Source organism: Psychrobacter luti, assembly GCF_014192115.1.
Classification (GTDB): Bacteria; Pseudomonadota; Gammaproteobacteria; order Pseudomonadales; family Moraxellaceae; genus Psychrobacter; species Psychrobacter luti.
This window is the reverse complement of record NZ_JACHXL010000001.1, coordinates 1045832-1103502: the sequence shown is the minus strand read 5'-3', so window position 1 is coordinate 1103502 and position 57671 is coordinate 1045832. Positions and strand designations below refer to the sequence as shown.

Annotated in this window: 45 protein-coding genes and 1 other RNA gene (1 of these 46 cut by a window edge); 30 read left to right on the top strand and 16 right to left on the bottom strand. The window is 43.0% G+C overall.

What is annotated here, in order from left to right; all coding sequences use genetic code 11:
• The 11 genes from FHS24_RS04380 to FHS24_RS04330 all read left to right on the top strand — a co-directional run.
• Positions 1-240, top strand: the 3' portion of a protein-coding gene (locus tag FHS24_RS04380) for a lysozyme inhibitor LprI family protein (RefSeq protein ID WP_183619031.1). 177 nt of this gene lie to the left of the window's left edge; the window shows 240 of its 417 coding nt (coding positions 178-417); the start codon falls outside the window, past its left edge; it ends in the stop codon at positions 238-240.
• A gap of 358 nt (positions 241-598) precedes the next feature.
• Entirely contained in the window at positions 599-1030 is a 432-nt protein-coding gene (ndk, locus tag FHS24_RS04375; protein WP_055124481.1) for a nucleoside-diphosphate kinase, read from the top strand.
• Between the two features lie 336 nt (positions 1031-1366).
• On the top strand, positions 1367-2596 hold the full coding sequence (gene rlmN / locus FHS24_RS04370; protein WP_183619029.1) for a dual-specificity RNA methyltransferase RlmN: 1230 nt from the start codon (positions 1367-1369) through the stop codon (positions 2594-2596).
• A gap of 343 nt (positions 2597-2939) precedes the next feature.
• Positions 2940-3803 (top strand): type IV pilus biogenesis/stability protein PilW, encoded by an 864-nt coding sequence (pilW, locus tag FHS24_RS04365; RefSeq protein WP_406947777.1) that lies wholly within the window; start codon positions 2940-2942, stop codon positions 3801-3803.
• Positions 3800-4618, top strand: coding sequence for a helix-turn-helix domain-containing protein (locus FHS24_RS04360; RefSeq protein ID WP_183619016.1), 819 nt, complete (start codon positions 3800-3802; stop codon positions 4616-4618). Before pilW ends, FHS24_RS04360 begins: the two co-directional genes overlap by 4 nt.
• Positions 4619-4850: 232 nt before the next feature.
• Complete coding sequence (gene ispG / locus FHS24_RS04355) at positions 4851-5966, top strand: flavodoxin-dependent (E)-4-hydroxy-3-methylbut-2-enyl-diphosphate synthase (RefSeq protein ID WP_183619014.1); 1116 nt, start codon at positions 4851-4853, stop codon at positions 5964-5966.
• Positions 5967-6062: 96 nt separating this feature from the next.
• Positions 6063-7364: a histidine--tRNA ligase gene (gene hisS / locus FHS24_RS04350; RefSeq protein WP_183619011.1), complete on the top strand. Its 1302-nt coding sequence runs from the start codon at positions 6063-6065 to the stop codon at positions 7362-7364.
• Positions 7365-7442: 78 nt separating this feature from the next.
• Positions 7443-8231: a YfgM family protein gene (locus FHS24_RS04345; protein ID WP_183619008.1), complete on the top strand. Its 789-nt coding sequence runs from the start codon at positions 7443-7445 to the stop codon at positions 8229-8231.
• Positions 8232-8497: 266 nt separating this feature from the next.
• Positions 8498-9706 (top strand): outer membrane protein assembly factor BamB, encoded by a 1209-nt coding sequence (bamB, locus tag FHS24_RS04340; protein WP_183619005.1) that lies wholly within the window; start codon positions 8498-8500, stop codon positions 9704-9706.
• A 408-nt stretch (positions 9707-10114) separates the two neighbouring features.
• Positions 10115-11557 carry a ribosome biogenesis GTPase Der gene (gene der / locus FHS24_RS04335; RefSeq protein WP_183619002.1) on the top strand — a complete coding sequence of 481 codons (1443 nt, stop codon included), beginning with the start codon at positions 10115-10117 and terminating at the stop codon, positions 11555-11557.
• Positions 11558-11790: 233 nt separating this feature from the next.
• Positions 11791-13797: a sensor histidine kinase gene (locus FHS24_RS04330; protein ID WP_183619001.1), complete on the top strand. Its 2007-nt coding sequence runs from the start codon at positions 11791-11793 to the stop codon at positions 13795-13797.
• Between the two features lie 144 nt (positions 13798-13941).
• Here the strand turns inward: FHS24_RS04330 and FHS24_RS04325 are convergent, their stop codons facing one another.
• Both FHS24_RS04325 and FHS24_RS04320 read right to left on the bottom strand, forming a co-directional pair.
• Positions 13942-15108: a D-alanyl-D-alanine carboxypeptidase family protein gene (locus FHS24_RS04325; protein ID WP_183618998.1), complete on the bottom strand. Its 1167-nt coding sequence runs from the start codon at positions 15106-15108 to the stop codon at positions 13942-13944.
• Positions 15109-15536: 428 nt separating this feature from the next.
• On the bottom strand, positions 15537-15971 hold the full coding sequence (locus FHS24_RS04320) for an MCR_0457 family protein (RefSeq protein WP_183618995.1): 435 nt from the start codon (positions 15969-15971) through the stop codon (positions 15537-15539).
• A 457-nt stretch (positions 15972-16428) separates the two neighbouring features.
• Here FHS24_RS04320 and surE point away from each other — a divergent pair, with 457 nt between their 5' ends.
• The 3 genes from surE (at position 16429) to FHS24_RS04305 (ending at position 19670) form a co-directional block, all read left to right on the top strand.
• A complete protein-coding gene (gene surE / locus FHS24_RS04315) occupies positions 16429-17265 on the top strand; it encodes a 5'/3'-nucleotidase SurE (RefSeq protein WP_183618992.1) in 837 nt (278 codons plus the stop codon).
• 172 nt (positions 17266-17437) lie between these two features.
• Positions 17438-18244: a LysM peptidoglycan-binding domain-containing M23 family metallopeptidase gene (locus FHS24_RS04310; RefSeq protein WP_183618979.1), complete on the top strand. Its 807-nt coding sequence runs from the start codon at positions 17438-17440 to the stop codon at positions 18242-18244.
• Between the two features lie 121 nt (positions 18245-18365).
• Entirely contained in the window at positions 18366-19670 is a 1305-nt protein-coding gene (locus tag FHS24_RS04305; RefSeq protein WP_183618976.1) for a lytic murein transglycosylase, read from the top strand.
• Positions 19671-19808: 138 nt separating this feature from the next.
• Here the strand turns inward: FHS24_RS04305 and FHS24_RS04300 are convergent, their stop codons facing one another.
• Positions 19809-20651, bottom strand: a complete 843-nt coding sequence (locus tag FHS24_RS04300; protein WP_183618973.1) for a UDP-2,3-diacylglucosamine diphosphatase — start codon at positions 20649-20651, stop codon at positions 19809-19811.
• Between the two features lie 101 nt (positions 20652-20752).
• Entirely contained in the window at positions 20753-21268 is a 516-nt protein-coding gene (locus tag FHS24_RS04295) for a peptidylprolyl isomerase (protein WP_068034829.1), read from the bottom strand.
• A 260-nt stretch (positions 21269-21528) separates the two neighbouring features.
• Here FHS24_RS04295 and FHS24_RS04290 point away from each other — a divergent pair, with 260 nt between their 5' ends.
• The 4 genes from FHS24_RS04290 (at position 21529) to FHS24_RS04275 (ending at position 26423) form a co-directional block, all read left to right on the top strand.
• Entirely contained in the window at positions 21529-23268 is a 1740-nt protein-coding gene (locus FHS24_RS04290) for a glutamine--tRNA ligase/YqeY domain fusion protein (protein ID WP_183618970.1), read from the top strand.
• A gap of 371 nt (positions 23269-23639) precedes the next feature.
• Positions 23640-24278, top strand: coding sequence for a peroxiredoxin (locus FHS24_RS04285; RefSeq protein WP_183618967.1), 639 nt, complete (start codon positions 23640-23642; stop codon positions 24276-24278).
• A 237-nt stretch (positions 24279-24515) separates the two neighbouring features.
• Positions 24516-25178, top strand: coding sequence for a glutathione S-transferase family protein (locus tag FHS24_RS04280; protein WP_183618964.1), 663 nt, complete (start codon positions 24516-24518; stop codon positions 25176-25178).
• 306 nt (positions 25179-25484) lie between these two features.
• Positions 25485-26423 carry a DUF4377 domain-containing protein gene (locus tag FHS24_RS04275; protein ID WP_183618961.1) on the top strand — a complete coding sequence of 313 codons (939 nt, stop codon included), beginning with the start codon at positions 25485-25487 and terminating at the stop codon, positions 26421-26423.
• A gap of 270 nt (positions 26424-26693) precedes the next feature.
• Here the strand turns inward: FHS24_RS04275 and ruvC are convergent, their stop codons facing one another.
• Entirely contained in the window at positions 26694-27278 is a 585-nt protein-coding gene (gene ruvC / locus FHS24_RS04270; RefSeq protein ID WP_045446965.1) for a crossover junction endodeoxyribonuclease RuvC, read from the bottom strand.
• A gap of 153 nt (positions 27279-27431) precedes the next feature.
• On the opposite strand from ruvC, the gene FHS24_RS04265 reads away from it, so the two are divergent.
• The gene (locus FHS24_RS04265) at positions 27432-28055 is read left to right on the top strand and encodes an FxsA family protein (RefSeq protein WP_183618959.1); all 624 of its coding nucleotides are present in this window, start codon (positions 27432-27434) and stop codon (positions 28053-28055) included.
• A gap of 134 nt (positions 28056-28189) precedes the next feature.
• On the opposite strand, the gene ssrS is transcribed toward FHS24_RS04265, so the two are convergent.
• A non-coding RNA gene (ssrS, locus tag FHS24_RS04260) (6S RNA) lies at positions 28190-28385 on the bottom strand.
• A 246-nt stretch (positions 28386-28631) separates the two neighbouring features.
• Here ssrS and gpmI point away from each other — a divergent pair.
• Together gpmI and FHS24_RS04250 are read left to right on the top strand one after the other, a co-directional pair.
• On the top strand, positions 28632-30290 hold the full coding sequence (gene gpmI, locus FHS24_RS04255) for a 2,3-bisphosphoglycerate-independent phosphoglycerate mutase (protein WP_183618956.1): 1659 nt from the start codon (positions 28632-28634) through the stop codon (positions 30288-30290).
• Between the two features lie 478 nt (positions 30291-30768).
• Positions 30769-32322: a S41 family peptidase gene (locus FHS24_RS04250; RefSeq protein WP_227671721.1), complete on the top strand. Its 1554-nt coding sequence runs from the start codon at positions 30769-30771 to the stop codon at positions 32320-32322.
• Positions 32323-32369: 47 nt separating this feature from the next.
• On the opposite strand, the gene FHS24_RS04245 is transcribed toward FHS24_RS04250, so the two are convergent.
• From FHS24_RS04245 to FHS24_RS04235, 3 genes are all read right to left on the bottom strand, one after another.
• Positions 32370-34091: a sigma 54-interacting transcriptional regulator gene (locus FHS24_RS04245; protein WP_183618954.1), complete on the bottom strand. Its 1722-nt coding sequence runs from the start codon at positions 34089-34091 to the stop codon at positions 32370-32372.
• 153 nt (positions 34092-34244) lie between these two features.
• The gene (locus FHS24_RS04240; RefSeq protein WP_227671720.1) at positions 34245-36119 is read right to left on the bottom strand and encodes a sensor histidine kinase; all 1875 of its coding nucleotides are present in this window, start codon (positions 36117-36119) and stop codon (positions 34245-34247) included.
• Positions 36120-36209: 90 nt separating this feature from the next.
• Positions 36210-36845: a response regulator gene (locus FHS24_RS04235; RefSeq protein WP_183618952.1), complete on the bottom strand. Its 636-nt coding sequence runs from the start codon at positions 36843-36845 to the stop codon at positions 36210-36212.
• Between the two features lie 463 nt (positions 36846-37308).
• Here FHS24_RS04235 and FHS24_RS04230 point away from each other — a divergent pair, with 463 nt between their 5' ends.
• Both FHS24_RS04230 and FHS24_RS04225 read left to right on the top strand, forming a co-directional pair.
• Positions 37309-38418: a serine hydrolase gene (locus FHS24_RS04230; RefSeq protein ID WP_183618950.1), complete on the top strand. Its 1110-nt coding sequence runs from the start codon at positions 37309-37311 to the stop codon at positions 38416-38418.
• 91 nt (positions 38419-38509) lie between these two features.
• Positions 38510-39181 (top strand): thiamine phosphate synthase, encoded by a 672-nt coding sequence (locus tag FHS24_RS04225; protein ID WP_183618948.1) that lies wholly within the window; start codon positions 38510-38512, stop codon positions 39179-39181.
• A gap of 38 nt (positions 39182-39219) precedes the next feature.
• On the opposite strand, the gene FHS24_RS04220 is transcribed toward FHS24_RS04225, so the two are convergent.
• The gene (locus tag FHS24_RS04220) at positions 39220-39549 is read right to left on the bottom strand and encodes a TraR/DksA family transcriptional regulator (RefSeq protein WP_183618946.1); all 330 of its coding nucleotides are present in this window, start codon (positions 39547-39549) and stop codon (positions 39220-39222) included.
• A gap of 354 nt (positions 39550-39903) precedes the next feature.
• Between FHS24_RS04220 and FHS24_RS04215 the strand changes: the two genes are divergently transcribed.
• The 5 genes from FHS24_RS04215 to ruvB all read left to right on the top strand — a co-directional run bounded on the left by FHS24_RS04215 (position 39904) and on the right by ruvB (position 45151).
• Entirely contained in the window at positions 39904-41118 is a 1215-nt protein-coding gene (locus tag FHS24_RS04215) for a phosphoglycerate kinase (protein WP_183618944.1), read from the top strand.
• Between the two features lie 278 nt (positions 41119-41396).
• The gene (locus tag FHS24_RS04210; RefSeq protein WP_183618943.1) at positions 41397-41783 is read left to right on the top strand and encodes a hypothetical protein; all 387 of its coding nucleotides are present in this window, start codon (positions 41397-41399) and stop codon (positions 41781-41783) included.
• A gap of 433 nt (positions 41784-42216) precedes the next feature.
• A complete protein-coding gene (gene fba / locus FHS24_RS04205) occupies positions 42217-43254 on the top strand; it encodes a class II fructose-bisphosphate aldolase (protein ID WP_183618942.1) in 1038 nt (345 codons plus the stop codon).
• Between the two features lie 119 nt (positions 43255-43373).
• Positions 43374-43997, top strand: a complete 624-nt coding sequence (ruvA, locus tag FHS24_RS04200) for a Holliday junction branch migration protein RuvA (RefSeq protein ID WP_183619170.1) — start codon at positions 43374-43376, stop codon at positions 43995-43997.
• A 173-nt stretch (positions 43998-44170) separates the two neighbouring features.
• Positions 44171-45151 (top strand): Holliday junction branch migration DNA helicase RuvB, encoded by a 981-nt coding sequence (gene ruvB, locus FHS24_RS04195; RefSeq protein WP_201563046.1) that lies wholly within the window; start codon positions 44171-44173, stop codon positions 45149-45151.
• Positions 45152-45245: 94 nt separating this feature from the next.
• Here the strand turns inward: ruvB and FHS24_RS04190 are convergent, their stop codons facing one another.
• The 5 genes from FHS24_RS04190 to FHS24_RS04170 form a co-directional block, all read right to left on the bottom strand.
• A complete protein-coding gene (locus tag FHS24_RS04190; RefSeq protein WP_183618940.1) occupies positions 45246-46682 on the bottom strand; it encodes an FAD-binding oxidoreductase in 1437 nt (478 codons plus the stop codon).
• Positions 46683-46867: 185 nt separating this feature from the next.
• Positions 46868-48526 (bottom strand): ABC1 kinase family protein, encoded by a 1659-nt coding sequence (locus FHS24_RS04185; protein ID WP_183618939.1) that lies wholly within the window; start codon positions 48524-48526, stop codon positions 46868-46870.
• Between the two features lie 106 nt (positions 48527-48632).
• Positions 48633-49328, bottom strand: a complete 696-nt coding sequence (locus tag FHS24_RS04180) for a ubiquinone biosynthesis accessory factor UbiJ (protein ID WP_183618938.1) — start codon at positions 49326-49328, stop codon at positions 48633-48635.
• Between the two features lie 164 nt (positions 49329-49492).
• Positions 49493-50617 (bottom strand): bifunctional demethylmenaquinone methyltransferase/2-methoxy-6-polyprenyl-1,4-benzoquinol methylase UbiE, encoded by a 1125-nt coding sequence (ubiE, locus tag FHS24_RS04175; RefSeq protein WP_183618936.1) that lies wholly within the window; start codon positions 50615-50617, stop codon positions 49493-49495.
• 103 nt (positions 50618-50720) lie between these two features.
• Complete coding sequence (locus tag FHS24_RS04170; RefSeq protein WP_183618934.1) at positions 50721-51431, bottom strand: FFLEELY motif protein; 711 nt, start codon at positions 51429-51431, stop codon at positions 50721-50723.
• 368 nt (positions 51432-51799) lie between these two features.
• Here FHS24_RS04170 and FHS24_RS04165 point away from each other — a divergent pair, with 368 nt between their 5' ends.
• Positions 51800-53446, top strand: a complete 1647-nt coding sequence (locus FHS24_RS04165) for an ATPase (RefSeq protein WP_183618932.1) — start codon at positions 51800-51802, stop codon at positions 53444-53446.
• A gap of 566 nt (positions 53447-54012) precedes the next feature.
• Positions 54013-55620, top strand: a complete 1608-nt coding sequence (locus FHS24_RS04160) for an inorganic phosphate transporter (protein WP_183618930.1) — start codon at positions 54013-54015, stop codon at positions 55618-55620.
• A 136-nt stretch (positions 55621-55756) separates the two neighbouring features.
• On the opposite strand, the gene FHS24_RS04155 is transcribed toward FHS24_RS04160, so the two are convergent.
• Positions 55757-57406, bottom strand: coding sequence for an aminotransferase class I/II-fold pyridoxal phosphate-dependent enzyme (locus FHS24_RS04155; RefSeq protein WP_406947773.1), 1650 nt, complete (start codon positions 57404-57406; stop codon positions 55757-55759).
• Positions 57407-57671: the final 265 nt, after the last annotated feature.

Below are 57671 nucleotides of genomic sequence, written 5' to 3'. Positions count from 1 at the left end.
AATAATTCTTATACCAAGCTAAATAAAGTTTTAAATAGCCAGCAAAAAACCACACTTAAACGTGGGCAACTTGCTTGGATGCGTGACCGAAATGATCAATGTAGCTATCATGATGAAGATGGTTTTTATGTTAATATGGACTGCGCTACCCGTATTACTACCAAACGGGTAAATTTCTTAAATGACCGTGTACGTGAATGTAATGCTGGCAGCTGTCGAGCCAGTCGTTTAGAAGAGTAATTGGCTAATCGTATGGTTATAAAAGCTATTGTAATGGTATTTGTATTGTCTTTATATCAGTAGGCTTTAAAATGGTGCTTTTCTAATGCATAGCAATTTTAAAGCTTTTTTAAACCTTGCTTTTCTGAGCGGTTAGCGTAATTAACCCTATCATTTATAGTCCCAATCATTATAATAGGCAACAATCCTGTGTTGGCACTCATGTTTTCGTATTGGTAAACCCTGAGTCATCTTAGTCAGCCCAAGCCAACATGGTGGTCAGAGATAAAATTAGTGGTCAGTGATAAAAAAATCCCTTTGCTATTTCATTTCTTATTTTAGTTCAATTTTTTAACCCCTCATCCATTAGGAGCTTTTCATGGCTAACGAACGTACTTTATCTATCATCAAACCTGACGCAGTAGCTGGCAATAACATCGGCGCTATCTATGACCGTTTTGAAAAATCAGGTCTAAAAATTGTTGCTGCTAAAATGATGCAACTTGATGATAAAAAAGCAGGCGGTTTTTACGCTGAGCACGCTGAACGTCCATTTTACAACGACCTAGTATCATTTATGACTTCAGGTCCAGTATTGGTATCAGTATTAGAAGGCGAAAACGCTATCGCTAAGCATCGTGACATCATGGGCGCTACTAACCCAAAAGACGCTGCTGAAGGCACTATCCGTGCTGATTTCGCTAGCAGCATCGATGAAAACGCGGTTCATGGTTCAGATTCAGCAGAATCAGCGGCACGTGAAATCAGCTACTTCTTCAATGAAGAAGAAGTGTGTGCACGTACGCGTTAATAGCAGTTTTTATTAACAGCTGCTTTTGTGCATCATAGTTGTTATGCATAATAATAGTGCTGATTAATAATTAATGTAGCGAGACGGCTTATATCTTTTGGTATAAGCCGTTTTAGCTATTATAATAGTCTGACTATGCATTGAAATTTTAGCTTTTCTCCCTCATTATTAGTTTTATTAAGCGTTATCAATCCTTTATCAGCATATTTCTATCAGTTTTTGGTAAAAAATGCGCTCATAACGGATTGCTCATGCACTCATATATTGAGTACGTCTAGCAAGCCCATCTCAACAATTGCATCACTTATATCAGCAGATGCAAAAAGGTTATTTATTATGTCGAATGTCCAAACCCCCGTCCAACACGTACCTGCTAAGACTACTAAGAGTATAAAATTAGTAGACGAGGCGCAGGCGAAAACCAATCTATTAGGTATGACACAAGCGCAGCTGGCGGAATACTTTAAGGGTATTGGCGAAAAGCCGTTTCGCTCAACGCAAGTCATCAAGTGGATCTATCAGCAGGGTGTGACTGACTTTGAGCAAATGACCAATCTGAGTAAATCTTTGCGTGATAAATTGTCAGCCAATGCCTGTGTCATTCCGCCAAAAGTGATTCATCGTCAATATAGTGATGACGGCACGCGTAAATGGGTGTTTGAAGTCACTGGCGGTTCATTGGTCGAGACGGTATTGATTCCGGCAGATGACAGCAAGTTGAATGGGCGTAAAACTCTATGTATATCGTCACAAGTGGGCTGTGCATTAGATTGTAGTTTTTGCAGTACTGGTAAGCAGGGTTTTGAGCGTGATTTAACAGCGGCTGAGATTCTTGGGCAATTATGGGTGGCAAATGCCTCTTATATGACCAATGAAAATGACAGCTTAGATAATGTTGATCATAGCTTATGGGAAAATAATGTCACTAACGTGGTTATGATGGGCATGGGCGAGCCATTGTTAAATTATCGTCCTGTTGTCAGCTCGATGGAATTGATGCTCAGTGACCACGCTTATGGTTTATCAAAGCGTCGTGTCACGCTGTCTACCTCAGGTGTAGTGCCAAAGATGTATGAGTTAGCACAGGAGCTTGACGTGGCATTAGCGATATCACTGCATGCGCCCAATGACGAGCTGCGCAATGAGCTAGTACCGATTAATAAGAAATACCCATTAGAGCAGCTCATGGCGGCAGCGAGAAATTACGTCTTTGAAGTCAACCCGCGCCATAAAAAACACGTGACGATTGAATATGTGATGCTAGACGGTGTCAATGATAGTAATGAGCATGCTGAACAATTGGTTGCCTTATTGGGCGATTTACCAAGTAAAATTAACTTGATACCGTTTAACCCGTTCCCACATGCAAACTATGACAAGTCGAGTAATAACCGTATTCATGCCTTTAGCAACATATTAAGTGAAGCAGGTTTTGTTTGTACCATTCGCCAAACGCGCGGAGATGATATCGATGCCGCTTGTGGGCAATTGGTAGGGCAAGTAGCTGACAGAACACGACGTTCAGCCGCTTGGCAGCAAAGCATTAAAGACCGTGAAGATATTTAGTGCAGCGTTAATAAAGCAGGGCTAATATTACAGAGTTAAATATTCGCTGATTGAGCATTTGGACGTAGTAATGGGTTTAAGCACTCAGATTAAATACTTAGCTGTCGTTTTTGTCTCACAACGGTAATAGAATGTAGTCATTGGCAGTAGTAATTGGGCGTGGCGCAATTAATCATAATAAATTGTACTTATGGGGGCTAAATCTATTAAACTGATGCTTCTTTGATCGAACGCATTGAACCTCAGTTTTATGATGGCGGCTATGATGACTTTTAAAAATCCTTGTCAGTTCAAATATCAAACATTCATTTCTCAAACGGCGCAGCAATCGAGTGTCAATGCTATGAGTATTGCCAAAAAGCGCGGCGTAAACGTTATTTTGTTAGTCAGTGCTTTAAGTGCCTTGCTATTTAGCGGTTGCCAGAGTACAACGACCACGGATTTAACAGGTGGAACGCCTTATCAAACCTCGACGCGACCGAGTGACAATCGTAATTTGGATCAGCAAGAAATTGCTCGCGTTCGCACCTTACTTGCTGCACAATATATCCGCAAAAATGAGCTTGATACCGCTCAGCGTCAACTTGAAAAAGCCTTTACTGCTGATAGCCGTTATGCGCCAGCCTATGATATGATGGGCGTTTTGTTGCAGCAAGAGGGTAGTCGCCTCAATCTTGAAAAAGCCGATCAATTTTTTAAAAAAGCCATTACGCTTGATAAAGATTTCGATCAATCCCACAACAATTATGGCGTTTATCTGTCGCAGATGAAGCGCTATAAAGAGGCGGCGGCGCAGTTTGAGATTGCAGGGGCGGCACTTGGCTATGAAGGTCGTATTGGGGCGTTAGAGAACTTAGGACGCACCTACCTTCAGCTAAATGATCATCCTGCCGCAGCCAAAGCGTTCTTGCGTGCTCTAGACGGCAATCGCAATAGTGTGATTGCACACATTGAATTGGTCGATTTATTACTCGAGCAGCAGCGTGTGCAGCAAGCACAAAGGCTTTACGACGAAACTTTGATGTTGGTACAGGGGCAGGGTATTAACCCGCGCTTGCTATTACAAGGCATCAAACTTGCGGCAGCACAAAATAACATAGCAACCCGCCAGCAATTGGCACAGCAGCTTTTATCCGCTTATCCACTAAGCGATGAAGCAAAACAACTTAAGACTTGGCTTAACAATCCAGAGGCACCATGGAAATGACCACCCCATCATCAAACACTCAATCTAACGCTCAGGGATCATTTGGTGCCATGTTGCAGCAAGCCCGCAAAACTAAGCAAGTCAGCTTGGAGGACGCGGCCGCCGAGTTATTTATTTTAAAACGACATTTGCAAGCCCTAGAAAATGAAAATTTCGCAGATTTACCGCAGGCGGCGTTTGCGCGCGGTTTTGCGATTAACTATGCAAAGTTTTTGGGTCTAGATCCAGTAAAAATAGCCAATAGCTTCGATGCTGCTTACCCAATTGACCTAAAGTCGCGCTCGACCAACAATATTGAGTCGCCACTACGCCCGATGGGTACGTTACAGCGCGACACCCATAACCGTATCCGTTTTAACCCATTATTAATTATCGCGGTCATTGGCGTCATTATTTTAGCGATTTTCTTATTTCGTATGGTCAGTAATGCTAGTAAAGAAAATAATGAGCAGCCAGTAACCAGTAGTGAAGATATCTCAGCGCTAGAACAAGCACAAGGTGCAGCGATTGATACCGACGCCAATGGTGTCGGTGCTTCTGGTTCGGCACTCAACTTGGGTGGCGATGCAAGTATGGCGCCGGCTACACTAGACGTAAAACTGACAGATGCCGCTGTCGTCACTATTACGGACGCTACCGGTAGTAGCTTGATAGCTGGCTCGCAGAATGCTGGTAATTATCAACTATCTGGTATGCCACCATTTAATGTACAGATTGATAATATCAATAATGTCAGCTTGATGCTTAATCAAGAGGCGGTTGCTTTAGACAGTTATGCTACAGGTACGCAAGCCAGTTTTGAGCTAGCACCCTAATTTAAATAACTGGTTTACTTATTGGTTAGCTCATTAAATAACGGGTTTTGAAAATGAGTATTAACTCTTTAAGTGATTACTGTTTTTAAAACTGTTAGTGTTAAATAGCCGTTATTTTAAGAAGATAATTGGTCTCAAAAAGCCATTACTCTTAAAAAGCTATTAGCGTTATAAATGCGATGTTTGTTTCCAGTTTTTTCGTTCCAATTTGTTTCAATGAAAGGGTTTGTCTATGTCAACGTCAGCGCCTATTAACCGTCGTCTTACTAAAAAAATATATGTCGGTGATGTCGCGATTGGTGGTGATGCACCGATTAGCGTGCAAAGTATGACCAATACCGATACTTGTGATGTGGCAGCGACCGTTGCACAAATCGAGCGCTGCGTTGAAGCAGGGGCAGATTTGATGCGCGTATCGACACCGACGATGGATACGGTAAGAGCCTTTGCAGAAATTCGTAAGTTGGTTAGCGTCCCTTTAATAGCCGATGTGCATTTCGATCACAAAATTGCTTTAGCCGTTGCTGAAGCTGGTGCCGATTGCCTGCGTATTAACCCTGGTAATATCGGTAGCGACGCCAAAGTACGTGAAGTGGTTGCTTGTGCCAAGCATTATAATATTCCTATTCGCATTGGTGTTAATGCAGGCTCATTGGAAAAAGACATTCAGCGTAAATATACTGAACCGACCGGCGAGGCGATGCTTGAATCAGCCATGCGCCATATCGATATATTAGAGCGTTTGAACTTTGATCAATATAAAGTGTCGGTTAAAGCCAGTAATGTTTTTTTAACGTTAGATGCTTATCGTCTTATCTCGGCACAGATTGATAATCCGTTACATTTAGGCGTCACCGAAGCGGGTGTTTATCGCACGGGCGCGGTTAAATCCGCAATTGCCTTAGGCGGGCTATTATTAGACGGCATCGGCGATACCATTCGTATCTCCTTAGCCGCAGAGCCAGAAGAAGAGATTAAAATTGGCTTTGATATTTTAAAGTCGCTAAATATTCGCTCAAATGGCGTTAACTTTATTGCTTGCCCAAGCTGTTCGCGCCAAGAGTTTGATGTGATTAGAGTGATGACAGCGTTAGAATCACGTTTAGAAGATATCCGTGAACCGATGAACTTATCGGTGATTGGATGTAAAGTAAACGGTCCAGGTGAAGCGAAAGAAGCGGACATTGGCGTTGTAGGTGCGGCACCAAAATCACTGGTCTACCGTATGGGCGAAAAAAGCCATTTGATTGATACCAATAATTTGGTTGATGAGATCGAAGGCATGGTACGTGCTCATGCTGAAGATTTGGCAAAAAAACGTGAAAATGAAATCATTCGCGTAAAGTAATTCACTGAGCTATTTAAAGCTGAGTTTATGAGCGTTACGACAAGAGTAATTAGTAATAGAGTGCTTTGTTAAAAAATTTAAGGATGCGACCGTACCATGATTAAAGCTATCAAAGGGTTTAATGATATTTTGCCTGAACAGTCTGCAAAATGGCTGCACTTAGAGTCGATATTGGCTGATGTGCTGGGCAGATACGGTTATGAGCATATTCGTTTGCCTATCGTTGAGCAAACCGACTTATTTGCCCGTGCTATTGGCGGCGCAACCGATATCGTCGAAAAAGAGATGTATAGCTTTACCGATAAGTCTGAGCCGCCAACGCCATTGGCATTGCGTCCAGAAGGTACGGCAGGGGCAGTACGCGCAGTGATTGAGCATAATTTGCTCCGAGGTGATACGCCGAAACTTTGGTATATCGGTCCGATGTTTCGCTATGAGCGTCCGCAAAAAGGTCGCTACCGTCAGTTTCATCAATTGGGTGTCGAAAGCTTTGGTAGTGCGCTACCGGATGCCGATGCAGAGCTGATTGCTATGACGCATTTGATGTGGCAGGAATTGGGTCTAAAAGACGAGATGCGCTTAGAGCTTAATAGTTTGGGTGAGCTTGATGAGCGCCATGCTTATCGTGAAGCACTGGTTGCTTATCTGACTGACAAACAAGATCAGCTAGATGAAGACAGCAAACGTCGTTTAACGACCAATCCATTACGTATTTTAGACAGTAAAGAAGCGATTACCCAAGCGTTATTGGTAGATGCACCAAAACTTGCTGATTTTTTGGGTGCCGAGAGTAAGGCGCATTTTGAGCAAGTACAAGCGTATTTGACCGCACTTGGTATTGAGTTTGAGATTAATCCGCACTTAGTACGCGGTCTTGATTACTATAATAAAACCGTTTTTGAATGGGTAACTGATAAGCTTGGTAGCCAAGCGACCGTTTGTGCTGGTGGTCGTTATGATGGTTTGATTGGGCAATTAAAATCCATCGGTACCCCTGATGATAAAGGGTATAATAAACCAGTGAAATCTGAGCCAGCGGTTGGCTTTGCGATGGGGCTTGAGCGTTTATTATTGCTTATCGAAGCCGTGGCACCGATTGCAGAGCTGCCAGCTTGCGATGTTTTTGTGGTTGCTCATCCAGAAGTCTATAGTGCGGGTATTGGCTATGCGCAAGCGTTGCGTTATAGCCGTCCTGATCTACGTGTAAAAATGGCGAGTGCAACCAGCTTAAAAGCTCAAATGAAAAAAGCGGATAAGTCGGGCGCTGCGTTGACAGTGATTATCGCCCAGCAAGAGCTCGATGATAATACTATTAGTATTAAAAATATGCAGACGGGTGAGCAACAAACGGTTGCGGCAGATTGGCTATCGAATAAAGAGAACTTTGTTCGTCATTAAAAGAAAGTTTTATTCGCCAGTAATCGATGGTGGCTTTAGTATTCGCAATTTAATAACACTTTTATTAGGTAAAAATATATGGCTCTGACACCCAATTCGCCAAATACAGACAATTCGATGCAAGCGTTAAAGCAATATGGCAGCTATATTGTCACCGCGATTTTATTGGCGTTAGCCGCCTATTTCGGCTGGACGTATTGGCAAAATAACCATGCGCGCGTCGATACGGTTGCAGCCGACCATTATGCCGATATTCAGCGTTTGAATGAAGAAGTCAGCCTGGCGTCACAGAATCCAGATTTAGAAGAAGAGGCGCAAGCGTCACTGGCTGAGAGTCGTAAACAGTTAGATAAAGATATTGATGCTTTAGTAAGCACTCATGGTAACTCTGTCTATGCATGGCAAGCGCTGATGATTAAAGCGCGTCAACAAGTGGATAACGATAACTTTAAAGGTGCAGGTGAGACCTTTAAAAAGGCATTAGCAATCGATTTGGGCGATGCAGGCTTAGAAGCGATTACCCGTCTGCGCTATGCCAAGACGCTATTAGCGGCTGGTGATGCTGATGCTGCCTTGGCTGAAGCTAATAATGATATGCCAAGCTCGTTTGAAGCGAGTCAGCAAGAATTATTGGGTGATATTTATCTGGCACAAGATAATAAAGATTCAGCGGGTAAATCTTACAATAATGCTTGGGAATTGTTACGTAACCGTCAAGAAACACGTGCAGTATTGGCATTAAAGATGGAAAGTCTCGGTGTGGTAGCTGAGCCTATTGAACCGCAAGCTGGTCTTATTCAAGAATCTACTGCGCCTACACAGCCCGTATTAGCTGAAGACCAAAATACGGTAGCCACTGCTGAGTAGTAGATGTCAAAAACAGATATTAAAAATATTTCTAATAACAATCGCTGTTGCTAAATATGAGCTCTAACGCTTTATTAAGTATTTTAATAAAAATTTTAATACCCAAAATCGTTCTACAAACCGTTTTAAAAAACTAAGTAGCGCAGTAAGTCAGGAGGGTAGTATTAATAATGAGTGCTTATTTATGTACTGGTTATTATTGTTCACCGTTTACTTGCTGACAGCTAATTTATTAATGATTAATTTATTGGTAGTGAGAACCCATAATGACTCAAGCTATTCGCTCTAACAGAACTATAAACGCTAAGACCATCAAAACGACGGCCATGCATGTCGCCGTAATCGCAGTGATGGCAACTGCAGTCGTTGGGTGTAATCGAGGTATCAAACCAGTCGTCAATGACCCTGTCAAATTGGTGCAAATTGCGCAGCCAATTAGTGTATTGCAGCCGGTTTTTAGTACCGATGTTGGTAGCAAGAAAGCCAGTAGTAAAGATCCGCTTGACCTGCAAGTAGGCTATGCCAATTTGCAAATAGTCACTGCATCACGCGGTGGTGATTTGATAGGCTTTGATAATACCGGTCAACGCGTATGGTCAGTTAATGTTGGTGATCAAATTACCGGAGGCGTAGCCTTAGATTCCTTGAGTCAAACCGCTATTATTAGTACCCGTGGTGGTCAAGTAATGGCCTTTGACAGTACTACTGGCGCTAAACGCTGGCAGACACAGCTTACTGGTTCAGTGCTAACGCCTGCTTTAATCAGCAACAACCGCGTGGTTTTATCAGCGAATGATGGCTTCCTACATGGTTTGTCGTTACAGAACGGTCAATCGGTTTGGCAGTTTGCCACCCAAGTACCTGCTATCAGCGTACGTGGTAGTGCAGCACCAACATTGCTAGATGCTAAAACCGCATTATTGGCCACGGCTGATGGCCGTTTACATGCTATCACTGTCGATAATGGCTTACCGCAGTGGTCACGCCGTGTTGGTGTCGGTGCGGGCAGTAGTGAAGTTGAGCGTATGAGCGATGTCGACGGTATGCCTATCGTCGATAACAATCAGTTATTTGCCATCAGCTATAGTGGTCAATTGCTAGGTATTAACTTAGCCTCTCGTGAAGTGTTGTTCGTCAATGAGCTTGCCAGTTTAAAATCACTGGCGGTGAACAATCAGCAAGTGATTGCAACGAGTTTAGATGGCAAAGTAGTTGCCTATAATCGCAGCAATGGTGAGGTTTTGTGGGAAAGCGAAGAGTTGGCTTATCGTCACTTAACCAATCCTGTGATGATTGGCAATTATATTGCTGTCGGTGATTTTGATGGCGTGGTGCATTTATTTGACCCTGCTAGCGGCAAAATCGTTAGCCGCGTACAGACTAAAGGTGCATTAAGTAGCTTACAAGTACAAGGTAGCCGTTTACTAACCCAAAGCACCTCAGGGCAAGTTGCTATCTGGCAGTTGGCACGCTAAAATTTTCTGAGAGACGACTTTATTAATAAAAAAGGTTTTTATATTATTAATAAAGTCGCGTGACGGATGCTAGGCTTAAGAGAAAACGCTGCTTTGTCAGCGTTTAATGCCTTGTGTAAACTGCTTGTTTAAACGCAAGCTTTCGCGTACTCTATGCGACCGATGTATGATAGCGTTATTCATATATAATAGCGCTATCTATATAGTCGATTCATTTTAGAATTTATATCTGTAGCACGTGGCTATTCATATATCGATATTATTTCCAATTGACTATATTCGCTATTATCTGATTTCTATCGTTTTATTTCTATAATTTATTTAAATTCGCGGTCAAGTGCAGCTATTCATCTTTATGATAAGAGTCAGCGACCTGTCCGCCATTGTGCCCTTCACTGAGAGTAACCCATGAGTATCAAGCCTGTGGTCGCCTTAATTGGTCGTCCAAACGTCGGTAAATCAACCTTATTTAACCAGTTCACTAAAAGTCGGCAGGCATTGGTTGCTGATTTATCAGGGCTGACTCGTGACCGCCAATACGGTGATGCAACCTATGAAGACAAATCTTTCATCGTTGTAGACACCGGCGGTATTGGTGAAGCGGATGATGGTAGCGGCAATATTGATGACTATATGTCAGAGCAGTCGCATACTGCCATTCATGAAGCCGATATTATTGTCTTTGTGGTCGACGCCCGTGCTGGTATGATTGGTGCTGACGCTGAGATTGGCAAGTTTTTGCATACCCTTGGTAAGCCTGTTTATGTCGTTGCGAATAAAGTCGATGGCGCGCACGATGCCGCGCCTGCAGAATTTTATGCATTAGGATTGGGTGAGCCGTATCCAATGGCAGCCAGTCATGGGCGCGGTGTCGGTAACTTGCTAGAAGTTCTGACTGCTGATATGCCAACGCAAGAAAATGTTGTCGAGCCAAAAGGCTTAAAGCTGGCTATTATTGGTCGTCCAAACGTTGGTAAATCAACGCTGGTTAACCGCCTATTGGGTGAAGACCGCGTGGTGGTATTTGATATGCCGGGTACCACGCGTGACAGTATTTATATTCCTTATACACGTGAAGGTAGAGACTACGTTTTGATTGATACCGCCGGTGTCCGTCGCCGTGGCAGAATCGATGAAAAAGTAGAGAAATTCTCAGTCATTAAAACCTTGCAAGCAATCGATGATTCCAACGTCACGGTTATTGTGATTGATGCCCAAGAAGGTATCGTCGACCAAGATTTACATATGATTGGTTATGCGCTTGATGCTGGGCGTGCCTTGGTAGTCGCCATCAATAAATGGGATGGTCTAACTGCAGATCAAAAGAACTATATCAAGATTGAGATGGATCGCCGTTTCAACTTTATCTCTTACGTAAAAGTTCACCAAATCTCAGCATTACACGGTACAGGGGTGGGTAATTTATATCCTTCTATCTTGCGTGCTTATCAGTCGTCGATGTTTGAGGTGTCAACCAACCGTTTGACGCAGATTTTACAAGACGCTGTTGCTGCCAATCCGCCACCAACGGTTGCTGGTCGCCGTATCAAGCTACGTTTTGCGCATATTGGTGGTCATAATCCGCCAGTGATTGTGATTCATGGTAATCAAACATCTTCGCTACCAAAAAGCTATCAGCGCTATCTTGAAAACCAATTCCGTCAAGTATTTAAGCTTGAAGGCACGCCGCTGAATGTTATTTTTAAACAAAATGATAACCCATATGCCAATAAGAGCGACACGCCCACCAAAGCAAAAGCGCAACAGCTACGCCAACGCGAACGCAATCGTGCGCAGAAATTTACCACCAAAGATAAGCCGAGATTTCCTAACAAAGATAAAAAGCGTTAATTTAACAAGGCTATTATCTTTAGTTATTAGAGTAGGTAGCAGATAAATAGCATTTTATGCTATTTATCATGTTTTGCTGTAAAGTGTTTTGTCATGATGGCCATATCAGCTGTCATGGCATTTTTCGATTTGATATACTTTTTATCCGTTGCATTAAAACATCAATTTTCACTTATCACCTCTATAAAATACCTGTACTATAATCAGAAGTTGTCTTAACTCAGTTGAGTGATATGAACAACCGCCCACCACAAACTCTTCCTATGCTTATTTGGCAATCTATCGTGCAGACCATGATTTTGGCTGTATTGGCAGGTTTTCTATTGTCTTTTATTTATGGTTTAGTGCAGCACTACAAAGAAAAGCGTCAGCATATTCAGCAATTGGCGAACTTGCTGACGATTAGTGCGGCGAGCGTAGATGGTGACAAGGTAGTCGCGGAGCAAGTGCGCTACCTGTTAGGGCATGAGCAGGGTGTTAAGAATATTTTATTTTATTCAACCTCTCAGCCTATTGCTGATAGCAATCAGTCCAGAGATGATTGGAAAAATGCCTTATTTGCCAATACGGTCAGCTTTAACTATCCGGTGGTCGGCGATTATATAAATGGCAGCAGCAGCCTACTTATGGCTAGCGATAGACCAAATCCCTCCCAAACAAGTATTACTGCGCAGAACACTTCCCGGAATGTACTTCAGCTAAATTCAAGCCAGCAAGCTGCAAGCAGTTTGCCTAATAATAGACGTGAATCAAACTCGGTCAGTGATTTAAATACTGAGAATACCTTGGTCGGCTATATTAATATTACCTTAGATGCGGCGACCCTACGCTCAAATTGGCTACAAAATAATCTATGGTTGTGGTTAATGACCACAGTATTAGCCATTATTTGGGCGCTGTATATTTTACGTAAATTAAACTGGCCATCACAAGATATCGCTGTGCTTACTGAAGTTTGTGACATTGTCACCAAAAACCCTGAGCTTGAGCAGCTGCCCGTGATTCCGCAGCGTTTTAAGTTTCAAGAATTGGTGCAGATTAAACAGGCTTTTACGACGCTGTTCAATCGCCTGCAAGAATCAAAACAAGATTATGAAGCGCTTGCCGCCTTTGAGCAGCAATTGCATCAAAAGGACTTGTCCTTGGATGTGCAGCTGCATAATTTTCAAAGCATGATTACCCATGAGCTAAAAACCTCGCTAAACGCCATTGTCGGCGGTTTACAGCTGTTAGATAATGAACACCTCAATGACGAGCAAAAAGACGCGGTTGATATCATTAGTAATGGCAGTGAAAAGCTGGTTTTAGCATTGGATCAAATCATTCAGCTTAATCAGATACAAAAAGGTCAAGTCAGCCTACAGACAAGCGAGTTTAATCCACTGCAGTTAATTGCTGATCTATTGGCAGATTTTGAGCCTATTGCCAGACAAAAAGGCTTGGCATTAACCAGCCATATTCATCATATTGATTATAGCCTTGAAGGTGATGTCGAAAAAATACAGCAAATATTATCGATATTACTCAGCAATGCGATTAAGTTTACACCCATGGGTGAAGTAAGTGTTACCTCGCAATTGACCCATTTTGATAATAGTAATCGTTGGCAGATTCGAGTCAAAGATACGGGTATTGGTATCGATAGTAGCTTTATAGATGATATTTTCAATCCGTTTTTTCAGGTAGATTCATCGCAAACTCGCCAGTATGAAGGCACGGGCATTGGCTTACCAGTCGTCAAACAGATGACGCAGTTGATGGGTGCCAGTATTAGTGTCGATAGCACGATTGGCGTCGGGACTGAGTTTGTTATTACCATCCCGACGTCTAATCAACGCCAATCGCTCCAGCAACAGTTGCTGATGGGATTGGTCGTTGTCTACTACTATAATCAAGACAGCGGCGCTTTGGTGGATGAATTGCAGCGTCTTGGCGCGCGTGTTATCTGCTATCAACATGAGCAGCTTGTTATCGATGAGATGCAGCATAGAAAAGTCGATATGGTCATGTTCGCTGAAGACGTATTACCAAGCAAAGCGGAATTACTGGCTAAGCGTATTCGTGCCTCTGAGACCGACTATCGGGCTTTATTGGTATTTTGGTATCCACAGCAGCGTGCACGATATTTAGACAGCTTTGAGCATGGATTAAAAGCCGCCGGAGTTGATTACTGTCAGGTGGCGACCTATGAAGATAAAGCGCTGAGCGATTTATTGAAAAGCTGGCTCGCTTGGTCTTAATAATGGCGGTAGGTATGAACATAATTATAAGCATACACAAATAAAAAAGACGCCCATAAAAAGGCGTCTTTTTTAATACTAAAATCACTACTACCCGCTATTTGGATGCAAACAGGTTTTCGTGCAGGTTATTAAATAACGTGCTTAAAATAAGTTTTGTGCCCAGCGTGTAAAACGTTGCCAAATACGGCTCATAAAGCCTGATTGTTCGATATCACTAGTAGCTACGATAGGCACTGAAGCAACCGCTTTACCATCAATAACCGCCATCATTTTGCCAATTTCTTGACCTTTTTTGATAGGCGCTTCTAAGCTTTCAGGAATATCGACCACAGTAGTAATTTTATTCTTTTGCGTCTTATCGGTAAGAATCTGCAAACTGTCGCCAGTCGCAAGCTCTACTTCAGTCGCTTCGCCAAACCACACCGGTACTTTGCTAACAAACTGTCCAGCAGGTGCTTTAGTCACGGTAGTGAAATGACCGAAACCCCAGTTAAGTAGCTCACGTGATTGATCGGCACGGGCTTGCTGACTTTCTGTACCCATGATGACAGAAATCAGGCGCATATCTTCGCGCTTGCTTGAGGCCGCTAAGCAGTAGCCTGCTGCATCGGTATGACCTGTTTTTAGGCCATCAACCGTAGGATCAGTCGCGAGTAGGGCGTTACGGTTACCTTGGGTAATACCGTTATAAGTGAACTCTTTTTCGGCATATAGACCGTAGTAGTCGCCACTGTTTTTGATAATAGCCCGTGACAATATGGCTAAATCCAACGCTGATGCTTGGTGCCCTTCGTCTGGCATACCTGTCGAGTTGACGAAATGGGTATTTTTCATCCCAAGCTTTTCTGCTTGCTCATTCATCAAGATAGCAAACGAGGCTTCACTACCAGCAATATGCTCAGCCATTGCTTTTGAAGCATCGTTGCCTGATTGAATAATGATACCGCGTAACATATCGATGACGCTGGCGGTTTTATTGACCGGCACATACATACAAGACTGACTACTACTACCACGGCACCAAGCATTTGGGCTCATCAAAACTTGTTCGTCTTCTTTGAGGTCGCCTGATGCTAAGCGCTGCTCGATGATGTAACTGGTCATCATCTTGGTCAAGGAGGCTGGTGGTAGTGCTTGATTGGCATTTTTTTGTGCCAATATTTCACCAGTGTTATAGTCCATTAATACATAAGCCGTATTTTCCATCTCAGGTGGCTGTATGGCTGCGCTCGCCATTATTGCACTCATAGAAACACTGACACCAACTACCAGCTGTACTAACTGTTTTTTTACACGCTTTACTGTCATAGATTGTTACACCGCATCATAAAATCAAATGTATCTGTCGCTCATATCAAATTCTACCTCTCTATACAGCCTCTAAAAGACGATAGTAAACCCAAAGCGAAACCGTGGATTTTTGAGGTTAAAGGAGATTTAGCGACGGACATAAAATTAACGCCTTATCTTAGCAAAATGCCGACCGATGGGGAAACGATAAATACAATAAAATAAGACATCGTCGAAAATAACATAGGTGATTTTATAAAAATCACTCATAAAAAAAACTTGCTGCTATCCTTATGAAATAATAGGGATAGCAGCAAGCTCGTTATGGATTTTAGATAGATAAGCCAGTAGATTATTGTCGTTAATTATAGTGGTCTTTATCTGTTTAATATCCTAGCATTGTTCAGAAAAGCATGTCCATAAAATAGTCTATCAGTAAAATACTACTAATATTGGGCGTTCGCCAAATCTTCGCACAAGGCTCTATTGTCTTGTTTAGAGAAACCCATCGTCCAACTGCGAATACCTTGCAAAATTTGACGGTAATCTTGCTGAGTAGACAAGTATTGGATAGCCGCTTTTGGATCTTCTAATGACGGCATCAACTCATGAAGTTGCACGCTATAAGACTTATAAAAACGCTGTTTTTGCTTACCATTTAGCATAGGTGGGCATATCTCTGACAGCACTTGCATCACCGCAATTTCATGCTTAGTGATGTTAATGCCAGATAAATCCAGAGGAATGGTCGTCGCTGAATTAGACGCGGCATTGGTAGCTTGAGACAGCATAGCAACAGACGTTATCAGTCCTGCCAGACCTATTTTTGAGGCGGTCTTCGCTATCACAGAAGCTATAGATAATATCGATTGATTATTCATTCAGTATTACACTCGCTTATCTTTGTTTGATGGTGCTATGTTAATCGGTAAAAAATTAAAAGTCACATAAAATATTGATTTATGTGTAGATATATTGTGAGCTAAGTCACGTTTACAGCAACATATCAGTAGTATGCTGCATTAAGTTACCTCAACATAAAAATATCTATGGATAATGTTGTACCTTGTTGCCTACTGTAACGCTATCGCTATGTTTTTACGCTAAAAAATGGTTGTCATCGGTAATAAAAATTCGCTCATAAAGTTTAATTGCAGGCAATTTCTAAGCAAAGTCTGGGTTCGTCTCATGGCGCTATTAGGGTATAATCGGCCACAATATTTTGAGTATAGACACTGACCTAGTCTCGATAAGAGGGATTATAGCAATTTTACGATAATAAAGTTGCTAAGTGGACAGACGGTCATTAATAACTGTATTGGGCATAATTGAGCAAAAATGAAAATTTTAATGAGTAATGATGATGGGGTGCATGCTCCAGGGTTGTTGGCACTTTATCACGCATTGTCTACTATCGCAGAGGTGATGGTAGTTGCGCCAAGTAATGAGCAAAGCGGCTGCGCAAGCTCTTTAACCATCTCAACGCCGTTATATACTCATGAATTGGAGTCTGGTTTTATCGCGGTGAATGGTTCGCCTGCAGATTGTGTATATTTGGCGTTACATGAAATTTACCGTCATACCGATTTTGACTGTGTGATTACAGGTATCAATTCAGGGGCCAATCTTGGTCAGGATGTTTTATTTTCTGGTACGTTTGGTGCCGCATTGACAGCGCAGCTTTTTGGCTTGCCAGCGATTGCCACCTCTTTAGTGGGCGGCGGGGTCAAAGGTACGGGGCAAGAGCAGGTAAGTCATTATAAAGTGGCGGCTAATGAGATTCTTAAATTATTGACCGAAACTCCAATATTAGATGCTTGCAAAAATTTGCCCTATCATGTATTAAACGTTAATATTCCTGATGTTGATAGTGCCGATGCGATTAAAGGTCGAAAAATCACGGCTTTAAGTCATAGTGAGATTGCACGTCCTGTGCATCATGTGGTCGACCCACGTGGCCGCGATGCTTACTGGTTATCGCTACGCAAACGTCAACGTACATTATCCAGTGAGCTATCAAGTGAACTATCAGCAGAAAATGTAGACGCTCGAACATCGTCCATAGAAATGACGGATGACCAAGCGGTGGCAGCAGGGTATATTAGTCTATCGCCTGTGCGCCTGCATCATACGCCAACTGAAACCCTTGATACGCTCTCGGCGTTGGTGCTGTAAATTGACAGGTTTATCCGTAGTGATATTTATTAGTGCTTAAAAATCGCTAAAAACCATTGATTATCCAATCATTAATCATGGTATCTGAGACATTAAACGTTATAACCGTTAGCAAAATGCTTGTGAGTAACACAAGGAATTTGTGAGCAACATAAAGAATAGGAAATCTTGTATGAAGAAGCTTATTGCTGGATCGCGCTTGGCAACAGTGGCATTGATGGGTACGTTGACAGCAGCCACATTAACGATGGTCGGCTGTGCCACCAAGCCCACTTATCAGGCAGCCAACCAAGCAGGACCTAAGATTATTACCAACGGACAAGGTGTTCCCAATTATCATCGCGTCCAGCGCGGTGATACGGTCAGCCAAATTGCGGCGCGCTATCGCTTAAATTATCGCCAAATCGGTGCGCTAAATGGCTTAGATAGTAAATATACAATTTATAGTGGTCAATGGCTCAAATTATGGCAAGGTGAGCCAGTACGCGCCACCAATAACAATCGCTATAACGCCTCTACACCAACGCAAGCACAGTCGACCTATACGCCACCTGTGACTAATGCACCTAATTATTCACAAAATCCTGTTTATGAAGTGACGGCCAACGCCACTTCAGGCTATGAGTATCCGAGTCGCAATCAAGTCACTCGTAACTTTGATGCCGCCGCCGGCAACATGGGCATGTGGTTTGCTGGCGCCGTGGGCGATCCAGTCGTTGCTAGTCAATCAGGAACCGTGCTTTACTCAGGTAATGGACTGCCAGAGTATGGCAACCTGATTATGATTCGCCATAGCGATAACTATATCACCGCCTACGCGCATAACAGTGCGCTGCTGGTTAAAGAAGGTGAGGCGGTACAGCGCGGTCAGCGTATTGCAAATATGGGTAGCAGCGGTCAGACCAATCAAGTAGGCTTGGAGTTCCAAGTGCGCTTAAATGGTAATCCTATCGACCCGCGTGCGGTATTGGGTCGTTAATAAAGGCGTTAAAAAGGATGTTAACTCTGTGGCAGCTTTTATAATAACTTGGCTATGTTAGTTGGTAATTATTAAAGCTGTGCCATCAAGCTACTTTACTTATTCATACTTGAGATCCCTTATGTTATTAAAAAAACAATATCTGGCTTTGTTTCCCGCCTTAGTTATGGTTGGCTGTACTAGCCAGCAGGCGATGCAAAAGCCGAGCAAACCCGTACGCCAGGGTAATGTACAAATTACCCAGACCCAAACCATTCAGGTGAAGCCAACGCCTGTACCTATCGTTAAACCCACACCCGTTGCCAAACCAAGCTATAACAGTTTTTCTGATTGGAAATCTGACTTTTCTATGCGCGCGCTTGCATCGGGTCATGATGCCTCGACGGTGCGTCGTTTGCTTGATACGGCTTATTTAAACCAGCAAGTCATCTCGCTTGATTCAGGTCAGCCAGAATTTTCTAAGATGCCTTGGGAATATGTTGATTCTGCCGTATCAGATGGCCGTGTGAGCACTGGTAAGCGTAAGTTCGCCGAGCAACGGGCATTTTTATCGCAACTAGAATCGCAGTATGGCGTCAATGCAGAAATCATTGCCGCGATTTGGGGTATGGAATCCTCATACGGTGTGGTAACGGGCAATAGTAATATTCCAAGCTCGCTTGCAAGTCTTGCTTATGATGGTCGTCGCCAAGAGTTTGCTGAAACTCAGCTATTATCATTAGCGACACTATTGCAACGCGGCGATGTTTCGTGGTCACAGCTCGATGGCTCTTGGGCAGGCGGCATGGGGCAGACGCAGTTTATCCCTGATACGTGGCTAAAACACGGGGTTGACGGTGATGGTAATGGTCACCGTAACCCATGGTCGACAGGCGATGCTTTGGCATCTACCGCCAATTATCTGAGTAATTCAGGTTGGGTGCGTGGTCTGGCTCCGTTTTATGAAGCAACTGTTCCTGCGTCATTTGATTATTCATTGGTGGGTACCAAGCAGCCTGCTGCCAGATGGGCTTCTATGGGTGTCGATACCATAGCTGATGTTTACTTGGATGCCAATACTCAAATGGAGCTGTGGCTGCCAGCTGGTAAAGACGGTCCAGTGCTACTGTTAAGCCCAAACTTTGATGTGATTAAAGTCTATAATAACTCATCAAGTTATGCGCTCGGTGTCAGCTTATTAGGTAAAGCGCTTACCGGTCAGAGTGGATTACAAAAAACATGGCCGCGCTATGAGCGTCCGTTATCGACGTCACAAGTACGCAATTTACAGCAGCGTTTGACCAACTCAGGTTATGATACCAAAGGCGCTGATGGTATTGTCGGTACCAATACGCGACTAGCATTCCAACGCTGGCAAGCAGATAATGGTCAAACTCCAGACGGTTTTATCACTCAGCGTAGTGCGTCTTCATTGGTAGGATGGTGAGACAGATTAAAGTCACTATTCTTAGACAATCGCTATTTTCAGCGATGGTTTAAAAGTAATAGCTCTAATGAATAAAAAAACTCCGTTAATGACGGAGTTTTTTTATTCTTACAATTTTATAAAAATTGCAGCAGCAGTTTAGATATTCACCTTAAATTCGTACATATCAAACTCAACATTATTATCATCTGAATCTTCATCTGCTATCACCGCGCCAATCACCGCACTGACTTTTGGCTGGCGTGTATCGCCATCTAGCAGTCGCCAGTCGCCCAGCACGTAGCGCTTTTTATTACTCGTGGCTTGATGAATATCTGGGCGATGGGTGTGACCATGTAGTAACGCATCGCTATCAGCCACTGCTTTTGTCACCGCATCTTCATTAACATCCATAATATAAGCGGCTTTATTGGCATTATTCTGCTGGCTTTTTTTGCGCATCTTATCTGCGATAGCCAAGCGTTTTTCTAATGATTTATTCAGCAAGTACCATTGGGTTAACCGATTACGCATGATTTTGCGAAAAAACTGATATTTCTTATCATCAATGCATAATGCATCGCCATGTTCTAAGCGATAACTTTGCTGACTGATAGTCAGAGTATACGGCTCATAAATAAGCTCACCACCGAATAGATTGCAAAATGGCTGACCTAACAAAAAATCACGGTTGCCATGCATGATCAAAATCTCACAGCCAGCTACCCGTAGTCTTTTTAACTTAACGATCAGCGGGGTGAGCCAATGGGTTTGACGCTCATCTTCCGATAACGATAAGTAAACGTCGTCACCCAGCCATACTTCAAACCAATCGCCTAAGATAAACAAGCGTTTTAGCGCGGGCAAGGCAAGGCAATCATCAAACAGCGCCAAAAAAGCCTGCACTAAGGCAGGCTCTTCTGGCGATAAATGCAAATCGCTAATTAATACTTGCCGCACCTCATGAGGGCGGGTGGTAATTAGATGGTTAAAACTTTGCATTTATCCTTATCCTCGTAATTTTAAACAGTAACGACTCATAAGCTTTCACTGATTCATCGCTACTGAGTAATAACTATTGAAGAATGATTACTGAGAAACAGTTATTTAGTGATAATAGTCGCTGAATTGATAACCACTGGCTCTTTTGGCACATCAGCGTGCATACCGAAACGACCTGTTGGTACGCCGCGCATCTTTTCAATCACGTCCATACCGCTTGTTACTTTACCAAATACCGTGTAACCCCAACCTTGCATGTTTTTGCCAGAGTGGTTTAGGAAATCGTTATCTTTTACGTTAACGAAAAACTGGCTGGTTGCTGAATGCGGATCTTGGGTACGCGCCATAGCAATCGTACCTTTGTCGTTTTTTAAACCATTATCTGCTTCGTTTTCAACAGGTGCATTGGTTGCTTTTTCATTCATCTCAGCGTCCATTCCGCCGCCTTGAATCATGAAGCCGTCAATAATGCGATGGAAAATCGTGCCATCATAGTGACCAGATTTTACATAGTTTAAAAAGTTTTCTACCGTTTTTGGCGCTTTTTCTTCATTGAGTTCAATAACGATCGCACCCATACTGGTGTCAAGTTCTACTACTGGTGGCATGTCTACCATGTGATATTCCTTTTTGATTGCAGCGCCTTAATTAGCACTGTCGTGAGTGATTGATAAAAAGTCATGGCTAGTCTAACGGCTTTTTTATCTCGTGTCATGTATCAGGCTGTTAATGCGTTTGTGAAACCTGATAGAATAACGCAACTTTAACTTTTTACTATATTTTTTTACAACCTGTCTTTAATGGTTTGGTTTGATTTTTCCATGCTGCGTGATGGCACGTAGCATGAACTGACAATTTGCGTTAGGAGCAATGCCCGATGAGTGAGCACTCAAGCAACAATGCACAAAAAGACGAACAAAAAAACGATTTTATTCGTAATATCATTCGTGACGATGTCAAGGCGCAAAAATACCCACAAATTGTGACACGCTTTCCGCCTGAGCCAAACGGCTACTTGCATTTGGGACATGTCAAATCTATCTGTCTAAACTTTGGCGTGGCCGAAGAGTTTGGCGGTGTCTGTAACTTGCGTTTTGATGACACTAATCCAACCGCAGAAAAACAAGACTACATCGATAATATCAAAAACGATGTTGAATGGTTAGGATTTGAGTGGGCAGGAGAGGCGCATCATGCGTCGGGCTATTTTGACCAGTTGTATGCATGGGCCGTGCAGTTGATTGAGCAGGGCGATGCCTATGTAGACTTGCAGTCGCCTGAACAAATTAAAGAAAACCGTGGCTCGTTTAATGAGGCAGGCACAGCGTCACCGCAGCGTGATGCCAGTGTTGAAGAAAATCTAAAGCTTTTTAATGATATGAAAGAAGGCAAATTTGCGGAAGGAAAAGCCGTATTGCGTGCCAAGATTGATATGGCAAGCCCAAACATGAATATGCGCGATCCTGTCATCTACCGCGTCATGCATCAAGAGCATCATCAAACGGGTGATAAATGGTGTATCTATCCGATGTATGATTTTGCCCATCCGCTTTCTGATGCACTAGAAGGCATTACTCATTCGTTATGTACGCTGGAGTTTGAAGACCATCGTCCATTCTATGATTGGGCGGTTGAAAAAGTTGGCTTTGATGTACCACCGCATCAATACGAGTTTAGCCGCCTAAATGTTGATCACACTATGACCAGTAAGCGCAAGTTAAAGCAGCTGGTTGATGAACATATCGTCAGCGGTTGGGATGATCCTCGTATGCCGACGATTGCTGGCATGCGTCGCCGTGGTTATACGCCAGAGGGTTTACGTGACTTCTGTGAGCGTGTTGGCGTGACCAAAGTAGACAGCGTTGTTGATTTTCGCTTATTAGAGTTTAGTATTCGTCAATCATTAGAGACAACTACTGCTCGTGCTATGGCAGTGCTTAAGCCGTTAAAAGTGACGATTACGAACTTCGCGGAAGCGGTTAGTAGTTGGGAATCGCAAAAGGCTGATAGCGTTAATGCGCGTTGGGACGATGATGCACAGACTTTATGGTTAACGCAGCCAAATCATCCTAATGTCGATATGGGCGAGCGTGAAATTCCTTTCACTGAGACCTTGTATATTGACCAAGGTGATTACGAGATTGAGCCGCCAGCAGGTTATAAGCGCTTGTCACCAGAAAAGCCAGAAATTCGTCTGCGTAATACCTATGTATTGGCAGTGACTGAGCATATTCTTGATGACGCTGGCAATGTAGTTGGACTAAAAGCCACGATTGACCCTGCAACGCTAGGCAACAACCCTGAAGGTCGTAAGGTTAAAGGCGTGATTCACTGGGTATCAGCTAGCCAAGGCGTCCCAGCGACGGTGCGAATGTATGAGCAGCTATTTAGTGTCGAAGACCCAAGTAGCGTCGCTGATGTGCATCAAGCACTAAATCCTGACTCGTTGACTGAGCTAAATGCCGTGGTTGAGCCGTCATTAGCAAATGCAGCAGCTGGCACGCGTTTCCAGTTTGAGCGTGAAGGTTACTTTATCGCTGATACGGCAGATCATAGCAGGGATAAGCCGGTATTTAACCAAATTGTTAGTTTGCGCGACAGCTATAAACCAGCTTAGTGTAGAACTATTGGCTTTATTGATAGTGTTTAAAACGGCACTGCACAATAGTAGTTTTCAAACTTGCTCATTTCTAGTACGCTAGAGATGGGCTTTTTTATGGATTTTGCTTGTGGGATGCAGGCATGTTAATTTAATGCTCTATTCTACCCATATGCTGGTTTACTTAGTGATAAATGGAATAAGCGCATTACAATCCGTCACAAGACATTCATAATCAGTTTGTTAATATAAAGTGAGTTTTTTACTGATGTGCTTAGTGTTATTTTGATAACTGAGCATATCATTGATAATAATAGAGTGAGCCGATATCTTTTAACGTTAAGGTATTGATATTAACGCTCATCACAAACATAAATAAGGAATTAAGAATGGCAAATTTACGTCTGGGTGATACTGCACCAAATTTTGACGCGACAACCACTGATGGTGATATCAATTTCCACGAATGGGCAGGAGACAGTTGGGTTGTCTTTTTCTCACATCCTGCAGATTATACGCCAGTATGTACCACTGAACTTGGACGTACCGCAGCACTAGGCGGTGAGTTCCAGAAGCGCAATGTTAAACCAATTGCACTATCGGTTGATGGTTTAGAAGATCATAAAGGTTGGGTAAGTGATATTGAAGAAACCCAAGGTACTGCTGTCAATTTCCCTATCATTGCTGACCCTGAGCGCAAAGTCGCAGACCTTTATGACATGATTCATCCAAATGCTGATAGTACGGCGACGGTCAGAAGCGTGTTTATTATTGATCCTAAGAAAAAAGTACGCTTAACGCTGACTTATCCAGCCAGCTGTGGCCGTAATTTTGATGAAATTATTCGTGTGATTGACGCAATGCAACTGTCTGATGAATATAACGTGGCAACGCCTGTTGATTGGAAAGATGGCGACGACGTTATCATTCCACCAAGTGTGAAAAACGAAGACATCGCTGCTAATTATCCTAAAGGTCATACTGAAATCAAGCCTTATTTACGTACCACACCTGCGCCTAACAAATAAGCTAAGCGTATTTGATAGTTGTAATGGATTAATAAATACAAGCCCTATGACTTAATGTTATGGGGCTTTTTTATGTTTCAGCTTTTTATTGGCGTTAAGGTTTTGCTATGATGAGCAGAGTAGGCTATAACTGTTATATAGCGCATTGACAACTTTATCCAAACGCTATCTGCGATAATCATAATAAAGCCTATCAGCGCTGAGTCGCTTTTGAGACCATCTTACAAGGAGTTCGCCATGAAAAAACTATACGTTACCCGTACTGCACCCAATCCACGTAAAGCCCTTATTTTATTAGCGTCAAAAGGTATCGACGTTGACGATATGGATGATGTCGATGTGGTCGATATAGATTTTGCTACTAATGAGCAGATGTCTGATGAGTTTACCAAGATGAATCCGATGCAGACAGTACCTGTATTAAAATTAGATGATGGCACCATACTTAATGATTCGCAGGCCGTGTGCGAATATCTCGACCGTGTCTATGGCGAGCGTTCAGTGATGGGTAATGATGTGGTACAACGGGCGCAAGTGTGTTCTATGCGCCGTATTGCCGAGTTTGAGGTGCTATATAATTTTATGCTCGCGTTTCAGCACAGTCACCCATCCAAAGCGCAGCGGGTTGAACAAGTGCCAGAGTTTGTAGCACCGTCTATCGCGCGCGGCATTAAAGCACTTACTTATTTTGAAACTATGTTAGAAGGTCATGAGTACTTAGTTGGTGACCAGTTAAGTTTTGCTGATATTGTGCTGTATTTAGGTTTGGATTTTGGCAAAATACTCAAGGTTAACCCGAATGAACAGGGCGAAAACCTGGCACGCTTTTATCAAATGATGAACGAGCGTTTTAATATTAAAAATATGGCAAAAGCCAAGCCTGCTAATGAAAGTGAGTAAATATAGTATGGTGTTATAGATTTAACAGCAAATTTAGCAATAAATAACGCCGATAGCCTTGATTCGCTAATATCATTGTTAGCGACCCGAGGCTTTTTTAATCCGCTGTTTAAATGAGAAAATTAACGATAATAGTTACTATTGATATATAAAATTACACACTTCGTTACAAAATCCACAATCATCGGCGCTATAGTGGTCAAATTATGAACACTTTACAAAAATAGATATAATCACTCCTTATATAGGTAACAGTTATAGGCAATAGTGAATTATGAAAAAGTTTAACCACAAGGCATGACGATCATGACATCATCTTTTACCACGCTATCTTTTATCCGCTCATTTTCTAGGTTTGCCGTATTACCAAGTATCTTAGCAGTAAGTTTGGCATTGAGTGCTTGTCAAAAAGACGCTGTCCCTACCGATAGTCAGGCACTAGACAATACTGAAGCTGGCATAGAAACTGATGGCACATTGAACACCGATGCGGCATCTGATGCAACTGTCGTCGCTGATACAACTAATGATACGAAACTGACTGCAGAGCAAGAGATGATTGAAAATTTAGCACGTTATCGTTGGACATTACTGGATATCGATGACAAAAGTGGCGGACCTGTCATAACGACGCTTGTGGATATTAAGGAGCAAGTCACGCTGCTGTTTAATCAACATCAAGGGCAAAACACGCTGAACTATAGTGTGAGCTGCAACACGATAAGTGCCGTGTACCAATTGCAAGGTCAGACGCTAACGACCGAAGAGAGCATGAGTACTAAGATGCTATGCGAAGATCTCAATAAAGCAGAAAATCGTTTAGATACCTTGATGCAAAGTACCAGTAAGCTGAGTGTGACTGAAGGTGAAAACCCAGTCCTGACACAAGTGACCAGTGATGCTATTACGTTGACTTGGAAAGGTAAGCTTACCTCACAAGCCAAATATAATAGTAAAGGCAAGACAGTATTTTGGGCCGTAAATGCTCAGAAAGTAGCGTGTGCCGATAATAGCTCAGAGATGTGTTTACAAGTAAAGCCTATCACTTATGATGACCAAGGCATTAAAGTGAGTGAAGGTGAATGGACAACGTTCACTGGGCAAATTGATGGCTATCAGCATGATGGTAAGCACGAGGAAGTGTTACGTCTACAACGTTACCAGTTAGACAATGAAGAAAGTGTAGAAGGCGAAGAATATGCTTATGTGTTGGACGCGGTGATTGAAAGCTCCGTAGCAGAGTAACTCGATTAGTCGTTTTTATTATATAGTCAGTTCAATATAAAAGAGATGCGTTTAAAATAACGTTCTGCTGAGATAAACCTCCCTAGCTTGCTGTGCGCTTCGCACTCCAGAGGCTTCGAAAAATTTATCTCAGCAGCACTGTATTCTTTTTAAATCGAATCTGCCATAGCATAAATAGTCAGATAGTTGCAAAAAAAACACGCGCCGTTTAGACGCGTGTTTTTTTATGGTGATTTGCCTAACTGCGTTAACGAAAATTACCTAATTGCTTTAACGCAAATTGCCTAAATCTTCTTCAGTCAAACGCCAGCGGCCTTTTTTCTTAGAAGCACCGCGCCCACGCATAGCGCTATTTAATATGAGTTTGTTCATTGAATGGCTCGAGTGCGCATGACAAATGGCGCAGGCAAGACCATCAGCGGCGTCTTGTTGCGGAACCACGTCTAAAGACAAGATGCGGCAAACCATTTCTTGTACCTGCTCTTTTGCCGCTGCACCGTAACCACAAACCGCTTGTTTAATCTGGCGTGCCGTATATTCAGATACTTCCAAATCCAAGGCGACCATGGCAGCAATAGCAGCACCACGTGCTTGCCCAAGTTTCAGCGCTGAATCAGGGTTTTCTGCCATAAATACTTGTTCAATCGCGGTATAAATAGGCTCATCGGCATATTTTAAATGATGCTGGGTGATGCGGGTCAAGCCATTAAAAATACGTTTAAGGCGCTCAGGCATCTCTTTGGTATCCGTACGAATGGTACCAGCATCTATATATGTCAGCTTATCGCCCGTTTGTTGAACAATGCCATAACCGGTCATGCGCGAACCCGGATCAATCCCGATAATAATTGCCATAGTATTCCGTCTTGCTTACATTTTGTTTTATGGCTTAAAAATCAGCCGTAAGTTTGATAGTATAGCAATCAATCCCCATATACATCATATGTTAGCCATTTTAATTTGCATGGCGCTTAATTTTTTAGATTTTATCTTATAGGACGACACTTTATGGGTCAGATAGTTGGTATTGCCATCGTTTGGTTTATTATCGAGATGCTACTGTGGTATTTGCTTGCTCAATTTGTGAGCGGTTGGTGGGTGTTTATGTGGTTTATCATCGCCGCCGTCATCGGTATATCGCTGATGCGTAAAGGGATGGCCGCACTCAATCCAATGGCACAGCAGATGAAAGCGGGCGGCATGATGAATCCTGCGATGCGTCCACAAGAATCAACCATGATTAAAAGTGTCGCCATGGCAGCCGCCGGTATCCTGCTGCTGATTCCTGGTGTATTGAGTGATTTATTAGCATTGTTAGTGATATTGCCGCCAGTGCAGAAAAAGCTTAAAGACTTTGCTAATAATTATGTCATGAACAATCAGCAAAAAATGATGGAGATGATGGCTAAGCAGATGGGTGGACAAATGGGCGGCGGACAGAATCCATTTGGCGGCATGGGCGGTCAAAACCCGTTTGGTGGCGCAGGTGGTATGAATAACCAGAACCCATTTGGTCAGCAACAGCAAAACCCATTCGGCGATGTGTTTAAACAGCATACCACCGTTGATGGTACCGCAAAAACCATCCCTAAAGATGTGAAAAAAATCACCAAGTCTGCTAATGATGAATAATTAATTCATCGATTATCAAGTAGATAATAAAGCATAAAAAAAGCCCCTTTCGTTAATGACAAAAGGGGCTTTTTGAGTGTTAAAACTATTTTTTATAAAGATAATGTTTATAAAAAAATAGCTAATAACTGAATGAAACAACCGAAGTGCCGCCGTAAGATGGTGACCCATGAACCGTGAAGTTCAGGGCGGATGCGTCACTGCCTCTGCAGGTTTCCTGAGACACCGCAAGCGGTGCAGGCATACACAATGAAGCAATAGGTACCACATCCTGGTAAAGCATTATCGGCTCAGGGAATAAACATCTACTAGCCAACACTTCAGAATATAATTATCTTAACCAATGGTTTGAGTGATTGCAAGTACGATTTACAGATTGCTACGTAGGTGTAGTTATTAGTATTATTGATGTCGAGTTTTAAGCGTGTTTTCTAGCAAATAAAGGCGCTTTAAGCCCATAACCACGGACTTAAAGGGGTGATTTTTCAGCTATTTGGAGATGTGTGGTAATATAGAGGGCTTTAAACATCCTAATATAGCATTATAGGCGTTCATCCACTTGAGGAGCGGTAATCCATGACCCATAACCAGCAACAATCAGAATTTATCAACGATAGTCAGGCCCAGCTCAATAATAAGCAGGATAGCGAGCAGAATAAAAAAGTGCCGCATGTCTTAATGATACTAGATGGTTTTGGGCATCGTGAAGATGACAAGGATAATGCGATTGCTGCTGCCAATATGCCAAACTTGGATAAGATTTATCAGCAATATTCGCATGGGTTAATATCTGCTTCGGGAGAAGATGTCGGCCTACCAGATGGTCAGTTTGGTAACTCAGAAGTCGGCCATATGAATTTGGGCGCAGGTCGCGTTCTTTACCAAGATTCAACCCGTATCTCAAGTGAAGTGGCCAATCGCGAGTTTTATAAAAACGAAGCCTTAGTCAATGCGGTTAAAGCCGCTAATAAGCTTGGCGGTAACGTTCATATTATGGGGCTGTTATCAGATGGTGGCGTTCATTCGAATCAAGACCATATCGAAGCGATGTGTCACTCAGCATTGGTGCACGGTGCCAAAAACGTCTTTGTGCACTGCTTCTTAGACGGCCGTGATACGCCACCAAAGTCTGCTGATAAGTATATCAATCGCTTACGAGAGCATATTGGGAAACTCAACGCCCATTACGAAGGTGGTCGCGTACAGATTGCCAGCATTATCGGGCGCTACTATGCGATGGATCGTGACAATCGTTGGGATCGCGTCCAAAAAGCCTATGAGCTTATTACCGAAGGTAAAGCCGATCGCTTAGCGACGCGTGCCGATGGCGCGGTACAAGCGGCGTACAAAGCACGTGAAACTGATGAATTTATCAATCCGACCATTGTTATTGGTCGTGATGAGGTGCCATATACCGTTGATGATAATGATGCGCTTATCTTTATGAACTTCCGTGCCGATCGTGCCCGTGAGCTTGCACAAGCCTTTGTGCTTCCAGACCATGAGTTTTCAGGTTTTGCTCGTCATAAACAGCCAAAGCTTTCCGCTTTTGTAATGTTGACTAAATACTCTGACGTTTTAGCAGACAATCCAAAAACCAGCATTGCTTATTATCCAACCTCATTGACTAATACCCTTGGCGAATATCTGCAGAATAAAGGTAAAACCCAGCTACGTATTGCCGAAACTGAGAAATATGCGCATGTGACGTTTTTCTTTAGTGGTGGTCGTGAGGAAGAGTATAAAGGCGAGACGCGTATTTTAGTGCCATCTCCTGATGTCGCCACCTATGATTTAAAGCCAGAAATGAGCGCACCTGAAGTGACGGATGAATTGGTAGCGGCCATTGAGTCAGGTAAATATGATGTGTTAGTAGTCAACTATGCCAATGGCGATATGGTTGGGCATACAGGTATCTTTGACGCGGCGGTTAAAGCAGTAGAAGCGCTAGATGTCTGTATTGGTCGCGTAGAAACAGCAGTGCGAGCAGCGGGTGGCAACATGCTTATCACCGCTGACCATGGTAACTGTGAGCAGATGCAAGATTATGAAAGCGGGCAGGTACATACGCAGCACACTACGGAACACGTGCCATTGATTTATATTGGTGAGAAATCAGTAAAAGTGCGTAGTGGCGGTAAGCTGAGTGATATTGCGCCAACTATCTTAGCGTTAATGAATATTGAGCAGCCAGGTGAGATGACCGGTGAAAATTTATTGCTTCCAGCATTGTAATAGTACGGTCATGTAGCATTAATGCTTGATGGCTAATGATTAATCACTAATGCTTAATAGTAAGGCTTTAACAGCTTATTAGTACGGCTAAGCATTTTAAAAGAGGGAGGGATATTTACTATCCTTCTCTTTTTTTATGTGCTTTTTTCGATCTTTTCTGCTGCTTTGTTTTTGATGCGTTTTACCCGATACATTTTGCCTAAATTATTTGCAATACTATCCTAGTTTAAGGTAGTAGCTTGGTGTTATTTTAACGGACATTGTTGATTAATAACTCTATCATTTATTAATCACTTTATAATCATAAATGACCATATAATAATCTGATATATCTAACAAAGTTATAACAATAATAACCAAACCAAAATAACCAAATTTTTAAGGGGTTTCTTTTATGCGTCCTATTAGCTCTTTATCTCTATTGATGTTTAAAAGATTGGAAAACCCAATGATGACATTGTTTATGAGTTCCCGATTCATGAGTTCTCAATCTTTTGGCTTTAAATCTATTGGCTCGCATGTATTAAAGCCAGCTATTCTCACAAGCTTACTGGGGTTAAGCGTTGTGAACTTATCTGCCCAAGCAGCTATTAACAATAGCGGTAAAATCAATAATAATAAAACCCCTACTTCAAGTTTGCAATTAATCAGTCTTAATGCAGATGATGTGCCACTGGATAATGGTGCGGACCATTTGTCAGATATTGCGGACATGCTAGAATCAGCCGATCAAGTTGATGACTCGATAGATGCTGTCGCTGATGAAAGTGCATTGGATAATGGTTCAGATGCGATTAATACTGACATTCCAGATGAAGTGGCGCAGGTGTCATTAAACGCCATTTCTCCTGAAACTCTAAAAACCTTTGTTGCTGTCGTTGATTTGGTACGCCGTGAATATGTAGATGCGGTAAAAGATGAAGAATTGTTTAATAATGCCATGAGCGGCATGTTGACCAAGCTTGATAGCCATGCTGAGTTTTTGGATGCAGAGGCTTATGAGAATTTGCGTGCTTTTACTGAAGGGGATGTCGGTGATATCGGTATAAAGGTGCAATATCAGCCAAAAGAAGGGTATTGGGTGATTACGGAGGTAATTGATGGCTCACCTGCTGATAAAAAGGGCATTGCCGTTGGGGACTATTTGCATCAAGTGGATGAGTTTAAGCTTGGTGAAGAGGAAGAAAGTAATGATGTCGAGCAACTTTTGACAGGGGTTGCTGGCACGCAAGTGGATGTGGTGACATCAAAAGCAGGGCGCCGTAAACACACCACGACTTTGCAGCGTAATAACAATCATCCGCAAATTATTGAAACTCGACTTGTTGATGGTATGGCCATTATTAGGTTACCCGCATTTCAAAACAATAGCCGTGAGAAATTACTGCAAAGTTTGATTGATTTAGATGCCCCCGTTACAGGAATATTATTAGATATGCGGGATAATCCAGGCGGCGTATTGGCGTCAGCCGTAAGCGTTGCCAGCTTGTTTATGACTGATACTGATGTGGTACAAGTAAAAGGTCGCCAGAGTGATTCGCGCACGCTATCGACGCAGGGCGCAGCGTTATTAGAAGCATTGCCCGTAGTAGTTTTACAAAATCGCTATTCAGCCTCAGCTGCCGAGGTATTAGCCAGTAGTTTGCAAGTGCAAAAGCGCGCCACTATCTTGGGCGAGGTCAGTTATGGTAAGGGTTCAGTACAGTCCGTTATACCGCTCAATGATGAGCAAGCGGTCAAGCTGACAGTTGCCCACTATATGACCGCATTAGGTAAAAAAATAGATGGGGTTGGGGTAGAGCCTGATGTGACGTTTTTGGGTAATGAGAGCACATGGGAGCAACAGGCGCTTGATTTACTCAGTCAGAAAGCACTGCCTGCTGGTATACGCTTTGTACGTAAGGCACAAGCAGACAGCAGTGTTAAGCAAGATAAGATTATTAAAGATGAAACGATTAAAAAGAAAGTCACTCAAAACAATACTGTGATCGACCATGTGATTGATAAGCCGACTGCTAAAGATAAACTTTAATTTAAGTGGAGTTTAAATTGAGGCATCGCTTCAATATTTACTAGTATTTATGATTCAGACTGATCTTCAGCAATCTCTAGCTTGGTCATGCGATAGCGTAAAGAGCGAAAAGTTGTACCCAGTAATTCAGCCGCTTGGGTCTTATTCCAGTTTGTTTGCTTAAGAGCCGTAATAATAAGCCGTTTTTCTTGTTCTTGTAGATAATGCTCTAACCCTTGGGCGGGTAATTGACCAGTCGCAACATCTTCTATATTCACTGCTTTACTTACACTGTCCTGCTCATCAACTTGATTGATGGTTGACGCATCTAAACTACTAGCCATTGATTTATTAGCAAGTTTTTCGGTATTTTCTGCTGAGCGCGTGCTCGTTGAGCTTGTATTCATGGAAGGATAATGCTGAATGGTAGTTCGATAAGGATGTATATTAGTTTTTGCTTGTTGCGTGCTGTCTGTTTCTATCTTACTTTTTATGGAATTATCTTGTATTGAGTCAGCTACTGAGCTTTCACTTTTATTTGAAACAGAGGCGTTCGAGATGCTCGCTTTATTGGTACTGATATTTTGACTTGCAGAGGTTATCACTTCTTGGTGGCTATCAAAATCAGGTAGACCTAAATGACTGGCATCGATAGTCGACGTTTCTGCCAAGGTGACCGCGCGCTCAAGGACGTTACGCAACTCCCGAACATTACCAGCAAAATCATGATGTTGCAGGCGCGCGCAAGCATTGTCAGTCAGTAAAGGCGGCGACTCCAATTGCCATTCATCGGCGATGAGTGCCAAAAAGTGCTTGGCCAATACAGGGATATCATCACGACGCGCGTTAAGCGTTGGCAGTTTAAGCTCAATCACATTAATACGATAATACAAATCTTGGCGGAAACTCCCTACCTGTACCAGCTGATTCAAATCCTTATGGGTTGCCGACAAGATACGAATATCGACTGGTACCTCTTTGGTATCACCGATGGCTCGTACCGTTTTCTCTTGAATAGCGCGCAGTAATTTAACCTGCATCGCTAATGGCAAGTCAGCGACCTCATCTAAAAATAGAGTGCCGCCATCGGCTTGTTGAAACAGTCCTTGTTTATCGGCAACAGCGCCAGTAAAGCTGCCTTTTTTATGACCAAAAAATTCCGACTCCATCAGCTCTGACGGTATTGCTCCACAGTTGACGGGTACAAAGCTTCCATCTCGACGCGGGCTTAAATCATGAATCAAGCGCGCCACCACTTCTTTACCAGTGCCTGAAGCCCCTGATAAAAAAACTGGAGCTTGTGAGCGCGCCAATTTTAAAATCGTATTTTTTAGCGGATGCATGACAGCAGAGTCGCCAATCAGACGGCTATCGAGCATTTGCTGCTCAGGTGAACGTTCAGGTGTCAATTTGGCCGCATTATCTTGATGAATAACCTTGAGAGCGCTTTCAACCAGTTGACGCAGGCGGGGCAGCTCAAGCGGTTTATTCACGAAATCAAAAGCGCCTAGCTTTAACGCTTCAATCGCCAAATCCATACTACCGTGTGCCGTAATCACCGCAATAGGCGTCGTTGAGCTGCCGCTAATGTGCTTAACCAACTCTAACCCTGAACCATCAGGTAGCTTTAAATCGGTTAAACAAAAATCATAGTCATTTTCTTGCCAATAGGATTTGGCTTGCGACAAAGTATAGGCCACATCACTTTTGATGCCCATCTTGGTCAACGTGATTTGCATCAAGCGGCATAAATCTACTTCGTCATCAACGACTAGCGCGGTTGTGGTCATACATCATCTCATTGTTTTCAAGTACTTCATTGTCTTCAAGTACTACAAGGGTGTTAAAAAGGTATTAAAAAATCATCGTATCAAAGTTTATAGTGCATAAATAGTAGCGTTTATAAAACATTTATAGGTTTTCAATTATTAGGCAAACGCTTCCTATATGCTTTCATTTTTACTGTCAAAGACTTCATGTTGAATGGCGGGCGCAATCAAACGGAAGCAGGTTTTTTTATGTTCTGGAATATAAAGCAAGCGCGCATGATTGGCCTCACAGAACGCTTGTGATAAATATAATCCCAAACCTGTGCCAGCTTTATCGGTGGTAAAAAACGGATTAAACAAATGGTTAAAATCCGCATTACTAACGCCCGTACCATCATCTAACACGTCAATTATAACATCGTTATCAGCACAATAAATCTCGATTTCCACAATAGCATGAGGGTGGGCATAGCTGCTATGGCGTAAACCATTGTTAACTAAATTGATAAGAATCTGCTCTAACTGGTGAGTGTCAAAGGAGATTGTCGGCTGCGTATGGCTGTGTAAAAAAACATCATGACCTTGAAAGTAATTGTTTAAAAATGTTGGCATCCAATCCGCAAGAACAATCATTTGTTGATTCGCAGTATGCTGACGAGACAGCTTTAAGACATCTTCAATAATGCGATTGACGCGCTTGGTCTGCGTAAATATCATTTTATATAGCTCATGGTTGCCCGCCATTGCATCAGTTTCGCTTACATCGTTATTTGTTGTCTGGCTTTCTTCAATATCTTCTATCAATAATTGGCTGGCTTGGGAAATAGCTGCCAAGGGATTTCTTATTTCATGCGCAATACTAGCGGTAAGTTGTCCTAAAGACGCCAATTTTAATTGCTGTGCGCTGGCTTGTTCACGGCGTAAATCTTCTAATATGATTAGCTTGCTGTCATCTTTTAAAGGAATAATCTCGACACGCAGCTTACCGACGACTGAAACATTGGCCACCGCTGGTAACTCATAAATAAAAGTGCGAGATTGCCCAGCTTCTACCGATAAGCAGGCTTCGAGTAGTTGCAGATGTTTTGCGCGTAGCTGCTGCTGAAAATCAGATACAGGTTGGTTATCGTTTACAGGTTGGTTATCATCATAGTGTGGCGCTTTTTTCGCTGTCGTGCTTAGCATCTTTAGCATGTGACTGGTATCGACCGCCTCTGTCATCGCTAGTGGGGAAGGGTTTGAGATGCTAAGCAGCTGATAGGCGGCAAGGTTTGCCAACACAACATGCTTACAGTCAATGACGATAACGCCATTCACCATTTGCGTGATGACTTCTTGATTAATGACGTTTAAGCGTTCGACTTCTTTGGCGTGGCTTGCTGCTACTTTTTCAAGCTGGACCAAACGCTGTGAGATTGACCAACTTAAGCCTCCAACAGCTAAAAAGCTGGCAGACATCAGTAGCGCGTCACCCAGATTTGCCAAACTCATACTATTGGCAATGGCATAAAAAAACTGCTGGTAGATAACAAATATAATCGCAAGCAAAGTAATAATAAGTGCTTGCGAGCTATGTAAAAGCATAAAGCTGGCGGCGACCACCACCATATATAGCATGGTCAACTGCAAATCGGGCGCACCAGCAGTATAAAGTAATAAGCTTAAAATGATGACATCTACTACTAAGCCAAAAGCCAGCTGTCGCCGCAGATGCTTGGTCACGACGTAAAATAAACCAAGTAAAATCAGGCTCAGCAGGACGTAAAAGCTGAGTGCGGTTTGCTGCAAAAAACTCGGTAGTGAGGCGTCATCGCTAGAGCGTACAGTGATATAGACCATCAGCATAGAAAACAGGCTGACGATAAAGCGATAGCTGCTATAGATCAAACCCAATCTACGCAGCTGCGGCACCGGCAAAGTATCATCGCGCTGCAAATAATCCATAATAGCGGCTATAAGGCTAGTAGCAGATTTCTCATGCTGCTCATCTTGCTTGGATTTTAACGATTGCACAGGCTTTAGAGGTTTCATAGGCTTTAAAGTTTTCACTGGCTCTAAAGCCTTTTAAGTTAAACATAATAGAAGGGGAGTTGCTTACTAGACTTAGCAATTTACGCTTAGCAATTTATGCTTAGTAACTTACGGTTGAATAAGACCATGACGAATGGCCAGATGGGTCAATTTCACATCGCTATCGACACCGACTTTTTCATAAATACGATAACGATAAGTATTGATGGTTTTAACACTGACAAATAACTGATCAGCGATTTGCTGCGGACTTTGGCAATTGACCACCATCATGGCGACTTGTTTTTCGCGGTCACTTAATAAGTCAAAAGGCGATTTGGCATTATCAGATAAAAGTACGTCCGCCAATTGTTCGGCGACGTCTTGGCTAAAGTAGCGCCCACCTTGATAGATTTTTTTGACCGCACGTATCATCTCATCGAGCGGCGTACCTTTGGTAATATAACCATTAACGCCCGCTTTGATAAGCATGGAAGGATAAGGCTGCGCTGACATACTGCTGACGGCCAATATCTTGATACCCATATCTAGCTGAACCAAGCGTTTGGTTGCTTCAAGACCACCAATATTGGGCATATTGACATCCAGTAATATCACATCGGGGCGTAGCTGTTTTGCCATTTTAATCGCCATATCGCCGCTATCTGCTTCGCCTACGACTTCGATATCAGCACTATCTGCCAACATACGGCTAATGCCCATTCGCACCAAATCATGATCATCTACTACTAATACTCGAATCATAGTTGTACTCTTTTCTATCTGTCAAAATAAAGGGTGCACAGCTAATGTTAAGCTGTTTAGCGTGTCTTATTTTTGGGTGCTTTATTGTATTGCTTTATTGAAATACTCTAAAAAATTGCTACCATAAATTTATCAATTAACAAAGACCATCATATTAAGCGTCATAGTTTAATATTAACCTTGCAATTAAGAGGTTATAGGCTTAAATGTAATGCTATATTGCGCCAGTGTTAATAAGTATTGCTGTAATATAAAGTAAATGTAGTAAAGTTTGAACGTGGCTAAAAAATGACATCTAATTGATTTAGTAGATTAAACTTAAATGCAAACCATGATACACTAAAAATACAAAAACTCTATGTGAGTATCTACAAACACATCCATAAACGCTACGTACGTGGTTGCTGTTAGTGAGTATGTAACTGACTCCCTAACTAATGGCAGCGCGGCAGCAGGAGGCATAATGAAGCAACTACCATTAACCAAACAGCAATTAATCGCTGCTATGATTTCATTGAGTTTGGGCAGTGTTGCACAAGCCGCACTTACAATTAATGGTGGTTCTAGCTCAGAGTCTAGCGCTCGCGTGAGCTGGGGCGGTGCTGATAGCCTGTCCGAAGCTCGCAGCATCATGTATAAAGCCAATAATAGTAATAGCGGCTCGGCGATTAAAAAAGTAGATAACGGTCATGGTACCACCAATATTACCAATACCCGTACGTTTGGTAGTAGTAATAACAGCTTTAACAATACGACTAATGCCAACAGCTATAACACCACCTACCGTGGCAGTTTTGGCAGTAGTAGTATGATTCCAATCAGCACCGATTCGCGCAGTGTTGCGGTCATCGATGCTGAAACAGGCGAATCTATCTACGAAAAAGACGCTGATATTGCCCGTCCAATGGCCAGTATCACCAAAGTTATGACGGCGATGGTAGTGTTAGATGCCGGTCTTGACATGCGTGAAGAGCTCACACTTGACCCCGAAGACTTTGTCGGTCCTAAACGCGCCAGCTCAAACCTGAAGTCAGGCGACCGTTTAAACCGTGCTGAGATGTTATTGATGGCATTGATGAAATCAGAAAACCCAGCAGCAAAAAGTCTAGCGCGTAATTATCCAGGTGGTTATAGCGCCTTTATTCGTGCGATGAATCGCAAAGCGCAAGACTTGGGTATGACCACTGCGTTCTTCGGTGATCCAACCGGTCTTGATAAGCGTAACGTAGCTTCATCAAATGATTTAGTCAAAATGGTGCGTGCTGCTGGTAACTACGATGTCATTCGTCGTTTTTCTACCACCAAAAGCTACGACTTTTATGTCTCTAACTTCTCAAGTGGCAACCGTACTTATAAAGCCAATAACACAAGCAGCTTAGTACGTGATGGTAGCTATCCTATTGGTATCTCAAAAACAGGCTTTATCAATGAAGCTGGTCGTTGCGTCGTGATGGAAACACGCGTTAATAATCGTCCTGCGATTATTGTGATTTTAGGCGCGAACAGCTCAGCGACGCGTTGGGGTGATGCCAAAAACATTCTAAACAGTTTAGCGACTCGCCGTACAGTGTAGGCTTGCTGTTTTAATGTTTATAAAAAGGCTGTTATGCGATATAACAGCCTTTTTATTGTGTTGAATTTAGGATGCGCTTTAGGAAAACTATATGACTCAAGCATTGACTGTTACGCGAGCTCCCAAACTATACTTACTTACCAATGACGACGAGTTCCCAGTTTTATATGCCAAGCTAGAAGCAGCATTCGCGACAGGGTTGATAGCGCTCTTACAAATCCGCCGTAAAAAGACTTTAAAGCTGCCTGATGGCGCCGCAAAACTCTATGATGAAGCGGTGCAAATAGTCCGTTTGGCAAAGACCTATGATGTTCCGGTGGTCATCAATGATGATATAAAACTTGCTGAAAAACTGGGTGTTGGTGTGCATTTGGGTCAGCAAGATGGCGATATTAATGATGCCAAACGTCAACTTGCGCCTAAACAGACTATTGGTCGTACTTGTCATGGTGATGTGGATTTAGTCAAAGAAGCCAAAAAAGAGGGTGCAAGCTATGCGGCGATGGGGGCAGTTTTTGCCTCAAACACCAAGCCCAATGCCAATATCATCTCACGCCAGCAGCTTATTGATGGCTGTCAGCAAGGGATCAATATGTGTGTGATTGGTGGGTTGAGCGCAGAAAATATCGTTGAGCTGGCAGGTTTGCCGATTGCTTATGTGGCAGTCGTTGGAGATATTATGGACTTACCCATGCAGCAAATCGCTGCGCGTTGTCAGCAGTGGCAGCAGGCGCTCGATACTTGGTGTGCGCCTGCGGTATAAGCGGTATAAACGGTTGATTTAGAGATAACAATGAAGTATCACTCAGCGTGTTCCATACAAAGGGTCGCATAAGGTAACGCCTGCAAGCGTTGCTCTTCAATTTTCTCACCACATACTTCACATTCACCGTAAGTGCCGTTTTCAATACGGCTTAGGGCGTTTTCAACATAGACTAAACTTTGACGTGCTTCGCCCATTAAATTTGTGCGCATGTCATTTTGACGATAAGAGATGGCTTGATCTTCCCAATGTTCATTGAGGTCATCTTGCGGGTTTTGGATATGATCCTCGATTTTATCGATACGAGTCTCATATTCTTCTTTGAGTTTTAATAATTCTTGTTTGGCAGCTTTAAGGTCGATACTCATTGGGCTCTCCTAATGGGATGTTTTTATTGTTGGCATTATTTATGATTACTAACTGTTTTATGATAAACAGCCTAACGATTGAGTACCACCACGAAATGTTACTGATTTTTATTGAAATTTCGCCTATTTTTTTATTGTCTAAGCTTACTGGGCAAAATTTATCGCAGGTTCTTTACGAGCATCTGCTAGAAAACTGCTAGAATACACCGCCGCAAATTCTTGTTGGGCTGTTTTTACAAAATCATAAGCAACAACAGCCTAAAAACAGCCGATTAGATAATTTCAATAATACTTTTTAGTAATGAATAAAAGCCACACGGTAGATTAACCATAGATGATGCATAGGAGCAGGTAATGAATTTTTTGCGTATGAGTGAGCTAAGCTTAACGGATAAAGTGGTATTGATTCGTGAAGACTTAAATGTGCCTATTAAAGACGGCAAAGTCAGCAGTGATGCTCGCCTGCAAGCCAGTTTGCCTACCATCAAAATGGCGCTAGAAAAAGGCGCTGCGGTGATTGTGTGCTCACATCTCGGTCGTCCGACTGAAGGCAGCCCCGAAGCCATATATTCGCTAGCACCAGTCGCTGATTATCTGAGCGATAAATTAGCCACACAACTATCAAAGCCAGTCAGTTTAAACACTGACTATTTGATTAAAGGCGTGGTAATCAACGCCGGTGAAGTCGTATTGCTAGAAAACGTGCGCTTTAATAAAGGCGAGAAGAAAAACGATGCAGATTTGGCGCAGAAATACGCTGACTTATGCGATGTATTCGTGATGGATGCATTTGGCACCGCTCACCGTGCGCAGGCATCGACAGAAGGCGTTACTCAAGCCATGCACCAAGCAGGCAAAGTAGCTTGCGCCGGACCTTTATTGGCAGCAGAGCTTGATGCGTTGAGCTTAGCGCTTGAAACACCAGCACAGCCGATGCTCGCAATCGTTGGTGGCTCGAAAGTATCGACTAAGCTTGAAGTACTGCATAGCTTGGCTGAAGTATGCTCACAGATTATCGTCGGTGGCGGTATTGCTAACACTTTCCTAGCAGCCCAAGGTCATAGCGTTGGTGCTTCTTTATATGAGGCGGACTTGGTGGAAACTGCTCGTGACATCATGAGTAAAACTGAGATTTTATTACCTGAGTATGTGGTCGTTGCTGATAAAAACGACATCAACTTTGATGACTTTACCGGCTCATTACAACAAGCTGCTGCGACTATCAAATCTGTCGATGCGATTGGCGACAATGATATGATCTTAGACATCGCGCCGGCAAGTGCTAAGCAATTGGCTGATGCTATCATCAAGGCAAAAACCATCTTATGGAATGGTCCGGTCGGCGTTTTTGAGGTCGATGCTTTCGGTCAGGGCACCCAAATCGTAGCAAATGCCGTTAAAAACAGTCAAGGTTTCTCGATTGCTGGTGGCGGCGATACTTTAGCGGCAATTGATAAATATCAAGTGGCTGATGGTGTTAGCTATATGTCAACAGGCGGCGGCGCATTCCTAGAATTTGTAGAAGGTAAAGTGTTACCTGCTGTCGCCGCCTTACAAATTAGCGAGTAAGCGCTTAACGATACTTCAGCAGTTGAGTAACAGTAGACGTACAACTTATCGTGAGCATCTAGGTTAGGCTATAAAAATAATAAGGTGCCCGCCATGTTTAGCTTTCAATCGATGCTTAAACTGTCAATATGAAAGCAATAAGTAGAAGTGGTCACTGATTATTATTAAGTGGTAATTATTTGTTTCTATACTGAAAATTATTATTGCATGTCTAATTTGCACTCTATAAAATAGCGCAAATCATGTATTTGGCATGCTTTATTTACGAGAGGTTTATTATGTTAAAACGTCATTTATTACTTGCTAGCGTACTTGCTGGTACTTTTGCAATCACTGCATGTAGCCAAGAAACACAAGATAAAACGGCAGCTGCTGCTGATTCTGCTGCTGAAGATACTGCTGCTAACGCTGATGCTGCCGCTGCTGAAACAGAAGCCGCTGCTGCTGAAGCTGAAGTTGCTGCCCAAAATGCGGGTGCTGAAGTTGCCGAAAGCGCTGAAACTGCCGGTGCTGCTGCGACTGATGCACTAGCAAATACTGGCGAAGCGGTTGTGGTAGGCGCAAATGAAGCCGTATCCGCTACTGCTGGTGTGGTTGCCGATGGCGCAGCTGCTGTTGAAGATAAAGCTAGTGAAAATGCAGTAGAAGCAGAGCAACAGTACTAATTAGTAGTTTTAATTTTAAGCATTGGTTATAAGTACTAATTACTTTATAAGCCCTCAAAATATTTAAAAAGCTTTGGTAATAGCCAAGGCTTTTTTGTATGTAAAATATAGTCATCCTTGTTAGAGCGTTTCCTTAATCCGGAATAGATTGCACTTTACTTACTAGCTGTTTAGTCAATGAATCAACCAATTAAGCGAGCAGGAACGAGCGGATAAGAAATAGTCAGCTAATTACTACGAAGCAGCGGCAATTTTTGCTATAATCACGGCGTAATAATGACGAGCAAGAAACAGTGTTTTTTGTTGGCTTATAATGGATTATCCATTGCAAAGCTAAGTTGCAGTGCAAATATGGCAGCGTCGTATTGTTAAAAATGATGTCTTAATATCACCTTCAAAATACTATTTTTAGAATATAATCAGAGAGCGTCTTATGGCTTTAATATCGTTACGTCAACTTCTAGATCACGCCGCCGAGCACAGCTACGGTGTTCCTGCTTATAATGTCAATAATTTAGAGCAGATGCGTGCAATCATGATGGCGGCCGACGCCTGTGACTCTCCTGTTATCGTACAAGCCAGTGCTGGTGCACGTAGTTACGCAGGCTCTGCGTTTTTGCGCCATCTGATTATTGCTGCAATTGAAGAATGGCCGCATATTCCAGTCGTAATGCATCAAGACCATGGTATGTCGCCAGCGATTTGTCAGCGTTCAATCCAGCTTGGTTTTTCATCAGTGATGATGGATGGCTCGCTCGGTGAAGACGGTAAAACGCCGATGGATTATGATTATAACGCTAGCGTGACTCGCGAAGTGGTCAAGATGGCGCACGCGTGCGGTGTCTCTGTCGAAGGCGAAATCGGTTGCTTGGGCAGCCTTGAAACGGGTATGGCGGGCGAAGAAGACGGCTCTGGTGCAGAAGGTATATTAGATCACGAGCAGCTATTGACCAGCGCTGATGAAGCCGAGCAGTTTGTTAAAGACACTAATGTAGATGCCCTAGCCATTGCGATCGGTACCAGTCATGGTGCGTATAAATTCACGCGTCCACCAACAGGCGACATCCTATCCATTGAGCGCGTCAAAGAGATTCATGCGCGTATTCCGAATACGCATTTGGTCATGCATGGCTCATCATCAGTGCCGCAAGAGTGGCTAAAAGTGATCAATGAAAATGGCGGTGATATCGGTGAGACTTATGGTGTACCGGTTGAGCAAATCGTTGAAGCGATTAAGCATGGTGTACGTAAGGTAAATATTGATACCGATTTACGTTTAGCATCGACGGGCGCAATCCGTAAATTCCTTGCAGAAAACCCAAGCGAATTTGATCCACGTAAATACTTTAAAGCTTCTATGGTAGCAATGTCAGATATCTGTACCAATCGCTTTGAAGCCTTTGGTTCTGCTGGTCAAGCACATAAGATTCGCCCTATTAGCCTTGAAGGTATGGTCGATTTTTATAAATAAGTCTTGCCAAGAGGGCATGGTGATTTATCCATAGCAGCGCGGCTTATTTTTAGCGCAGCTTCTATATTTAAGCTTTGTATTTATTTACTGTACGTAGGTTCTATAAAAGGTGGTGAATGATGATTGGGTTGATTAACGGACAGGTGCAGTATTTGATGGCACCGACTGCCTGTGTCATGACCACCTCTGGTGTCGGCTATGATATAGAGCTACCGCTACCGTCATTTTGCCAGTTGCGTCTCAACGAGCAGGCGAGCATTTGGACGCATTTTCATGTGCGTGAAGATGCGCAGCTGCTCTATGGCTTTATCGATCGTAAAGAGCGTGATGTCTTTCGCCAGTTGATTAAGATTAATGGCGTTGGCGCAAAAATGGCACTGGCTATGCTGTCTGCGATGTCAGCTGCTGAGCTAAAGATGCATGTCGAGCAAGAATCTGAAACTGCATTAACGCGTATCCCAGGCATTGGTAAAAAAACGGCGCAGCGTTTATTGATTGAGCTAAAAGACAAGCTGAAAAATATCGAGGTTGATAACAGTAATTTAGAATTTGCGATTCAGCCTGCGCCCGTTTCAGCGGAAGGCAGTATCATCGCTGAAGTAGAAGGCGCACTGATTAGTTTGGGCTATAAAGAAAGAGAAGCGCAGCAAGCGATTAAAGCGGCTAAAATTGACGGCGAAATATTTACAGATACACAAAGCTTATTAAAGGCGACGCTGCAGCAGTTTCAAAGTTTTAAATAGCGCTATTTTTTATGTATAAACTGAGAAGGAAATAAGCGACATTAGATGTCGCTTATTTTCGTTTTAGCAAGTGCTTAATAAGGTTTTGCATGACTTATGCATAGCGTTTGGTTATGCTGTTTATTAACTAGTCTTTTGAAAATAATGATTTAAATAAAATGATAAAACCTATGATGCAAGATCGTTTGATTAATCCGTTAGAAGGGGCAGGTGATGCGCCTGATTCCAATATTCGACCGGCACTATTGGCGGAATATATTGGTCAGCCGGTGGTACGTGAGCAGATGGAAGTGTTCATTAGCGCTGCCAGAGGCCGTAACGAGCCGTTGGATCATACACTTATCTTTGGTCCACCGGGCTTAGGTAAGACAACACTTGCCAATATTATTGCTCGTGAAATGGGTGGTAATCTACGTTCTACCTCAGGGCCAGTGCTTGAGCGCCCAGGTGATTTAGCAGCGATGTTGACCAATTTAGAAGAAGGTGATGTGTTATTTATCGATGAGATTCATCGCTTGAGTTCGGTTATTGAAGAGATACTGTATCCAGCGATGGAAGATTTTCAATTGGATATCATGATTGGAGAAGGTCCTGCTGCGCGTTCTATCAAGCTTGATTTGCCGCCGTTTACTTTGGTTGCCGCAACGACAAGAGCAGGGCTGCTGACCTCACCACTGCGGGATCGTTTTGGTATCGTGCAGCGCTTAGAGTTTTATAATATCGCTGATTTGACTACCATTGTTAGCCGTGCGGCTCGTTTGATGCGGGTGCCAATGAGTGAAGATGGCGCGGTAGAGATTGCTCGCCGTGCACGTGGGACACCAAGGATTGCCAATCGTTTATTACGCCGTGTCCGAGATTATGCCCAAGTGAGAGGCGACGGTAGTATCAATGGCGCGATAGCCGGTAGTGCGCTCGATATGCTCGCCGTTGATAGACGTGGTCTTGATCATTTAGACAGACGTTATATCGAGATATTACAGGAGCGTTTTGATGGCGGCCCAGCTGGCGTTGAAGCAGTAGCGGCGGCAATGGCTGAGGATCGTGGGACGCTTGAAGATGTGATTGAGCCATACTTGATTCAGCAAGGTTATGTACTGCGGACTGCACGCGGTCGGGTATTGACGCAGATGGCGATTGATCAGATGTTATAGTTCGAAAACTAAAAATTTTAAATATGAAAAAAGCGCCTACTTTTAATCTCGAATTAAAAGTAGGTGCTTTTTTATACTTATTTTTGTAAGCTTATTAAGTAGTAGTTAAAGTCTCAGGCCATATTTTCCCTGGATTTAAAATATTCTTAGGATCAAGCGCTGACTTAATCGCTTGCATCAGCACTAATGCATTACCATGCTCTTGTTGCATATATTTCTGTTTGCCTTGTCCAATACCATGCTCACCGGTACAGGTGCCATCCATCTCAATTGCACGCGATGCAAGGCGGCTGATAATACCGTTGGCGGTGGCGACTTCTTCAGGGTTATCGGTATCGACCAATAATAAAACATGAAAGTTACCATCACCTACGTGACCGACGATAGGTCCAATCATGCCAGACGCTTCGATATCTTTTGCCGTTGCACTGACACATTCTGCTAATCGTGAAATGGGCACGCAAGCATCTGTAGATAGGGCGCTAGCCTCAGGCCGCAATGCAGAGCTGGCATGGTAAGCGTTATGCCGCGCTTGCCACAAGCGTTTACGTTCGGCTTCATTGGTATCCCAAGCAAAATCCGTACCGCCGAATTCCTCGATGATATCAGTAAAGATTTGCGCTTGTTCAGCGACGCTGGCTTCTGTGCCATGGAACTCTACAAATAGCGTAGGCGTTTCAGTTAAATCAAGATTAGCGTATTGATTACAGGCTTTGATTTGCATCGCATCGAGCAGCTCAATGCGGGCAATTGGCAAGCACATTTGAATAGTCAACATCACCGCTTGACAAGCATCTTCAATCGTTGGGAAGTGGCAAATACCGCTCCCTATACACTCGCTGATACCGAATAATTTAAGCGTAACTTCGGTGACAATACCAAGCGTGCCTTCTGAGCCTATCATCAATCGCGTCAAATCATAACCAGCGGCAGACTTTTTGGCACGCGTACCGGTGCGGACAATATCACCACTCGCGGTCACCACTTCAAGTGCAAGTACCACATCTTTCATGGTGCCATAGCGTACGGCGTTGGTACCTGAAGCACGGGTCGCTACCATGCCGCCGATACTGGCATTGGCACCGGGGTCTATCGGAAAGAACAATCCGGTATCACGCAAATAATGATTGAGCTGCTCACGTGTGACGCCAGGTTGTACGGTAACCGTCAGGTCTTCATTATTAACCTGTAATATCGCATCCATGGCATGCATATCGATACATAATCCGCCATAGGGCGCGTTTAACTGACCTTCTAAGGATGAGCCAATACCAAAGGCAATCACTGGCATTTGATACTGATTGCAAATCTCAACCGCAGCAGCAACCTCGTGTTTATCCTGTACCGTCAATACCGCATCGGGTGGCTGATTGGCAAGCCACGTCATGGTATGACCATGCTGTTCACGTATTGTTGTATTGGTGCTCAGTTGTTTGCCAAAGCGTGTTTGCAAAGCAGAAATAGCCTCACTATTATCTGGTTTTACTGAACCATGAAGCTGAGAGGGTGATATAGATGATATGGTCGACATAGATAAATTCTCCATATAGGACGTATATTAACTGAGTAAACTAAATGCTAAATAAGATAAAAAGTTAAGCTCTAATTCATTTTTATTATCGTAAAGGACAATAAAAATGAATTAGAGCTTATTAAATAAAAGCTTTACTTTTATAACTATTAACGAGTATTCATTGCCATTAAAAAATCAGTAATCTAAGTTAAAACCCGCCAAATAACGACAACAATAGCTAACAGATAAAAGATAGGCGCAAACCAACCAATTTGCGTGGCAATAGCAATAAACATAGCAAAGCCTGAAAGTGCTAGCCAATCACGGCGACGGTCATTGAGCATGTCGGCGCGAATTTGTTGGATCTCTCGTAGCTGACTGTCTTGGCGTGAGCCTTGTGAGGCAAGGCTTTGTAGACCTTGATCTAGCAGCTTAGGAATATCAGTCGTCGATAATAGAATCTCTGGCAACTGCTGACGCAGGTGTTGCAAATTACGCATCGGATCGAGCTGCTCTTTAATCCAGCTACTTAAAATAGGCTTAGCCAGTGACCAAATATCAAGATCAGGGTATAGGTCGCGACCCAGTCCTTCAACATGTACCAAGGTTTTGAGTAGCAGCATTAACTGTGGCGGAATGCTCATATGATGGCGGCGCGCGATATCTAAAATCTGCATCAGGACACCAGCAAAGTCAATATCATTAATAGACTTTTGTAGCATTGGACCGACAGTACGTTTCATATCACGCATTAAAGCATGCTTATCGGTATTGGGTGGTATCCAACCTGCTCGGCTGACGATATCAACCATCGCCGTGAAGTTATTATTCATCACCGCCAACAGCATACGCGCGACGATAAGCTGGTCGTCTTTAGATAGCGTACCCATAATGGCACAATCAAGGCCGATATAGCGCGGCTCATGACCTAAGTTAACCGCTGCCATATCTGCAGTGAGTGTTTTAACCGGCGGCGTTTCTACAAATACGTTACCCGGATGCATATCAGCATGAAAAAAGTTATCACGAAATACTTGGGTAAAAAATATCGTTAGGCCTTTTTCTGCTAGTGCCGCACGGTTATAACCCAGCTGATCAAAAACCTCAACCTGCGAGATAGGTACGCCTTGAATACGCTCCATCACCATGACATTTTTAGCAGCGTCATAAACTTCAGGCACATACATCAATGCTGAACCTAAAAAGTTATTGCGCATCTGCGTGGTATTGTCTGCTTCTAACGTCAAGTCCAATTCATTAAGCATCACTTGGCGATAATCTTCGACAATATCGATAATATGGATGGCTCGCGCCGCTTCGATACGTGCCGATGCCCAATTGGCAAGCTCACGCAGTAGTTCAAAATCTGCGACGATGGTGGTGCGTATGTCAGGTCGAACCACCTTTACCACTACCTCACGCCCATCGTGAAGAGCCGCTGTATGCACTTGAGCGATGGAAGCTGCTGCTAACGGCTTAACGTCAAAGCGGGCAAATAGCGTTGCGATAGATTGACCAAGACCATATTTTGAATCTTGGATTTGAGCAATGGCAACGTCAGAATCGAAAGGTTTGACTTTGTCTTGTAGTTGCACCAATTGCTCGATAATCTCAGGCGGCACTAAATCGCGGCGCGTCGAAAGCAATTGCCCCAGCTTTAAGAACAGCGTGCCCATATCTTCAAGCGCATACTTAATCGCATTGGGTTGATGTTTTTTACCCCACGCTGCCGGATGCAAACGGATTAAACGCGCTAAAGGTTGTAGCTGCGGCGCTTCTTCGACAGACAGATGAGTATCAATGCGATAAGCGGCGGCAATACGCCAAAGTTCAAGTAAACGGGCGCGATGGGATAGTAGCATGGGATATAGGTACTCTAAAAATTCGAAAATAGGCTAGATGTTTTGTTTTTTTATATCAGTATGTGTTTATAGAAAGTATTTAAACAATCATAGCATCTACTTATTATTATCTATTATTGGTTAAACGTGCTTGCTCATCTTTGATAGCAGCAAGCTTGGCTTCTTCACGCTCAACGTCAGCGCGCAATTTTAACAGTTGCTGTTTAAGGTCGTTGACTTCCGCGGCTTCCATCGGGTCAGGAGCAACATTACCTACCACATCGTTTGCCCAGTCGCTGACATCATTAAAGGCACGTTTGGCGCTATGACGCCAGCTGCCTTTTAACTGCGATATGAGCAAATGCAGTTGGCTAGCCATCGGCTTACCAATAAAGGGCTCAAGCTGTCCAGCGACATCAGGGTCAAAACCTGCCACCAGCTGCTTAAGCTGCATCAGTACTTTGTAATCACCAGCAATAGGTAGGTTGCCTTCTGTGCCACGCATAAGGTTGAGCAGCTGCGCTGGATTATCAACGGTAATAATACAATCTGGACGACTATGACCAAGACGCGCACGCTCTAGGCTGGCCTGTTGGCGCTCATTCATATTACCGCTTTGCTCAAACACACTCTCAGTCATGACCGGCTCAAAGCGCAAACGCTCATCGGTAAATAAGATGTCCAAATTCACCTCAGGCATGCCCATATTTAAACGCAGCACTTTACCCGCAAGCGGTGCCAGACCAGCTTTGGTAATCTCATCGCTCGCAATGGCGATATTAATCAGCTTTTCGGCACCCGCCAAAAGTAATACAGTCAGCATAAGGCTCTCGCATGTTTGGTTAAGCGCCATAAGCGTGGCGCATATCTCAATATTGGCTGTTACGACGATTATCAAACGTCTATCTAATGACAGACGTTTTTATATTATCAATAAGCTTTTATAATTAGTTTTTATCACTAGACATTAAGCATAAATAAGCTTGTTTACGCTTTAAAACCGCGATGGACAGCGACAATGCCAGCCGTCAGGTTATGATAATCGCAATTTTCAAAGCCTGCTTGCTGCATCATCTGCTTTAACGTCTGCTGATCAGGATGCATACGAATCGATTCAGCTAAATATTTATAGCTTTCCGAATCGTTAGCAACCAGCTTACCCATCATCGGTAGCGCTGTGAATGAATACAAGTCATATGCTTTAGACAAAGGCTCAAACACAGGTTTTGAAAACTCTAAAATCAATAAACGACCACCTGGTTTAAGCACACGATACATAGATTTTAGAGCAGCATCTTTGTCCGTGACATTACGCAGACCAAAGCTGATGGTTAGCAGATCAAAGCTATTATCATCAAATGGCGCTAAGGTTTCAGCGTTTGCTAAGACGAAATCGACGTTGTTACAGCCAGCATTAATCAAGCGCTCACGACCAACTTCTAACATCGCCGCATTGATATCAGATAACACGACTTTACCGTTGCGACCAACTTCACGGCTGAACACTTTGGCCAAATCACCCGTACCACCAGCGATATCAAGCACATGCTGACCGGCGCGTACACCCGATAAGCTAATCGCATAACGCTTCCATAAACGATGAATACCAAATGACATTAAGTCATTCATGATGTCATATTTTTTGGCAACTGAGGTAAAGACATCAGCAACGCGCGCTTGCTTTTCAGCTTTATTGACCGTTTGATAACCAAAATGCGTTTGCTCATTACCGTCGGTATCAGGCGTATGTGGATTATTGATGTCATCACGTTGGTTAAAAAGCGTTTGTTTAGCAGTTTGTGCTTGCGTAGGAGCGTTGTTTGCGCTGTTGTTTAAAGTGTTGTTAGCGTTGGTTGTGTGGTTTGGCATAGTCGTTTGTTGACCTTGTGGGGTTCCGGTTGGTAAATCTTGCACTTGCGTAAAGTCATTATTTTTGCTGTTATCGACTGCGGCATTTTCATTAAGCGTTGTATTAGAAACAAGGCTTTGACGCGCTTTTACCTGCTCAGTGATATTTTGATTATTGGTAATACTGTCTTTGACCAATTTATCTTGCAGGTGACCATGAGAAGTAGCATCAGTTGCAGCATTGTTATTTGAATGATCAGTCATACAATTATCCTATTATTTTTTTTTATGATGGCATATATAAGCGCTGTTTAATCATTGTTGAATAAAGATACAGCGCCATTGGCCACGTGTATTATTGAACCTATCATACACCAAACGTTGCTGGCTTACCGCCATTATCCGTGTTGTGAACTTCGTCAATAATCTCAAGCTCACGCTCACAAAACGGTTCGATAAAGCTGCTGACACTTTTTAGCGGTTTCATGGCTTTAAAGCCTGCATCAATAAAGTCGTAAAGCGGTTGGAAGTTATAGCGATACGCAGCGCCTTTCGCCATTGCAAAAGCTTTTTTGAGCATAAAGGAGTTCAGGTCTTTATCGGTACGATAGCAGACTTCTTTTAGGTTGTTGATTTGCACGCGGCGCTCATCTGCCTCATCGACAGCGCGATAAGCGGCAAGCATATTCTCTTCATTAACCGCCAAGTCTTGAGCAAGCAGCCACTTGGCCAAATGTAAATCAAGCTCAATGGCCAAGATAGAGGCTTGAATGCCCATACTACCGGCTTCTAAAGAAGACTCTTTGGCAAGGCGCTCAAGTTTTTTGGCTTTAGGAAGGATGCGTCCTAATTGCTCTGCCAATACTTTAAATTCATCACCACCATACAGCTGCGTTAAGAAATAATCTGCCATTAACTGGTTTTTTGGTTGTTCAAATAGCGCGCTGTGCGTACGTTTGATACGCGCTTGTTGCCATGATTGTACTTCTTTTAGCTTAGTGTTTAGGGCGGCATTTTCATGATGTGGCAGCGCCCAAAAACGGTTTAAGTGCTGTTGTAAATTGGCTAACGCAGTCATGGCAGGTAGTCCTATAAAAAGTAAAAATAACAATCAAACTGATGATAAAAGGGGTGAGACGGTACTAAGTCTTATACTTATTGGCAGCTATTAAAGCATGCTTGCAAGATTTTGTTCACCTTAAAAGAAAATAACGCAGAATACAAATGCCAAACTGTTACATAGCAGGGTTATTTACTGAATTTACTCAATGCTATGATTAACTAAAATGGTGACTTTAAGGCCTGTGATAAGTGTTGTAATCAATGTTATAAAAACAAATCATTTATAACATAGCAATCCAAAGAAAATCATTCATAAAGAATATCCATAAAAACTGTATAGCAATGCATAAAACATTATCTAATAATAATAGAGCGAGTATGGACATGAGCAAAAAAAATGATACTACTGAAGACCAAGCACCACAAGCCGTGAGTGACCAATTTAGTAAGCAAGTCATCGAACAACGCTTAACACCCAATCCGTTGAATCTCTTTTCTATGGATAAAGACACGTTGCGATTGGCATTGGTTACCGCGCAGTTTGCTCTGCGCGCCACGCGGCAACAGACACCACCTACTATTAATAAACCAACGGGACTATTGGTGCTGGTCAACGGTATGGAGCAAGCAGGCAAGGGCACAGCCGTTACGCAGCTGCGGCAATGGGTGGATCCGCGTTTACTTAAGGTTGAGGCAACCATTGGTGATTGCCCCTTAGAGCATCAGCCGATTTGGCAGACGCATACCAAGGCGCTGCCACGTCATGGCGATGTGATGGTTTATTTTGGTAACTGGTATGCTGATTTACTTTATAACGTCATGCGTATGGCAACGCTAGATAATGAAGGTGATGAACATAAAGAAAGCAGCGATAAAAATACTAAGAAGCTGAAAAATAAAGCGTTGCCTATTGCCCAATGGCAAGACTATTTAAAAAAAGAGCTGACTAAGTTACAAGCATTTGAACAAGACCTTGCTGCTAACCAAACCAAACTGCTCAAATGCTGGTTTCATGTCGATATTGAAACTTTGCAGGCGCGACTTAATGACGATAAAGCGGATCCAGAATTTTTATATCAAATTGATTGGAAAAGCAAAAAGGTCGTCGAAACTTTTAATGAGGTGGCAACGGCGCTATTACGCCAGCAGGAAGATTGGATTATCATCGATGGTGATGACAAATCACAAGCAGCCATGCATTTTTGTCATCAAGTTTTGCAAGCAATGCAAACAGCGCTAGCAAGCAGTCGCACAGAGGAAGGCGAACAGGTAGAAAATCTTAAAACGTTTGACCCAGTAAAAGTCCCTAAAACTTTGATAAATATTGACGATGCAGAAATAGATAAGTCCGAGTACCATGAAGCGCTTGCCGATAAGCAAGCGCGCCTTGCTGAGTTGCTGCGTGCGCGCAAGGGTCGGCATGTGGTCTTTGCCTTTGAGGGCATGGATGCGGCTGGCAAGGGCGGCGCTATTAAAAGGTTGGTGGCGCCGCTCGACCCACGCGAGTATCAAATTTATAATATCGGCGCGCCAATGCTCTACGAGTTACAACACCCTTACCTATGGCGATTTTGGACCAAACTGCCCAATGAGCAAACGGATCGTATCAGCCGTATCGCTATCTTTGACCGTACTTGGTATGGGCGTGTATTGGTCGAACGTATTGAGGGCTTTGCTACCGATGAAGAATGGCAGCGTGCTTATGATGAAATCAATCGCTTCGAGACAGATTTGGTAGCGGCTGGGACGATAGTTATCAAATACTGGCTTGCCATCGATAAGAAGGAGCAGCTTAAGCGCTTTGAGGCGCGAGAAGAGACGCCGCATAAGCAATTTAAATTGACCGATGATGATTGGCGCAATCGTGATAACTGGTCAGATTATGTACAATCGGCAGCTGATATGCTGGCACGTACCGACACAGAAGACGCTCCTTGGTGTGTCATTGCCACCAATGAAAAGCGGCAGGCGCGTTTGGAGGTGTTGGATCATGCAATTGAGCAGCTGTCTTTGGCACTGTCTGATAACTGATTAAAATTTTTGAGAATTGATGGTATTTTAGCTTAGTCAAATTATAAAATATGACAACAATTTTTCACTAAATCGATGAGTTTTATAGCGCTTACATTTGCAGTTACAAATCTCGCAATATCATCATGCATTGTGCGCTTATATTTAATATAATAGGCGCGTAAAGTTTCCTGCTGACCACTAAAATAAGTTAGCAGCACAGAGTGCTTTGATTTTTTATACCGTTATCAGTAGCGACATTTATCAGTACCAACATTGTTATCATAAAACATTTAAGCCGCAAGATGCTGTAATCAGACGATTTGGCAATACCACTTGCGGCTTTGTGGCATGTTGAGTGATGTGTTTTACCTTACTGCCTTCAAGTAACATCGAACGTAATAATAAAGCACGAGCGTTAGGGTAATAACTTAAAACAGTAATAAGAAAGTCCGTTATTCAAAAATTACGTTGCGCGATTATATAAGCTGTCTATCAGTTGGATGATAAAATAAACATTATCCATAGCAGCGTAACGTTTTCAATCTCATATAATTTCAATCAGCTTACGCAGGACGTATCAACGTATGGGTATTAGCAGCAGTTCTACAGGGTCAACCAAATCAGTAGGCTCTATGAGAATTAATCTATTTTTTGCCATTTTACTGATTGCGATGACCAGCTACTTTTTGTGGTGGGGTCTAGACTACACAATGCGTCAACAGACGACGCTATTTATTGTAGCAACCGCTTTTGGTGTCTTTATGGCATTCAATATCGGTGGTAACGATGTCGCTAACTCCTTTGGCACCTCGGTGGGAGCAGGGACATTAACTATCCCTCAAGCGTTGGGTATCGCGGCGATATTTGAAGTATCAGGAGCGGTGCTGGCAGGCGGTGAGGTGACGGATACCATCCGGAGCGGTATTGTCGATCTAGATGGTTTATCAGTAACGCCCAACCAGTTTATTTATGTCATGCTCTCAGCGCTTATCGCTGCTGCATTTTGGTTGTTGTTTGCGACCAAAAAAGGTTTGCCGGTTTCGACCACTCACGCCATTATCGGCGGCGTTGTTGGTAGCTCCATTGTATTGGGTATCACTTTAGGTGGCACCGAAATGGCACTCTCTACTGTGAATTGGGGAACCATTGGAACAATTGCTATCTCTTGGGTACTTTCACCGTTATTAGGCGGCTTACTGTCCTACCTGTTATATGGACAAATTAAGAAAAATATCATTGAATATAATGATAGAACAGAAGCGTATATTGCTACCCTTAAAGGCGATAAAAAAACCTTAAAGCAAAATCACAAAGAGTTTTTGGATGGTCTTACCGAATCAGAACAACTGGCTTATACCTCAGCAATGTTACGTGATCAGGAAATCTATAAAGATGATGATTGCGTGGTTGAAGATTTAGAGACCGATTACTATAAAAAGCTTTATGAAATTGAGAATGAGCGTACCAATCTTGATACTCTAAAAGCCCTTAAGCAATGGGTACCTATCATTGCGGCTGCCGGCGGCGCGGTCATGGCCTCTTTGGTCATCTTTAAAGGCCTTAAAAACGTCAATAATGGCTTGACGACGCTACAGGGTTTTTTAATCATGGGTATGATCGCAGCGCTGGTGTGGCTTGCGACCTATATCTATACCAAGAGTATCCGCGGCAAACATAAGGAAGATTTGACCAAAGCGACATTTATTATGTTTAGCTGGATGCAAGTGTTTACCGCATCAGCCTTTGCCTTTAGTCATGGCTCAAACGATATCGCCAACGCCGTCGGTCCTTTTGCGGCGATTATGGACGTTATCCGTACCAATAGTATTGCTACCGAAGCGGCAGTACCACCTGCGGTTATGCTGACCTTTGGTGTCGCGCTAATCGTTGGTCTTTGGTTTATCGGTAAAGAAGTGATTCAAACCGTCGGTACCAATTTGGCAAAAATGCATCCCGCTTCTGGCTTCTCAGCGGAATTGGCTGCTGCTGCTGTGGTTATGGGCGCTTCGACCATGGGGCTGCCAGTATCGAGTACGCATACCTTGGTCGGCGCGGTACTTGGCATCGGTATCGTCAATAGAGACACCAACTGGGCGCTGATGAAGCCTATCGGTTTGGCATGGGTAATTACTCTTCCTGCCGCCGCTTCAATGTCAGCTATCAGCTATATTTTCTTAAGTAATATTTTTTAAGACCAAGTTTTTTTAAAATTAAAGCCGCATAATGGTTTAATAAGACTTTAACCATAAAGATTTATAGCTTAATTTAACAATAAAAAACGCTTATCAGCCTTATGCCGATAAGCGTTTTTTTATGATTTTTGAATCTTTATTCAGTACCAAACTGCTTACGTTTTTTGGCAAAGAAGCGCTCTAAGCGATCCATGGCATCTTCTAAATCGTGTAGATTGGGCAAAAATACCAAGCGAAAATGATCTGGCTTATCCCAGTTAAATCCTGTGCCTTGTACCATCAGTACATTCTCTTCTACCAATAAATCCATCATAAACGCCATATCGTCTTCGATAGGGTAGACCTTAGGATCCATCTTTGGAAAGCAATAAAACGCCCCTTGCGGCATGGTACAAGAAATCCCTTTAATGGCATTGAGGCGTGAGACCGCCATTTCACGCTGCTTATAGAGACGACCTTTTTTAGAGGTCAAATCCTTCATGCTTTGATAGCCGCCCATCGCCGTTTGTATAGCATATTGCCCTTGGACGTTGGAACATAGGCGCATAGACGCCAGCATATCCAATCCTTCGATGAAGTCAGCAGCGTGATGCTTTTTACCAGAAACCATCATCCAACCGGCACGAAAACCTGCGATACGATGCGATTTTGATAGACCGTTGTAGGACAGCACAAGCACATCATCAGTCAAGGTGCTCATCGGTGTATGTTCCATATCATCATAAAGAATACGGTCGTAAATCTCATCGGCCATGATGATTAAATCATGCTCTTTTGCGACCTCAATAATCTGTAGAAGCAATTCATCACTATACAGTGCACCCGTTGGGTTATTGGGGTTAATAACCACGATACCTTTGGTCTTAGAGGTGATTTTAGATTTGATGTCTTCGATATCAGGATGCCAGTTGTCATCTTCATTACAGCGGTAATGCACTGCTGTACCACCTGCTAAGTTGGCAGCTGCGGTCCAAAGCGGGTAATCAGGCATAGGAACAAGGACTTCGTCACCATCATTCATGAGCGCCTGCATGGTCATGACAATCAGCTCAGAGACGCCATTACCTAGATATACATCACGGACGTCAACAGCGGACAGCAGCCCCTTTGATTGATAATATTGTAAGACTGCTTTACGGGCCGCAAAAATCCCCTGTGAGTCTGAATATCCCGTCGCTTCTGGCAAATTCATCGCCACATCACGTAAAATCTCATGCGGTGCTTCAAGACCGAACGGGGCAGGGTTACCAATATTAAGCTTTAAAATGCGCTTGCCTTCGGCTTCCATTTTATTAGCCGTTTGCAGCAGAGGACCACGAATATCGTAGCAAACGTTTTGTAATTTATCGGATTTTCTTATTGTGTTCATAGAGTGACCACCCATAGGGTTGTTTTGTGAATTTGGCGCTGCTTGATTTGGCATTGGTTGAGCGTTGCTAACTTGCTTGCTAGAGGCTGCATTTTTATTATGAGTATTTATGCGTTGAGTTGAATCTGCATCGCTATTAACGTTGCTATTAACATTAGCTCCACTTTGCAGCTCACCACGTAATAGATAGCCTTCGCTACAACCTAAGATACGGGCTAAGGTCGGCAGCTTCGATGATACGATGCCGTTGGTGCCGCGCTCCCAATTAGAGATAGCCCCGCGACTGACCTTGGCGCCTGCTGCGGTCATCGCTTGTGCCAATTGCTCAGCAGTCATGCCCTTATCGCGGCGCAATTGTACCAATCGTTCGGCTTGCGTGCCTTTGCTAGCTTGTGACTCTTTGCTGTCAGCCATCATCATTTATACCTTTTATTAACCTTAACCAATCAATGCATTTGTAATAGCAGACGACTAATAGATTGCTTAGCCATAACCTAGTACTAATGCAAGATATTATTGCAAATAAACTTCTAATGCAAGTATATAGATTGATATCTATCAAATTAATCTTAAGCATATAGAAAAATGAAAGAATAACTTGCATTTATAGGTCGAGCATCTCTGCTTGATGTTTCCAAAGAAATTGGTGCCAAATGGTGAGTTGAGTAAGAAGGTATTAAAC

Coding starts and splice junctions, on each gene's coding strand:
- FHS24_RS04265 (WP_183618959.1), top strand. CDS start 27,432: ATGGGTCAGATAGTTGGTATTGCCATCGTTTGGTTTATTATCGAGATG.
- FHS24_RS04275 (WP_183618961.1), top strand. CDS start 25,485: ATGACATCATCTTTTACCACGCTATCTTTTATCCGCTCATTTTCTAGG.
- FHS24_RS04165 (WP_183618932.1), top strand. CDS start 51,800: ATGAGCAAAAAAAATGATACTACTGAAGACCAAGCACCACAAGCCGTG.
- FHS24_RS04330 (WP_183619001.1), top strand. CDS start 11,791: ATGAACAACCGCCCACCACAAACTCTTCCTATGCTTATTTGGCAATCT.
- FHS24_RS04230 (WP_183618950.1), top strand. CDS start 37,309: ATGAAGCAACTACCATTAACCAAACAGCAATTAATCGCTGCTATGATT.
- FHS24_RS04235 (WP_183618952.1), bottom strand. CDS start 36,845: ATGATTCGAGTATTAGTAGTAGATGATCATGATTTGGTGCGAATGGGC.
- ruvB (WP_201563046.1), top strand. CDS start 44,171: ATGCAAGATCGTTTGATTAATCCGTTAGAAGGGGCAGGTGATGCGCCT.
- FHS24_RS04320 (WP_183618995.1), bottom strand. CDS start 15,971: ATGAATAATCAATCGATATTATCTATAGCTTCTGTGATAGCGAAGACC.
- ndk (WP_055124481.1), top strand. CDS start 599: ATGGCTAACGAACGTACTTTATCTATCATCAAACCTGACGCAGTAGCT.
- gpmI (WP_183618956.1), top strand. CDS start 28,632: ATGACCCATAACCAGCAACAATCAGAATTTATCAACGATAGTCAGGCC.
- FHS24_RS04325 (WP_183618998.1), bottom strand. CDS start 15,108: ATGACAGTAAAGCGTGTAAAAAAACAGTTAGTACAGCTGGTAGTTGGT.
- FHS24_RS04155 (WP_406947773.1), bottom strand. CDS start 57,406: ATGATGGCTGACAGCAAAGAGTCACAAGCTAGCAAAGGCACGCAAGCC.
- FHS24_RS04300 (WP_183618973.1), bottom strand. CDS start 20,651: ATGCAAAGTTTTAACCATCTAATTACCACCCGCCCTCATGAGGTGCGG.
- FHS24_RS04345 (WP_183619008.1), top strand. CDS start 7,443: ATGGCTCTGACACCCAATTCGCCAAATACAGACAATTCGATGCAAGCG.
- FHS24_RS04280 (WP_183618964.1), top strand. CDS start 24,516: ATGAAAAAACTATACGTTACCCGTACTGCACCCAATCCACGTAAAGCC.
- FHS24_RS04170 (WP_183618934.1), bottom strand. CDS start 51,431: ATGACTGCGTTAGCCAATTTACAACAGCACTTAAACCGTTTTTGGGCG.
- FHS24_RS04360 (WP_183619016.1), top strand. CDS start 3,800: ATGACCACCCCATCATCAAACACTCAATCTAACGCTCAGGGATCATTT.
- surE (WP_183618992.1), top strand. CDS start 16,429: ATGAAAATTTTAATGAGTAATGATGATGGGGTGCATGCTCCAGGGTTG.
- FHS24_RS04180 (WP_183618938.1), bottom strand. CDS start 49,328: ATGCTGACTGTATTACTTTTGGCGGGTGCCGAAAAGCTGATTAATATC.
- rlmN (WP_183619029.1), top strand. CDS start 1,367: ATGTCGAATGTCCAAACCCCCGTCCAACACGTACCTGCTAAGACTACT.
- FHS24_RS04245 (WP_183618954.1), bottom strand. CDS start 34,091: ATGACCACAACCGCGCTAGTCGTTGATGACGAAGTAGATTTATGCCGC.
- bamB (WP_183619005.1), top strand. CDS start 8,498: ATGACTCAAGCTATTCGCTCTAACAGAACTATAAACGCTAAGACCATC.
- ruvC (WP_045446965.1), bottom strand. CDS start 27,278: ATGGCAATTATTATCGGGATTGATCCGGGTTCGCGCATGACCGGTTAT.
- FHS24_RS04285 (WP_183618967.1), top strand. CDS start 23,640: ATGGCAAATTTACGTCTGGGTGATACTGCACCAAATTTTGACGCGACA.
- FHS24_RS04305 (WP_183618976.1), top strand. CDS start 18,366: ATGTTATTAAAAAAACAATATCTGGCTTTGTTTCCCGCCTTAGTTATG.
- pilW (WP_406947777.1), top strand. CDS start 2,940: ATGAGTATTGCCAAAAAGCGCGGCGTAAACGTTATTTTGTTAGTCAGT.
- FHS24_RS04225 (WP_183618948.1), top strand. CDS start 38,510: ATGACTCAAGCATTGACTGTTACGCGAGCTCCCAAACTATACTTACTT.
- der (WP_183619002.1), top strand. CDS start 10,115: ATGAGTATCAAGCCTGTGGTCGCCTTAATTGGTCGTCCAAACGTCGGT.
- FHS24_RS04190 (WP_183618940.1), bottom strand. CDS start 46,682: ATGTCGACCATATCATCTATATCACCCTCTCAGCTTCATGGTTCAGTA.
- FHS24_RS04210 (WP_183618943.1), top strand. CDS start 41,397: ATGTTAAAACGTCATTTATTACTTGCTAGCGTACTTGCTGGTACTTTT.
- FHS24_RS04295 (WP_068034829.1), bottom strand. CDS start 21,268: ATGGTAGACATGCCACCAGTAGTAGAACTTGACACCAGTATGGGTGCG.
- hisS (WP_183619011.1), top strand. CDS start 6,063: ATGATTAAAGCTATCAAAGGGTTTAATGATATTTTGCCTGAACAGTCT.
- fba (WP_183618942.1), top strand. CDS start 42,217: ATGGCTTTAATATCGTTACGTCAACTTCTAGATCACGCCGCCGAGCAC.
- FHS24_RS04160 (WP_183618930.1), top strand. CDS start 54,013: ATGGGTATTAGCAGCAGTTCTACAGGGTCAACCAAATCAGTAGGCTCT.
- FHS24_RS04215 (WP_183618944.1), top strand. CDS start 39,904: ATGAATTTTTTGCGTATGAGTGAGCTAAGCTTAACGGATAAAGTGGTA.
- FHS24_RS04250 (WP_227671721.1), top strand. CDS start 30,769: ATGAGTTCTCAATCTTTTGGCTTTAAATCTATTGGCTCGCATGTATTA.
- ispG (WP_183619014.1), top strand. CDS start 4,851: ATGTCAACGTCAGCGCCTATTAACCGTCGTCTTACTAAAAAAATATAT.
- ubiE (WP_183618936.1), bottom strand. CDS start 50,617: ATGACTGATCATTCAAATAACAATGCTGCAACTGATGCTACTTCTCAT.
- FHS24_RS04310 (WP_183618979.1), top strand. CDS start 17,438: ATGAAGAAGCTTATTGCTGGATCGCGCTTGGCAACAGTGGCATTGATG.
- ruvA (WP_183619170.1), top strand. CDS start 43,374: ATGATTGGGTTGATTAACGGACAGGTGCAGTATTTGATGGCACCGACT.
- FHS24_RS04220 (WP_183618946.1), bottom strand. CDS start 39,549: ATGAGTATCGACCTTAAAGCTGCCAAACAAGAATTATTAAAACTCAAA.
- FHS24_RS04185 (WP_183618939.1), bottom strand. CDS start 48,526: ATGCTACTATCCCATCGCGCCCGTTTACTTGAACTTTGGCGTATTGCC.
- FHS24_RS04290 (WP_183618970.1), top strand. CDS start 21,529: ATGAGTGAGCACTCAAGCAACAATGCACAAAAAGACGAACAAAAAAAC.